The sequence below is a fragment of the Nonomuraea sp. KM90 genome (assembly GCF_052246675.1).
Taxonomy (GTDB): domain Bacteria; phylum Actinomycetota; class Actinomycetes; order Streptosporangiales; family Streptosporangiaceae; genus Nonomuraea.
This window is the reverse complement of record NZ_JBQQCB010000022.1, coordinates 1-56,763: the sequence shown is the minus strand read 5'-3', so window position 1 is coordinate 56,763 and position 56,763 is coordinate 1. Positions and strand designations below refer to the sequence as shown.

The 56,763-nt window shown below is 71.3% G+C and carries 48 protein-coding genes and 1 pseudogene (1 of these 49 only partly in view); 29 read left to right on the top strand and 20 right to left on the bottom strand.

Going from position 1 to position 56,763, the window contains the following annotated elements; all coding sequences use genetic code 11:
* The 11 genes from ACTWPW_RS23535 to ACTWPW_RS23485 all read left to right on the top strand — a co-directional run.
* On the top strand, nt 1–672 hold the 3' portion of the coding sequence (locus ACTWPW_RS23535; RefSeq protein WP_443169917.1) for an ABC transporter substrate-binding protein. It extends 588 nt beyond the left edge of the window; only the last 672 of its 1,260 coding nucleotides appear in the window; its start codon lies off the left edge, out of view; it ends in the stop codon at nt 670–672.
* A complete protein-coding gene (locus tag ACTWPW_RS23530; protein WP_443169916.1) occupies nt 669–1,556 on the top strand; it encodes a carbohydrate ABC transporter permease in 888 nt (295 codons plus the stop codon). Before ACTWPW_RS23535 ends, ACTWPW_RS23530 begins: the two co-directional genes overlap by 4 nt.
* Nucleotides 1,553–2,377, top strand: coding sequence for a carbohydrate ABC transporter permease (locus tag ACTWPW_RS23525; protein WP_375109596.1), 825 nt, complete (start codon nt 1,553–1,555; stop codon nt 2,375–2,377). Before ACTWPW_RS23530 ends, ACTWPW_RS23525 begins: the two co-directional genes overlap by 4 nt.
* Before the next feature lie 204 nt (nt 2,378–2,581).
* Nucleotides 2,582–2,872 carry a DUF485 domain-containing protein gene (locus ACTWPW_RS23520; protein ID WP_375109597.1) on the top strand — a complete coding sequence of 97 codons (291 nt, stop codon included), beginning with the start codon at nt 2,582–2,584 and terminating at the stop codon, nt 2,870–2,872.
* A gap of 17 nt (nt 2,873–2,889) precedes the next feature.
* A complete protein-coding gene (locus tag ACTWPW_RS23515) occupies nt 2,890–4,488 on the top strand; it encodes a solute symporter family protein (protein WP_375110211.1) in 1,599 nt (532 codons plus the stop codon).
* Between the two features lie 321 nt (nt 4,489–4,809).
* Nucleotides 4,810–6,204 carry an ABC transporter substrate-binding protein gene (locus ACTWPW_RS23510; RefSeq protein ID WP_375109598.1) on the top strand — a complete coding sequence of 465 codons (1,395 nt, stop codon included), beginning with the start codon at nt 4,810–4,812 and terminating at the stop codon, nt 6,202–6,204.
* 40 nt (nt 6,205–6,244) lie between these two features.
* Nucleotides 6,245–7,138, top strand: a complete 894-nt coding sequence (locus ACTWPW_RS23505) for a carbohydrate ABC transporter permease (RefSeq protein ID WP_375109599.1) — start codon at nt 6,245–6,247, stop codon at nt 7,136–7,138.
* A complete protein-coding gene (locus ACTWPW_RS23500) occupies nt 7,135–7,962 on the top strand; it encodes a carbohydrate ABC transporter permease (protein ID WP_375109600.1) in 828 nt (275 codons plus the stop codon). The genes ACTWPW_RS23505 and ACTWPW_RS23500 overlap by 4 nt, the downstream gene beginning before the upstream one ends.
* A complete protein-coding gene (locus ACTWPW_RS23495) occupies nt 7,959–9,308 on the top strand; it encodes a GH1 family beta-glucosidase (RefSeq protein ID WP_443169915.1) in 1,350 nt (449 codons plus the stop codon). The genes ACTWPW_RS23500 and ACTWPW_RS23495 overlap by 4 nt, the downstream gene beginning before the upstream one ends.
* Nucleotides 9,309–9,311: 3 nt before the next feature.
* Complete coding sequence (locus ACTWPW_RS23490) at nt 9,312–11,021, top strand: hypothetical protein (protein ID WP_443169914.1); 1,710 nt, start codon at nt 9,312–9,314, stop codon at nt 11,019–11,021.
* A complete protein-coding gene (locus ACTWPW_RS23485) occupies nt 11,018–12,532 on the top strand; it encodes an FAD-dependent oxidoreductase (protein ID WP_443169913.1) in 1,515 nt (504 codons plus the stop codon). Before ACTWPW_RS23490 ends, ACTWPW_RS23485 begins: the two co-directional genes overlap by 4 nt.
* Before the next feature lie 61 nt (nt 12,533–12,593).
* On the opposite strand, the gene ACTWPW_RS23480 is transcribed toward ACTWPW_RS23485, so the two are convergent.
* Nucleotides 12,594–14,246, bottom strand: coding sequence for a beta-N-acetylhexosaminidase family protein (locus ACTWPW_RS23480; RefSeq protein ID WP_443169912.1), 1,653 nt, complete (start codon nt 14,244–14,246; stop codon nt 12,594–12,596).
* 44 nt (nt 14,247–14,290) lie between these two features.
* Here ACTWPW_RS23480 and ACTWPW_RS23475 point away from each other — a divergent pair, with 44 nt between their 5' ends.
* The 6 genes from ACTWPW_RS23475 (at nt 14,291) to ACTWPW_RS23450 (ending at nt 23,368) form a co-directional block, all read left to right on the top strand.
* Complete coding sequence (locus ACTWPW_RS23475; protein ID WP_375109605.1) at nt 14,291–16,126, top strand: MBL fold metallo-hydrolase; 1,836 nt, start codon at nt 14,291–14,293, stop codon at nt 16,124–16,126.
* Complete coding sequence (locus tag ACTWPW_RS23470; RefSeq protein ID WP_375109606.1) at nt 16,123–17,166, top strand: LacI family DNA-binding transcriptional regulator; 1,044 nt, start codon at nt 16,123–16,125, stop codon at nt 17,164–17,166. The genes ACTWPW_RS23475 and ACTWPW_RS23470 overlap by 4 nt, the downstream gene beginning before the upstream one ends.
* A 107-nt stretch (nt 17,167–17,273) precedes the next feature.
* Nucleotides 17,274–18,233: an ROK family protein gene (locus ACTWPW_RS23465; protein ID WP_375109607.1), complete on the top strand. Its 960-nt coding sequence runs from the start codon at nt 17,274–17,276 to the stop codon at nt 18,231–18,233.
* A gap of 10 nt (nt 18,234–18,243) precedes the next feature.
* Nucleotides 18,244–18,819 carry a D-sedoheptulose-7-phosphate isomerase gene (locus tag ACTWPW_RS23460; protein WP_375109608.1) on the top strand — a complete coding sequence of 192 codons (576 nt, stop codon included), beginning with the start codon at nt 18,244–18,246 and terminating at the stop codon, nt 18,817–18,819.
* A complete protein-coding gene (locus ACTWPW_RS23455; RefSeq protein WP_443169911.1) occupies nt 18,804–21,398 on the top strand; it encodes an alpha-mannosidase in 2,595 nt (864 codons plus the stop codon). The genes ACTWPW_RS23460 and ACTWPW_RS23455 overlap by 16 nt, the downstream gene beginning before the upstream one ends.
* Nucleotides 21,395–23,368, top strand: a complete 1,974-nt coding sequence (locus ACTWPW_RS23450; RefSeq protein WP_443169910.1) for a hypothetical protein — start codon at nt 21,395–21,397, stop codon at nt 23,366–23,368. The genes ACTWPW_RS23455 and ACTWPW_RS23450 overlap by 4 nt, the downstream gene beginning before the upstream one ends.
* Before the next feature lie 12 nt (nt 23,369–23,380).
* Here the strand turns inward: ACTWPW_RS23450 and ACTWPW_RS23445 are convergent, their stop codons facing one another.
* A complete protein-coding gene (locus ACTWPW_RS23445) occupies nt 23,381–24,037 on the bottom strand; it encodes a TetR/AcrR family transcriptional regulator (protein WP_443169909.1) in 657 nt (218 codons plus the stop codon).
* 22 nt (nt 24,038–24,059) lie between these two features.
* Between ACTWPW_RS23445 and ACTWPW_RS23440 the strand changes: the two genes are divergently transcribed.
* Nucleotides 24,060–24,980, top strand: coding sequence for an NAD-dependent epimerase/dehydratase family protein (locus ACTWPW_RS23440; protein WP_443169908.1), 921 nt, complete (start codon nt 24,060–24,062; stop codon nt 24,978–24,980).
* Nucleotides 24,981–25,106: 126 nt separating this feature from the next.
* Here the strand turns inward: ACTWPW_RS23440 and ACTWPW_RS23435 are convergent, their stop codons facing one another.
* Nucleotides 25,107–26,357: an erythromycin esterase family protein gene (locus ACTWPW_RS23435; protein ID WP_443169907.1), complete on the bottom strand. Its 1,251-nt coding sequence runs from the start codon at nt 26,355–26,357 to the stop codon at nt 25,107–25,109.
* Nucleotides 26,358–26,486: 129 nt separating this feature from the next.
* On the opposite strand from ACTWPW_RS23435, the gene ACTWPW_RS23430 reads away from it, so the two are divergent.
* Nucleotides 26,487–27,209: a TioE family transcriptional regulator gene (locus ACTWPW_RS23430; RefSeq protein WP_443169906.1), complete on the top strand. Its 723-nt coding sequence runs from the start codon at nt 26,487–26,489 to the stop codon at nt 27,207–27,209.
* An 82-nt stretch (nt 27,210–27,291) separates the two neighbouring features.
* Here the strand turns inward: ACTWPW_RS23430 and ACTWPW_RS23425 are convergent, their stop codons facing one another.
* Nucleotides 27,292–27,783 carry a 2'-5' RNA ligase family protein gene (locus ACTWPW_RS23425; protein WP_375109615.1) on the bottom strand — a complete coding sequence of 164 codons (492 nt, stop codon included), beginning with the start codon at nt 27,781–27,783 and terminating at the stop codon, nt 27,292–27,294.
* A 111-nt stretch (nt 27,784–27,894) separates the two neighbouring features.
* On the opposite strand from ACTWPW_RS23425, the gene ACTWPW_RS23420 reads away from it, so the two are divergent.
* Entirely contained in the window at nt 27,895–28,614 is a 720-nt protein-coding gene (locus ACTWPW_RS23420; protein ID WP_443169905.1) for a DUF6882 domain-containing protein, read from the top strand.
* Nucleotides 28,615–28,733: 119 nt separating this feature from the next.
* Here the strand turns inward: ACTWPW_RS23420 and ACTWPW_RS23415 are convergent, their stop codons facing one another.
* The 7 genes from ACTWPW_RS23415 to ACTWPW_RS23385 form a co-directional block, all read right to left on the bottom strand.
* Nucleotides 28,734–29,321, bottom strand: a complete 588-nt coding sequence (locus ACTWPW_RS23415; RefSeq protein WP_375109617.1) for a GTP-binding protein — start codon at nt 29,319–29,321, stop codon at nt 28,734–28,736.
* Complete coding sequence (locus ACTWPW_RS23410; protein WP_364135420.1) at nt 29,302–29,679, bottom strand: DUF742 domain-containing protein; 378 nt, start codon at nt 29,677–29,679, stop codon at nt 29,302–29,304. The genes ACTWPW_RS23415 and ACTWPW_RS23410 overlap by 20 nt, the downstream gene beginning before the upstream one ends.
* A complete protein-coding gene (locus ACTWPW_RS23405; RefSeq protein WP_364135417.1) occupies nt 29,676–30,095 on the bottom strand; it encodes a roadblock/LC7 domain-containing protein in 420 nt (139 codons plus the stop codon). Before ACTWPW_RS23405 ends, ACTWPW_RS23410 begins: the two co-directional genes overlap by 4 nt.
* On the bottom strand, nt 30,092–32,530 hold the full coding sequence (locus ACTWPW_RS23400; RefSeq protein ID WP_443169904.1) for a nitrate- and nitrite sensing domain-containing protein: 2,439 nt from the start codon (nt 32,528–32,530) through the stop codon (nt 30,092–30,094). The genes ACTWPW_RS23405 and ACTWPW_RS23400 overlap by 4 nt, the downstream gene beginning before the upstream one ends.
* A gap of 147 nt (nt 32,531–32,677) precedes the next feature.
* Nucleotides 32,678–34,204, bottom strand: coding sequence for a prenyltransferase/squalene oxidase repeat-containing protein (locus ACTWPW_RS23395; RefSeq protein ID WP_375109619.1), 1,527 nt, complete (start codon nt 34,202–34,204; stop codon nt 32,678–32,680).
* The gene (locus ACTWPW_RS23390; RefSeq protein WP_375109620.1) at nt 34,201–35,040 is read right to left on the bottom strand and encodes a terpene synthase family protein; all 840 of its coding nucleotides are present in this window, start codon (nt 35,038–35,040) and stop codon (nt 34,201–34,203) included. The genes ACTWPW_RS23395 and ACTWPW_RS23390 overlap by 4 nt, the downstream gene beginning before the upstream one ends.
* On the bottom strand, nt 35,037–36,383 hold the full coding sequence (locus tag ACTWPW_RS23385) for a cytochrome P450 (protein ID WP_375109621.1): 1,347 nt from the start codon (nt 36,381–36,383) through the stop codon (nt 35,037–35,039). The genes ACTWPW_RS23390 and ACTWPW_RS23385 overlap by 4 nt, the downstream gene beginning before the upstream one ends.
* Before the next feature lie 119 nt (nt 36,384–36,502).
* Here ACTWPW_RS23385 and ACTWPW_RS23380 point away from each other — a divergent pair, with 119 nt between their 5' ends.
* Nucleotides 36,503–37,525, top strand: coding sequence for a polyprenyl synthetase family protein (locus ACTWPW_RS23380; protein WP_375109622.1), 1,023 nt, complete (start codon nt 36,503–36,505; stop codon nt 37,523–37,525).
* A 10-nt stretch (nt 37,526–37,535) separates the two neighbouring features.
* On the opposite strand, the gene ACTWPW_RS23375 is transcribed toward ACTWPW_RS23380, so the two are convergent.
* Nucleotides 37,536–38,492 (bottom strand): alpha/beta hydrolase, encoded by a 957-nt coding sequence (locus tag ACTWPW_RS23375; protein WP_443169903.1) that lies wholly within the window; start codon nt 38,490–38,492, stop codon nt 37,536–37,538.
* 36 nt (nt 38,493–38,528) lie between these two features.
* On the opposite strand from ACTWPW_RS23375, the gene ACTWPW_RS23370 reads away from it, so the two are divergent.
* Nucleotides 38,529–39,458 carry an aldo/keto reductase gene (locus tag ACTWPW_RS23370; protein WP_443169902.1) on the top strand — a complete coding sequence of 310 codons (930 nt, stop codon included), beginning with the start codon at nt 38,529–38,531 and terminating at the stop codon, nt 39,456–39,458.
* 311 nt (nt 39,459–39,769) lie between these two features.
* On the opposite strand, the pseudogene ACTWPW_RS23365 reads toward ACTWPW_RS23370, so the two are convergent.
* Nucleotides 39,770–40,102: pseudogene (locus ACTWPW_RS23365) on the bottom strand (STAS domain-containing protein); the annotation flags it as partial.
* A gap of 133 nt (nt 40,103–40,235) precedes the next feature.
* On the opposite strand from ACTWPW_RS23365, the gene ACTWPW_RS23360 reads away from it, so the two are divergent.
* Nucleotides 40,236–40,670 (top strand): helix-turn-helix domain-containing protein, encoded by a 435-nt coding sequence (locus ACTWPW_RS23360; RefSeq protein WP_364135393.1) that lies wholly within the window; start codon nt 40,236–40,238, stop codon nt 40,668–40,670.
* A 234-nt stretch (nt 40,671–40,904) separates the two neighbouring features.
* Here ACTWPW_RS23360 and ACTWPW_RS23355 read toward each other — a convergent pair whose 3' ends face one another.
* Together ACTWPW_RS23355 and ACTWPW_RS23350 are read right to left on the bottom strand one after the other, a co-directional pair.
* Complete coding sequence (locus ACTWPW_RS23355) at nt 40,905–42,422, bottom strand: MFS transporter (protein WP_443169901.1); 1,518 nt, start codon at nt 42,420–42,422, stop codon at nt 40,905–40,907.
* On the bottom strand, nt 42,419–42,991 hold the full coding sequence (locus ACTWPW_RS23350) for a TetR/AcrR family transcriptional regulator (RefSeq protein ID WP_375109626.1): 573 nt from the start codon (nt 42,989–42,991) through the stop codon (nt 42,419–42,421). Before ACTWPW_RS23350 ends, ACTWPW_RS23355 begins: the two co-directional genes overlap by 4 nt.
* Before the next feature lie 600 nt (nt 42,992–43,591).
* Between ACTWPW_RS23350 and ACTWPW_RS23345 the strand changes: the two genes are divergently transcribed.
* On the top strand, nt 43,592–44,143 hold the full coding sequence (locus tag ACTWPW_RS23345; RefSeq protein ID WP_364135386.1) for a TetR/AcrR family transcriptional regulator: 552 nt from the start codon (nt 43,592–43,594) through the stop codon (nt 44,141–44,143).
* Here ACTWPW_RS23345 and ACTWPW_RS23340 read toward each other — a convergent pair.
* The 3 genes from ACTWPW_RS23340 to ACTWPW_RS23330 all read right to left on the bottom strand — a co-directional run bounded on the left by ACTWPW_RS23340 (nt 44,081) and on the right by ACTWPW_RS23330 (nt 47,822).
* Nucleotides 44,081–45,640, bottom strand: a complete 1,560-nt coding sequence (locus ACTWPW_RS23340; RefSeq protein WP_375109627.1) for a WS/DGAT/MGAT family O-acyltransferase — start codon at nt 45,638–45,640, stop codon at nt 44,081–44,083. The genes ACTWPW_RS23345 and ACTWPW_RS23340 overlap by 63 nt on opposite strands.
* Before the next feature lie 143 nt (nt 45,641–45,783).
* A complete protein-coding gene (locus ACTWPW_RS23335; protein WP_443169900.1) occupies nt 45,784–46,830 on the bottom strand; it encodes a sulfite oxidase in 1,047 nt (348 codons plus the stop codon).
* Between the two features lie 260 nt (nt 46,831–47,090).
* Nucleotides 47,091–47,822, bottom strand: coding sequence for a hypothetical protein (locus ACTWPW_RS23330; protein WP_443169899.1), 732 nt, complete (start codon nt 47,820–47,822; stop codon nt 47,091–47,093).
* Nucleotides 47,823–48,293: 471 nt separating this feature from the next.
* On the opposite strand from ACTWPW_RS23330, the gene ACTWPW_RS23325 reads away from it, so the two are divergent.
* Together ACTWPW_RS23325 and ACTWPW_RS23320 are read left to right on the top strand one after the other, a co-directional pair.
* Nucleotides 48,294–48,896, top strand: a complete 603-nt coding sequence (locus ACTWPW_RS23325; protein ID WP_443169898.1) for a cadmium resistance transporter — start codon at nt 48,294–48,296, stop codon at nt 48,894–48,896.
* 314 nt (nt 48,897–49,210) lie between these two features.
* Nucleotides 49,211–49,564 carry a hypothetical protein gene (locus tag ACTWPW_RS23320; protein WP_443169897.1) on the top strand — a complete coding sequence of 118 codons (354 nt, stop codon included), beginning with the start codon at nt 49,211–49,213 and terminating at the stop codon, nt 49,562–49,564.
* A 294-nt stretch (nt 49,565–49,858) separates the two neighbouring features.
* Here ACTWPW_RS23320 and polX read toward each other — a convergent pair whose 3' ends face one another.
* Both polX and ACTWPW_RS23310 read right to left on the bottom strand, forming a co-directional pair.
* A complete protein-coding gene (polX, locus tag ACTWPW_RS23315) occupies nt 49,859–51,538 on the bottom strand; it encodes a DNA polymerase/3'-5' exonuclease PolX (protein WP_443169896.1) in 1,680 nt (559 codons plus the stop codon).
* A gap of 71 nt (nt 51,539–51,609) precedes the next feature.
* On the bottom strand, nt 51,610–52,575 hold the full coding sequence (locus ACTWPW_RS23310; protein WP_443169895.1) for an aldo/keto reductase: 966 nt from the start codon (nt 52,573–52,575) through the stop codon (nt 51,610–51,612).
* Between the two features lie 198 nt (nt 52,576–52,773).
* On the opposite strand from ACTWPW_RS23310, the gene ACTWPW_RS23305 reads away from it, so the two are divergent.
* From ACTWPW_RS23305 to ACTWPW_RS23295, 3 genes are all read left to right on the top strand, one after another.
* Complete coding sequence (locus ACTWPW_RS23305) at nt 52,774–53,904, top strand: sensor histidine kinase (RefSeq protein WP_443169894.1); 1,131 nt, start codon at nt 52,774–52,776, stop codon at nt 53,902–53,904.
* A 134-nt stretch (nt 53,905–54,038) separates the two neighbouring features.
* Complete coding sequence (gene lanKC, locus ACTWPW_RS23300; RefSeq protein WP_443169893.1) at nt 54,039–56,612, top strand: class III lanthionine synthetase LanKC; 2,574 nt, start codon at nt 54,039–54,041, stop codon at nt 56,610–56,612.
* Nucleotides 56,584–56,715: a SapB/AmfS family lanthipeptide gene (locus tag ACTWPW_RS23295; RefSeq protein ID WP_103955008.1), complete on the top strand. Its 132-nt coding sequence runs from the start codon at nt 56,584–56,586 to the stop codon at nt 56,713–56,715. The genes lanKC and ACTWPW_RS23295 overlap by 29 nt, the downstream gene beginning before the upstream one ends.
* Nucleotides 56,716–56,763 lie beyond the last annotated feature (48 nt).

Below are 56,763 nucleotides of genomic sequence, written 5' to 3'. Positions count from 1 at the left end.
AGCGCGTACAACGGCGAAGCCCTGAATCCCGAAAAATCCTTCTATCTGAAGGACAAGCGGACGATCTTCTCGACCCCGGAGGCCGCCACGGCCCTCGACCTCTTCGTCAAGATCTACAAGGAGGCGTCGCCCCCCGACTCCGTGTCCTGGGGATTCCCCGAGATGGTCCAGGGCTTCACCTCGGGCGTCACCGGCATGCTCATCCAGGACCCCGAGGTGATCAAGACGGTCGAGGAGAGCGGCGTCACGGCCTGGTCCACCGCCCCCATCCCGAAGGGCCCCACCGGGTACGCCTTCCAGCCCGTCGGCTACGCCGGCTGGGGCGCGACCTCCTTCACCAAGCACCCGAAGGAGGCGGTCAAGCTCGTGCAGTTCCTGTCGGAGGCCCAGCAGAGCATCGCCTTCGCCAAGGGCAACTCGCTCATCCCGATCTCCAAGCAGGCCCAGAGCGACCCGCAGTTCTCGCAGGGCGCGTGGAAGGCGTACCTGCAGGCCCAGCAGGACCCGAAGCAGGTGATCACGATCAGGCCGGTGGACTATCCGGGCTGGAGCCAGTTCCTGGTGGACTCCGACCGTGACGTCCAGGCCCTGATCACCGGCAAGAAGACGACCGCCGAGGTGCTCAAGTCCTGGGACGCCTTCTGGGTGGACCAGGCCAAGAAGGTGTCGTGAAGCGTACGTTCACCCTGCGCCGGGCCCGGTTCATCGCGCTGTGCCTGCTGCCCGGCGTGGTGTTCGTGGCGCTGTTCACCTACTACCCGATGATCCGGGGCGCGGTGATCGCGTTCCAGCGCTACAACCTGTTCGACCTGACCGCCACGCCGTTCGTGGCCCTGGAGAACTTCCGGGCGGTGCTGGCCGAGGACCGCTTCTGGACGGCGCTGCGGAACACCGGCACGTGGGTGGCCGTGTCGCTGTTCTTCCAGTTCTTCCTCGGCTTCGGGCTGGCGCTGCTGCTGCGCCGCCACTTCCGCGGCCGGGGCCTCTACCAGGCGTGGGTGTTCTTCCCCTGGGCCATGTCGGGGTTCCTGATCGGGCTGCTGTGGCGGTGGATGTTCAACGGGCAGTTCGGGGTGATCAACGACCTGCTGCTCAAGACGGGGATCATCGACCAGCGCATCGGCTTCCTGGCCACGCCGGGCTGGGCGATGACCTCGGTGATCGTGGCGAACATCTGGTACGGCGTCACGTTCTTCGCCATCATGATCATGGCCGCGCTGCAGTCGGTGCCCCGCGAGCTGTACGAGGCGGCCTCGGTGGACGGGGCCTCCCGGCTGCGCCAGTTCTGGCACGTCACGCTGCCGCACATCCGGCCCACCCTGGCCCTGATCGTGCTGCTGCGGATCATCTGGATCCTGAACTTCCCCGACCTGATCTACTCCATGACCGGCGGCGGCCCGGCGGGCAGCACCGACATCATCACGACCTTCCTCATCCAGCAGGTCATCGGCGGCGACTACGGCCGGGCGGGCGCGGTCGGCCTGCTCATCCTCGGCCTGCTGCTGTCCTTCAGCGTCTTCTACCTGAACGCCACGAGATTCGAGAGGTCCCGATGAGGCGCGTCGCGGTCGCGGCCAAGGTCGTCGTGCTGGGCGCCTGGCTGCTGATCACCCTGTTCCCCCTCTACTGGATCGTCATCACCTCCCTGAAGCCCAAGCCCGAGATCTTCTCGGTGCCGCTGCGGTACTGGCCGGGGAACGTGACGTTCGAGCACTACGCCGAGCTGTTCTCCTTCGCCGACTTCGGGGCGTACCTGCTGAACTCGCTCGTCGTCTCCCTCGTCGCGGCCGCGGCCGTGACGGCGATCGGGGTGCTGGGCGGCTACACGCTGGCCCGCTTCGCCTTCCCGGGCCGCGGGGCGCTGATGCTGGCGTTCCTGGTCACCCAGATGATCCCGCTGTTCATCGCGCTCGGGCCGCTCTACCTGCTGATGTCCGACCTCGACCTGCTCAACCGGCTGGCGGGGCTGATGCTGGTGTACGTGGCGATGCTGGTGCCGTTCTCCACGATCATCATGCGCGGCTTCTACGAGCGGGTGCCGGTGGCCCTGGAGGAGGCCGCCCAGGTGGACGGGGCCTCGCGGCTGGTGGCGATGGTCCGGGTGGTCATCCCGGTCATGCTGCCCGGGATCGCGGCGACGTTCATCTTCGCGTTCGTGCAGTGCTGGAACGAGCTGTTCCTGGCCATCACGTTCATCGACAGCGAGGACGCCAAGACGATCCCGGTGGCCATGAACTCCTTCATCACCCAGTACGACATCGACTGGGGCTCGATGGCCGCCGCCACGGTCGTCTCCGTGCTCCCCACGCTCGTCCTCTTCGCCGCCATCCGCCGCTACATCGTCGAGGGCCTCACGGCGGGGGCCGTAAAGGGGTGAAAGGGATAGCCGACCGCTCGTCGCGCTATACAGACCTTTCGCCGCAGGCCATCACCAACTAATCGCCGGACCGCAGCGGCTCACCGAACGACCCTCCTATGGATCTCCACGCCGGGTAGGTTGCGCTCTTACGTTGGGCGTGATCCGCATCACAGTGGAGGTCTCGTGACGACACAAGAACATGACGCATCGGTCTATGAACAAATGCAGGAGAGCAGTGAGTTCCAGGAACTGAAGCGGCGCTTCCGCCGCTGGACCTTCCCCATGACCGTGGCGTTCCTCGTGTGGTACCTGCTCTACGTGGTGCTGTCCGGATGGGCGCGCGGGTTCATGGGGATCAAGTTGCTCGGCGACATCAACGTCGGCCTCGTCTTCGGGTTGTTGCAGTTCGTCTCCACCTTCCTCATCGCGTGGGCGTACGCCAGGCACGCGGAGAAGAAGCTCGACCCGATCGCTGACAAGCTGCGCCACCAGGTGGAGGAGAAGACTCAGTGAGCTCGACGACCCTGGGGATGATCCTCTTCCTCACCTTCGTGGCCGCCACCCTGGGAATCACCTTCTGGGCGAGCCGGCAGACCAAGACGGCCGCCGACTACTACGCCGGCGGCCGGTCGTTCAGCGGCGTGCAGAACGGCCTGGCGATCGGCGGCGACTACATGTCGGCCGCGTCGTTCCTCGGCATCGCGGGCATCATCGCCCTGTCCGGCTACGACGGGTTCCTCTACTCCATCGGGTTCCTGGTCGCCTGGCTGGTGGCGCTGCTGCTGGTGGCCGAGCTGATGCGGAACTCCGGCAAGTTCACCATGGCCGACGTGCTGGCGTTCCGGATGAGCCCCCGCCCGGTCCGCACGGCGGCGGGCGTGTCCACGATCGTGGTGAGCATCTTCTACCTGCTGGCGCAGATGGTGGGCGCGGGCGCGCTGGTCGGCCTGCTGCTCGGCATCACCGGCTCGGCGGGCAAGGCGTGGACGATCGTCGGCGTGGGCGCGCTGATGATCGTGTACGTGGTGTTCGGCGGCATGAAGGGCACCACCTGGGTGCAGATCGTCAAGGCCGTGCTGCTGATGAGTGGTGCCGCGCTGGTGACGCTGCTGGTGCTGGGCAAGTTCGGCTTCAACCTGTCGGCGCTGCTCGGCCAGGCGGCCACGGTCAGCGGCCCGAAGGCGGACCCCGGGAGCTTCCTCATCCCCGGCCTGAAGTACGGCACCGAGGCGCAGGGCCTGGCGGGCAAGATCGACCTCATCAGCCTGGGCCTGGCCCTCGTGCTGGGCACGGCCGGTCTCCCGCACATCCTCATCCGCTTCTACACCGTCCCCACCGCCAAGGACGCCCGCAAGTCGGTCCTGTGGGGCATCGGCATCATCGGCATCTTCTACCTCCTGACCCTGGTCCTCGGCTTCGGCGCGGCGGCAGTGGTCGGCAAGACGGCGATCGCCGCGGGCGATCCGGCGGGCAACACCGCGGCACCCATGCTGGCACAGCGGATCGGTGAGGAGATCTTCGGCTCGTTCGGCGGCACGATCCTGCTGGCCCTCATCGGCGCCGTGGCCTTCGCGACGATCCTGGCCGTGGTCGCCGGGCTCACGCTGGCCTCCTCCTCCAGCTTCGCGCACGACCTGTACGCGCACGTCTTCAAGCGCGGGACGGCCAGCGAGCGCCAGGAGGTCGTGGTGGCCCGCGTCTCGGCGCTGGTCATCGGCGCGGTGGCGATCGGCCTGGGCATCCTGGCGCAGGGGCAGAACGTGGCGTTCCTGGTGGCGCTGGCGTTCGCGGTGGCGGCCTCGGGCAACCTGCCCGCGATCCTCTACAGCCTGTTCTGGAAGCGGTTCAACACCGCCGGCGCGGTCGCCGCCATCTACGGCGGCCTGGTGTCCGCCCTGGTGCTGGTGGTCTTCTCGCCGGTGGTGTCCGGCTCGGCGACGGCCCTGTTCAAGACGGCCGACTTCGCCTGGTTCCCGCTGAGCAACCCCGGCATCATCTCGATCCCGCTGGGCTTCATCTGCGGCTGGCTCGGCACGATCCTCAGCAAGGAGTACAACTCCGCCAAGTACGCCGAGATCGAGGTCCGCTCGCTCACCGGTGTCGGCGCGGAGAAGGCCACGGGGCACTGACGCCCGCTCCCCAGGGCAGGCGCCCCGTTCCCCTGCCCCCACGGGCGCCTGCCGATCGGAGGGCCCGGCCGGATCAACCGGCCGGGCCCTTCGCGTGTGCGGGATCCCCGTCTGGGAAGGGGTTGTGGGCGTCCGGTGGGGCATCCCACACCGCTGTCGTCCTTAACGGGATAGAAACGCAGTGAAATGAGTGGTTGACGGGATTTCAGCGGTATGGGTACGTTCTCAGATGTGTGAACGTTGCCACACTGGCTTGGCGCCACGTGGCCGTCATCAGCATGCCTGATGCCCCGCTTGATCAGTGTGGAGGCGAAACCCCCAATGAGAACCCCGCTCGTCCGTTGGTCCGTCCTGTCGGTGTCCCTGGCACTGGCGCTCACCTCGTGTGCCAAGGGCACCGGTGGTGGCGCGTCGGCGCCTTCCCCGTCGGCCGGCCAGTTCAACCCCGGTGCCTCGTACTCGGGCACCATTTCGGTCATGGGCTTCGGTGCGACCGACGAGATCGGGACGACCCGCGTCGACCTGGCCAAGAAGTCGCTCGGCGGCGCGGACGTGAAACTGATCGAGGGCGACCTCGACATCCAGCAGTTCCTGTCATCGGTGGCGGCCGGCGACCCGCCGGACATCATCTACGCCAACCGTGACCAGATCGGCACCTTCGCCTCGCGCGGCGCGATCATGCCGCTGACGGCGTGCGTCCAGGGTGAGCAGATCGACACCTCGATGTACAACAAGAACGCCCTCGGCCAGGTGACGTTCGGCGGCGAGGTCTGGGCCGTCCCCGAGTTCAACCAGGTCCAGATCACGATGGCCAACGCCGACCTGCTCAAGGAGGCCGGGCTGACGATCGCGGACGTCAACGGCTCCAACTGGGACAAGGCCACCGCCGCCGCCAAGAAGCTGGTCAAGACGCCGGGCGGCAAGCTCAAGGTGATCGGCTTCGACAGCAAGCTGCCGGAGTTCCTGCCGCTGTGGGCCAAGGCCAACGGCGTCGACCTGCTGTCCGCCGACGGCAAGACCGCCCAGCTCAACACCCCCGAGGTGGTCAAGGCGCTGGAGTTCGCGGTCGGCATCTACAACGCCCAGGGCGGCTTCGCGAAGGTCAAGGCCGCGCGCGACTCGGCCGACTTCTTCGGCAAGGGCAACCAGTTCGCCAAGGGCGAGCTCGGCGCGATGCCGATGGAGCAGTGGTACGTCAACGTGCTCAACGACGTCTCGCCCAAGGCGCCCCTGGCCTTCGACACCTTCCGCACGCCGCAGGGGCAGCCGCTGGCCTACTCCTCCGGCTCGTCGTGGGCCATCCCCAAGGGCTCCAAGAACGCCGGGGCCGCCTGCCGCTTCGCCAAGACCATGACCCTGGTCGACACCTGGAAGGCCGCCGCCCAGGCCCGGCTGGACAAGCGCAAGGCCGAGGGCAAGCCGTTCACCGGCATCCTCACCGGCAACGTCCAGGCCGACGCGGAGATCGAGAAGATGCTGACCTCGGGCGGCGAGCCCTGGGACTCCGGCGTCAAGGCGTTCTACGAGGCCAACAAGAACACCTTCAGCCTCCCGGCCAACCCGGCCGACTCGGAGTTCAAGACCGCCTGGCAGGACGCGGTGAACCGGGTGCTCAACGGCCAGGAGGAGCCGCAGGCCGCGCTCGACAAGGCCCAGCAGGACGCCCAGAAGGCGCTGGACGAGGCATGGGCCGGCTGGACGAAGCGTACGAACTGAGATGTCCCCCTCCCGCACCAGAGCACCACGCAGGCGGTCCATGCGGTGGATCGAGACCCGGGCGGCCCTGCTGTTCATCAGCCCCTGGATCCTCGGCTTCCTGATCTTCACCGCGTGGCCCGTCGTCAACAGCGCCTACCTGTCGCTGACCGACTACGACGTCATCAACGACCCGTCGTTCGTCGGCTTCGACAACTACGTGACCCTCTTCGAGGACCCGAAGGTCGGGCTGGCGCTGCGCAACACGTTCCTGTACACCGTGATGTCGGTGCCGACCCAGCTCGTCGTCTCCCTCGGGCTGGCGCTGCTGCTCAACAGCGCCACCAAGGCCACCGGCTTCTTCCGCACGGCCTTCTTCCTGCCCAAGATGACGCCGCCGGTCGCGGTCGGCATCCTGCTGCTGATGCTGTTCAACGGACAGAACGGGCTGATCAACGCCTTCCTCGGCGTGTTCGGCATCGACGGCCCGGCCTGGACCACCGACCCCGACTGGGTCAAGCCGGGCCTGGTGCTGATGAGCCTGTGGACCGTCGGGGCCTCGGTGGTCATCATCCTGGCCGCCCTGCGCGGCGTCCCCCAGGAGCTGTACGACTCCGCCCTCGTGGACGGCGCCGGCTGGTGGAAGCGCACCCTGCGGATCACCGTGCCGATGATCAGCCCCACGCTGTTCTTCCTGTTCATCGTGGACAGCATCAACGCCCTGCAGTCGTTCACCGAGGCGTACACCGCCTTCTTCGGCTCGGGCAACACCACCTACAGCAACGACGCCGCGCTGTTCTACGCGATCTACCTGTTCCAGCAGGCCTTCGAGTTCCTGCACATGGGCTACGCCTCGGCGCTGGCCTGGTTGCTGTTCATCGTGATCATGGCGATCACCGCCGTGCAGATCCTGGTGACCAGGCGGTTCGTCCACTACGAAGGGGGGAACCCGTGAGGCGCGCCAGGAGGATCCTGACGTGGACCGCGCTGACCGCGTTCGCCGTCGCGTTCATCTATCCGTTCGTCTGGCTGCTCAGCGCCTCCTTCAAGCCGCGCAGCGAGGTGTTCGACCACCGGATCATCCCCGAGACCTTCACCCTCGACAACTACATCAGGGTGTGGCAGGAAGCGCCGCTGGCGCTGTGGATGGCCAACACGCTGCTGGTGACGGTGCTGGCCGCGGTGGCCGTGACGATCACCAGCGCGATGGTCGCGTGGGGCTTCGCCTACTTCCGCTTCCCCGGCCGGGGGCCGTTGTTCGGCCTGCTGCTGGCCACCATGATGCTGCCGGGCGCGGTCACCATGATCCCGGTGTTCCTCATCTGGAACTCCCTCGGCATGGTCGGCACCCTGACGCCGCTGTGGGCGCAGAACCTGTTCGGCAGCGCGTTCTACATCTTCCTGCTGCGGCAGTTCTTCCTCGGCCTGCCGCGCGAGCCGTTCGAGGCGGCGAAGATCGACGGGGCGAACAACTGGAAGATCTTCACCCGGATCGCCCTGCCGCTGTGCAAGCCGGCGGTCGTGGTGACGCTGCTGTTCGAGTTCCAGGCGGCCTGGACCGACCTCATGCGGCCGCTGATCTACCTGCGCGACTCCACCGACTTCACCGTGCCGCGCGGGCTGAAGGCGCTGCTCGACCAGTTCGGGTTCGGCGGCGACTGGCACTGGGAGATCGTCATGACGGCCAGCGTGATCACCACGATCCCGATGATCATCCTGTTCTTCCTCGGCCAGAAGCACTTCGTCAAGGGCATCGCCACCACGGGGAGCAAGGGATGAGCTTTCCCGACGGGTTCCTGTGGGGCGCGGGCACGTCCGCGTACCAGATCGAGGGCCACCACGGCAGGGGCGAGTCGGTGTGGGACGAGTTCTGCCGCCGGCCGGGCGCGATCGAGGGCGGTGGCGACGGCTCCCGGGCCTGCGACTCCTACCTGCGCTGGCGCGAGGACATCGAGCTGATCAAGGAGCTGGGCCTGCGGGCCTACCGCTTCTCGACCGGCTGGTCCCGGGTCATGCCCGGCGGCGACCGCCCCGACCCGAAGGCGCTCGACCACTACGAGCGTTTCGTGGACGCGCTCCTGGAGGCCGGCGTGGAGCCGGTGCTCACGCTCAACCACTGGGACATGCCCGCGGGCCTGACCTGGGCCGAGCGGTCTTCCGTAAACGCTTTCCGTACGTATGCGGAGGCGGTCGCGGGTCGGCTGGCCGACCGCGTGACCTGGTGGATCACCCAGAACGAGCCGTGGATCATCGCGCTGCTCGGCTACCAGCTCGGCCTGCACGCCCCCGGTGTGGCCGACCTCGGCACGGCGGTGAAGGCCGGCCACCACGTGCTGCTCGGTCACGGCGCGGCGGCCGACGTGCTGCACGCCCACCCGGGCACGAAGGCGGGAGCGGCGCTCAGCCTCTTCCCCTGCGACCCGGCCACCGACAGCGAGGAGGACCGGGCGGCGGCGATCGGCTCCGACGGCTACGTCAACCGGTGGTATCTCGACCCGCTCCTGGGCGGCAGTGGCTACCCTGCGGACATGCGCGAGCACTGGGAGCGGGCACTCGGCCACGGCCTCGACTTCGTCCACGACGGCGACGAGGCCGCCATCGGGGGTCGCAGCGACTTCCTGGGCATCAACTACTACACCCGCCGGGTCATGGCCGCCGCGCCGCCGGCCCCGTTCCCCTGGAAGGTGGTCGGGCCCAGCGGCGACGTGGCCAGGACCGACGAGGGCTGGGAGATCAACCCGGGCGCGCTGCGCGACCTGCTGATCGGGCTGAGCCGCCGCTTCCCCGGCACGCCGCTGATGATCACCGAGAACGGCGGCGTCTTCGGCGACGGCCCCACCCACGACGGCCAGATCCACGACAACCGGCGCATCGCGTACCTGCGCGACCACGTCGAAGCCGTCGGCGCGGCCATCGACGCCGGGGCCGACGTGCGCGGATACCTGCACTGGTCGCTCATGGACAACTTCGAGTGGGCACTGGGCTATCGGCCCAGATTCGGGCTCGTCCACGTCGACTACGCCAGCGGCGCCCGGACCGTCAAGGACTCCGGGCGTTACTACGCCCGGCTCATCGCCGGGGGCGGCACCGCCCCCGCCCTGCCGAGGATCGAGGCGTTCGGCTAACCCATGCGGATCACCACCACTGACACGGCCTACCACCTGGACAGCGGTCACTACCACCTGACCGTCTCGCGCACCGACCCCAGCGCCGAGCTCGTGGGCTGGATGACGCTCAGCCTGCTCGCCTCGGTCAACACCCGGGGCGGGCGCGACGAGACGTACGAGACCCTGCCGCCCGTGCTCGCCGAGCGCGAGGGGGTGGCCGTCTTCGACTTCCCCCAGCGCACCACCGAGTGGGAGACCAAGACCGTCCGGCTGACCTGCACCCCCGAGACGATCGCGCTGGAGGTGCGGGTCGAGGGCGACGGGGTGCTGAGCGACGTGACGCTGCTCGGCGGCCGGGCCGTGCTCAACACCCGCGCGGCGGGCACGTTCCGGTCGGGGGTGCACGCGCGCGGCGTCTTCAGCCCCACGCCCGCCCATCCCGTGAGCGTGGTGCGGCCGGTGTCCGCGCCGGTCGCGCTCACCGTCATCGGCGACGCCTCGCCCGGCCGGCTGCACGCCGTCTTCTCCCCGCCGCCGCTGGTGCTGGCCTTCTGCAAGGACGAGCCGACCGGCGCGACCGCGGTGCCGGACGGGCAGTGGCTGGGCGCCTCGGTGCGCGCCGGGATCACCGACCTGACCTTCACCGAGCTCTCGTACGAGCCGCTGGACGGCGGGGCGCTGCTGCGCCTCGACTACGAGGGTCACACCGAGGTACGCGGCGCGTGGACCTCGCCGGCCGTCGTGTTCCGCGCCGCGTCATCGCCCTGGGAGGCGATCTCCCACCACCGCGCCGACCTCGTCGGGCACGGCCTGGCCCCCGAGGGCCCGACCGGCGAGCGGCACGCCTGGTGGAGCGAGCCGATCTTCTGCGGCTGGGGCGCTCAGTGCGCCAGGGCCGACGGCGTCTCGCCGGTGGAGCTGTCCCGGCAGGACCTGTACGACGGGTGGCTGGCCCGGCTGGAGGAGCACGGCATCGTGCCCGGCACCGTCGTGATCGACGACCGGTGGCAGCTCACGTACGGGAACCTGGAGACCGACGAGGCCAAGTGGCCGGCGCTGCGCGAGTGGATCGCCGCCCGGCACGAGCGCGGCCAGCGCGTGCTGCTGTGGTGGCGGGCGTGGTCGCCCGACGGGCTGCCGGCGGAGGAGTGCGTGACCGACGCGGGCGGGCGCGCGGTGGCCGCCGACCCGTCGAACCCGGCCTACCGGCTCCGGGTCCGGGCCATCATGGAACGGCTGCTGGGCGAGCTCGGGGCCGACGGCTTCAAGATCGACTTCACGCAGTGGTTCCCCAGCGGGTCGCACCTGAAGGCGTACGGCTCCACCTGGGGGCTCGCCCTCCTGCACGAGCTGCTCGCCACCATGTACGAGGCCGCCAAGCGCGTCAAACCCGACGCCCTCATGGTCACCCACACGCCGCACCCGGCCTTCGCCGACGTCAGCGACATGATCAGGCTCAACGACGTGCTGGAGTTCGACGCCCGCGGGGACGCCGTGCCCGCCGTCGACCAGCTCCGCTACCGGCACGCGGTGGCCGCCCACGCCATGCCGGGCCACCTGATCGACACCGACCAGTGGCCCATGCCCAGCCGGGCCGACTGGCTCGCGTACGCGCGGGAGCAGCCCTCCCTGGGCGTCCCCGCCCTGTACTACGTGGAGTCCATCGACAACTCCGGCGAGCCGATCAGCGGCGACGACCTGCGCCAGGTGGCCGAATGGTGGCGCCGGTGAGGCAGGCGGAGGTGGTCGTGTACGGCGCGACCTCGGCGGGCGTGTGCGCCGCCGTGGCCGCCGCCCGGCGCGGCCTGGACACCGTGCTGCTCGAACCCGGCCGGCACGTCGGCGGCATGACCTCGGGCGGGCTCGGCTACACCGACATCGGGGACGCCCGCGTGCTGGGCGGCATGGCCGCCGAGTTCCGCCGGGCCGTCGCCGACGCCTACGGGGTCGCGCCCGGCCACTACGCCGGGCCCGAGCCGCACGTCGCCGAGGCCATCTTCCTGTCCTGGCTGGACGCCGCCGGCGTGGAGGTGGTGTTCGACGCCCCGCTGCGCACGGTCGTCACCTCCGGCGACCGCGTCTTCTCCGCCGTCACGCACCGGGGGGACTTCGCGGCCGGGGCCTTCGTGGACGCGAGCTACGAGGGCGACCTGCTGGCCGCCGCCGGGGTGGGCTACCGCGTCGGCAGGGAGGACCGGTCCCTGCACGGGGAGAGGTTCGCCGGGCGGCGCGAGGTGGTGCCCGGGATGCACAACTTCCCGTCGTGGATCTCCCCGTTCCGGGCCGACGGCACGCTGCTGCCGCAGGTCGCCGACGGGCCGATGGCCGAGGTGGGCGAGGGGGACGGCGGCGTCATGTCGTACGGCTACCGCGTCTGCATGAGCACCGCCGCCGACCGGATCCCGTTCGAGCGGCGGCCCGGCTACGACGAGGAGCACTGGGAGCTCGGGCGGCGGCTGTTCCGCCACTGGCGCGAGCGGGGGATCGAGCCCCGGGCCGGGCGCCTGGTGGGCCTGGAGCCGAACCTGCCGGGCGGCAAGTGCGACGGCAACTCGCTCGGGCCGTTCTCCCTCAGCGTGCTCGACCGGTCGGCCTGGGCCTATCCCGACGCGGGCCCCGCCGAGCGCGAGCGGATCCGCCTGCACCACCTCCACCACGCCCAGGACCTGCTGTACTTCCTCGCCCACGACCCCGAGGTGCCCGCCGCCGTGCGGGCCGAGCTGGGGCGGTGGGGGCTGCCGGCCGACGAGTTCGCCGACACCGGCCACCTGCCGCACCAGCTCTACGTGCGGGAGGCGCGGCGGATGCTGGGGAGCAAGCACCTGACCGAGCACGACCTCGTCCAGGGGCGGCCGCAGGAGGACGTGATCGCGATGGGCTCGTACCATCTCGACGTCCGGGAGGTGCAGCGGACCTGGCGGTGGGTGTACGAGCACCCGGACCCGGTGCCCATGGTGGTGACCGAGGGGTACCTGTCGGTGGGGGTCGATCCCTACCAGATCCCGTACGGCGCGATCGTGCCCCGGCGGGAGGAGTGCGCGAACCTGGTCGTGCCGGTGTGCGTGTCGGCCTCGCACGTGGCCTTCTCCTCCATCCGGATGGAGGTGCAGTACCAGATGCTCGGGCACGCGGCCGGGCTCGCCGCCGCGCAGGCGGCCGGCAGCGGGAAGGCGGTGCAGGACGTGGACGTGGCCGCGCTGCAGGAGGAGCTGGCCGCGGCCGGGCAGGTCCTGTCGCTCTGACCTCGAAGGGCGGCCCCGCGGGACGGCCCGCCCCGGTGAGCCGGGACGGGCCCTCGGAATCTCAGGCGGCCTCGCCCGCCTGGTCGAGCACCTGCCGGACGAACGGCGGGACGACCTTGCGCAGGACGTTCGCCTCGTGCGCCTCGGCGCGGGCCAGCGCCTCCGCCGCCGCGGCGGGCGTCCCCGAGCCCGACAGCAGGTCGAGGGCCGCCAGCCCCGCCGCCCCCATGTCTTTGGCGGCCGACACCCAGCGGTCCAGCTCCCTGGCGATCGGCCCCTCCACGTCGGCGGGCAGCCCGGCCAGCCGGGTCAGCTCGGCCCGCAACTCCGCACGCGACCGGCCCTCCAGGGCCGCGGCGCACAGGGCAGTGACCCTCGGGCTCTGGTCGGCCCCGGGCGGCCAGGCCGAGCACGCCTCCACCAGCGGCAGCAGCTCAGCAGCCCCCGGCAGCAGCCGGACGGCCCGCGCGTGGGACCTGGCCGGGTCGTAGGCCGCCAGGTGCCAGGCGTAGTCGGCCACCGTCGTCAGCGCGATGCGCGAGGCCGCCGCCTCGACCATCGGGTTGGCCGTGATGCCCTCCAGCGGCACGTCACCCAGCTCCGTGGCCCGCCCGACCAGCGGCCCGAGGAAGACCCGGGAGAAGTCGAAGTCGTTGACCGGGAAGTTGTCCCACAGCGCCACCCGGTGCCCGTAGGAGGCCGCGGCGGCCGTCATGTCGTAGGCGGAGATCTCGCCCACCACCACGTCGGACCCGGTCCACCAGACCAGCACGTCCGCCGGCAGCTCCGCCGCCAGCCGGTCGCGGTACGCCGTGCGCCCGGTCCCCGCGTAGTCCGTGGGCACCATGGTCAGCGGCCGGTCCGCGCCCCGGGGGACGAGGAACCCGGCGGCGAAGTCGCGGCAGACCGCCGCGTGGGCACTCGCGCTCGCGCCCTCCGCCGTGCCGTACGCCTCCCGGTCGGGCGCGTGGCCCAGCTCGGGCGGGATGTCGTCGAAGAGCAGCGCGAACTCCCTGACGCCCACCTCCCACACCTGCTCGGCCTTGGCCCGCAGCGCCTTGCGCTCGGCCGGGTCGCTGTAGACCATGGACAACCCCGGGCTGAGCGCGAACACGAACCTGACGTGCTGCGCCGCCGCCTCCGCGACCAGCTCGGCCAGCCTCGCCAGCTCCTCCTCCGGGTACGGCTCCCGCCACCGCTCCCGGTGGTACGGGTCGTCCTTGGGTGCGTAGACGTAGGCGTTGAGCTTGTGCCTGCCGGAGAAGCGCAGGTGACCGAGACGGTCGGCGTGGGTCCACGGGGTGCCGTAGAAGCCCTCGATGGTGCCCCGGAGCGGCAGGTCGGGCCAGTCGCGCACCTCGGCCTCCGGCACGCACGACCGGTGCTCGGGACACGGCGCCGCGGCCAGCGCGAGGAGGGTCTGCGCGCCGTAGAAGGCGCCGGCGGGATCCGCGCCCACGATCAGCACGGAGCCGTCGCCGGCGGTCAGCGTGTACCCTTCGGCCGGCAGCTCCGCCCCGGCGTCGACGCGCACCTCCACGCGCACCTCCGAGAGGACCGGGGCGTCGTCCGTCCCCGCGAACGAGGCGCTCAGGGCGGTGACGGCGCGGTCGGCGGCGGCGTCGCCGTGGATCCGGCAGCCGCTCAGCTCAAGATGCGAAACACCGAAAGTGGCCTTTTTCGGACAGGGAACAATCCACTCCAAGGCATCCATTGTGGGAACGATACCGGATAGGATTGCGCCTCGTGGGAAGCGATGTGACCGAAGTTCTGCCCGGGGTGCTCCGGATCGAGGACACCTGCAACGTGTACGTCATCAAGGCTCCTGTCGCCCCCGGCGAGGAGCGCACCGGGATCGCCGTGGACTTCGGTTCGGGACGCGTGCTCGACCTCCTCGAGGAGCTCGGGCTCGACCGCCTCACCGACGTCCTGATGACCCATCACCACCGTGACCAGGCGCAGGGGCTGCACCGGGCGGCCGCTGCGGGGGTCGCGATCCACGTGCCGCCGGTCGAGCGCGACCTGTTCGAGAAGGTCGGCGAGATGTGGTCGGGGCGCCAGATCCTCAACGACTACGACCTGCGCGACGACCGGTTCTCGCTGCTGGAGCCCGTTCCGGTCACCGATGTGGTCCCCGAATATCGGACGGCCCGTTATGGCGGGGTCGATGTCCGGGTGCTGCCCACCCCCGGGCACACCACCGGCTCCGTCACGTACGTGGTGGGCCGGGCCGCGTTCACCGGTGACCTGATCTACGCCCCCGGCAAGGTGTGGTCCCTGGCCGCCACCCAGTGGTCCTACACCGAGAACGAGGGCCCCGCCATGGTGGTCATCAGCTCCGAGCTGCTCCAGAAGGAGGAGCTCGACGTGCTGCTGCCCTCCCACGGCGAGCCGATGACCGACCCGAAGGACGCGCTCGCCCGCCTGTCCACGGCCATGCAGCGCTACGTGGACTTCCGCCGCCCCCACGCCTGGGACGTGCGCGGCCTGCTGGCCAACCCGTTCGTCCAGGTGACCCCCCACCTGCTGATGAACCGCAGCAGCCAGTCCTACAGCTACGTCCTGCTGTCGGAGTCGGGCGCGGCCATGGTGTTCGACTTCGGCTACGACATGTCCACCGGTCTGGTGAAGAGCACCGCCCGCGAGGCCCGCCGTCCCTGGCTGGCCTCGATGCCCGCGCTGCGCGAGCACTACGGCGTCACGAGCGTCGAGGTCGCGATGCCCACCCACTACCACGACGACCACGTCGCGGGCATGCCGCTGCTGCGCGACGTCGAGGGCACGGCGATCTGGGCCCCGTCCCACATCGCGCCCATCCTGGCCGCGCCGCTCCACCACGACCTGCCGTGCCAGTGGTTCGACCCCATCCCCGCCGACCGGGTGCTCGGGCTGGGGGAGACGGTGCGCTGGCGCGAGTACGACATCACGGTGCACGACCTGCCGGGGCACACGCTGTTCGCGGCGGCGTACGAGTTCGAGGTGGACGGGCACCGGGTGCTCGTCACCGGCGACCAGCAGGACGGGATGGGCATCCCCGACGAGCGCCAGGAGATCCTGAATTTTCAGTACAAGAATAGGTTCCAGATCGAGGACTACCGGAAGAGCGCCGCGCTCTACCGCCGCCTGCGCCCCGACCTCATGGTCAGCGGCCACTGGCGGCCCCGCTGGGTGGACGACGACTACCTGCACATGATGACCGAGCGGGGTGAGGAGCTGGTGGCCCTGCACCACGACCTGCTCCCGCTGGACCGGCTCGACCTCGGTGCCGACGGGGTGCTGTGCCGGTTGACCCCGTACTATACGAGCGTCCCCGCGGGCGGCGAGGTCGTGCTGACGGCCACCGTGCGCAACCCGTGGCCGGACAAGGCCGTGGCGACCATCGAGCCGGTGGTTCCGCCCGGCTGGCGGCGCGAACAGGGATCCCTGACGCTTAGGCTGCCCGGAGGGGGTATGGAGCAGGTGCATCTCCGTCTCGGCGCCGACGTCGTGCCGCGACGCCGAGTTCGCCTCGCAGTCGACCTGACCATCGGCGACCTACGCCTCGGGCAGCACGCCGAGGCGCTGGTCGATGTGGTCGCGGAAGGGAATCCATGACCATAGAACGGCGCGGCACCCCCCTCGGCCGTTCCCGCCGTCCCACGATCAAGGACGTCGCGGAGGCCGCCGGCGTCTCGCGCTCCACGGTCTCGCGGGCGCTGACGGGGCGCGGATACGCGGCCAGCGACGTGCGCGAGCGCGTCCTGCGCGCCGCCGCCGAGCTGGGCTACGTGCCCGACGTCATGGCCCGCACCCTCAAGCAGCAGGTCAGCAGGTCGCTGGGGGTCCTGGTGAGCGACCTGCGCAACCCCTTCTACGCGGAGCTGGCCGCCGGGGCCAGCAGGGAGGCCCGCGAGCGCGGCTACACGATGGTGCTGGCCGACACGAGCCTGTCGGCCGAGGCGGAGAGCGAGGCCGCCGAGGCCCTGGTCGCGCTCCGGGTGGCCGGCGTGATCGTGACGCCCAACTCCTCGACCGTGTCCACCTACCTCTCCTCCCACGGCATCCCGGTGGTCGAGGTGGACCGCCAGTTCGCGGCCGGCTCGACCGACGGCGTCGTGGTCGGCAACCGCGTCGGCGCCCGCACCGCCACCGCACACCTCGTCGGTCTGGGTCACCGCCGGATCGCCCTGTTCATCGACGAGACCGACTGGACCACCGGCTACGAGCGTTACCAGGGCTACCTGGAGGCGCTGGCGGCCGGTGACATCAAGGTCGACCCCGCCCTGGTCGTCTCCTCCGGCTGGGACGTCACCGACTCCCGGCGCCGGGCCCTCGACATGCTGCGCGGCCCCGACCGTCCCACGGCGGTCTTCGCCGCCAACAACGTGCTCGCCGAGGGCGTCTGGCGGGCGATCAGCGGGCTGGGGCTGAGCGTGCCCGGCGACATCAGCCTCATCGCGTTCGACGACGCGCCCTGGATGAGCATGGTCTCGCCCACGGTCAGCGCGGTCTCCCAGGACACCTTCAACCTGGGCGCGACCGCCGTGCGCAGGCTCGACGAGCGGATCCAGATGCCGGAGGCCGACTCCGTCACGACCGTGCTCAACGTGCGCCTCATCCAGCGGGAATCCACCGCACCGCCCCCCGTTATCTGACATTTCCGTCATCTCCCGCGTTGACCCACGGGGAAAGGTCGCCCTAGGATCCCGTGTGGGAACGATGTCACAGCCACCTTGCGGCAGTCGTTCTCGTCGGAGGCCCAATGCAGCACGATCTTCCCCCCGTTCTGTCCCTGGACATCGGCGGCACCAAGCTCGCCGCGGGCGTGGTGACAGGCGATGGCCTGATCCACGGCTGGCAGGTCACCCCCACCCGCAGGGAGGAGGGACCGCGACCCGTCCTGGCCAGGCTGTTCGACCTGGGCAGGAAGGCGGTCGCGGAGGCCGGCCTGCCCGAGGTGGCGGCCGTCGGCATCTCCTGCGGCGGCCCGCTCGACGCCGCGGCCGGGGTGCTGGAGTGCCCGCCGCACCTGCCGGGGTGGATCGACGTCCCGATCGGGGCGATGGCCGCGGAGGCGTTCGGCGTCCCGTCCGCCCTTGAGAACGATGCCACGGCCGCCGCGCTGGGCGAGTTCCGCTACGGCGCGGGGCGCGGCACCAGCACGATGCTCTATCTCACGATCTCCACGGGTGTGGGCGGCGGCTCCGTCATCGGCGGGCGCCTGCACCGGGGCGCGGCCGGCAACGGCGGCGAGCTGGGGCACGTCATGGTGCGGCCGGGCGGCCGGAAGTGCTCGTGCGGCCGGCTGGGCTGCCTGGAGGCGTACGCCTCCGGCACCGCCATCGCCGAGCGCGCCCGGGAGGCCCTGGCCACCGGCCGGCCCTCGTCGCTGTCCGCCGTCGAGCGCCCGACGGCCGAGGACGTCTCCCGCGCCGCCGAGGCGGGCGACCCCCTGGCGAGCGCGATATGGGACGAGACCACATGGGCGCTCGGCAGCGCGATCACCGACCTGGTGAACGCGTTCGAGCCCGAGCTCGTCGTCCTCGGCGGCGGCGTCACCCGTTCCGGCGCCCGGCTCCTCGACCCCGTGGCCGCCGCCGTCGCCCGGGACGCCATGCCGCCTGCGGCCCGTGCCGCGCGCATCGAACTCGCGCGGCTCGGCGCGGGCGTCTGCGTGGTGGGCGCCGGCGCCGTCGCCCATGACCTCCTGTCCGGACTCTGAGGAAAGACGTATGCCTGAACTTCCCCCGGTGCTCGCCGAGCACGTAGCAGGGCACCTCGCCGCCGCACACGGCATGGCGGCCCTGCTGCCCGCCGTCGAGGCCGCCGCGGACCTGCTCATCGAGACCTTCACCCGCGGCGGGACCGTGTACACGATGGGCAACGGCGGCAGCGCCGCGGACGCCCAGCACCTCACCGGCGAGCTGATCGGCCACTACAAGCGCGACCGCCGGCCGCTGCCCACGGTGACGCTCACGACCGACGCCACCGTCATGACCTGCATCGCCAACGACTACGCCTACGAGGACGTCTTCGCCCGGCAGGTCCAGGCGCTGGCCCGGCCGGGCGACGTGGTGGCCGCTTTCACCACCAGCGGAAACTCGCCTAATGTGGTCAACGCCCTCGAAACCGCGCAGGTCAACGGCGCGGTGACGGTACTGTTCGGTGGCGGTGACGGCGGGAAGGCCGCCCAGCACGCCGACCACCTCCTCCTCGCCCCCAGCTCCGAGACCCCGCGCATCCAGGAGATCCACACACTGATGCTGCACATGATCAGCGACAAGGTCGACGCATGGGCGGCCGCGTGACCAGGCGCCCCGACCCCATGTCGCGGGCCCCCATGTCGAACGCCCCCTCCGGCAGCCAGCCGCGCGGCCTCCCGCGGGCCCCCCGTCCCGCGGCCACCCCCGACCGCACCCTGCACATGATCGGCAACGCGCACCTCGACCCGGTGTGGCTGTGGCCGTGGCAGGAGGGCTACCAGGAGGCGCGGGCCACGTTCTGGTCGGCGATCCACCGCATGGACGAATACCCGGACTTCGTCTTCACCTGCGACCAGGTCGTGCTGCTGTCGTGGGTGGAGGAGTCGGACCCCGAGCTGTTCGACCGGATCCGGGAGAAGGTCGCCGAGGGCCGGTGGGTGATGACCGGCGGCTGGTGGGTGGAGCCCGACTGCAACATGCCGTCGGGGGAGTCGTTCGTCCGCCAGGGGCTCTACGGCCAGCGCTACCTGAAGGAGAAGTTCGGGGTCACGGCGTCGGTCGGCATGAACGTCGACCCGTTCGGCCACAATGCCATGCTGCCCGCGATCCTGCGCGGCCAGGGCATGGACTCCTACTGCTTCCTGCGCCCGGGACCGCACGAGAGCGAGCTGCCCGGCACGATGTTCTGGTGGGAGGCGCCCGACGGGAGCCGGGTGCTGGCCTACCGGATCCCGTTCGAGTACTGCAGCCCGCCCGGCGAGGTCGCCGGCCAGACCGAGAAGGCGCTGGGCCAGCTCGACCGCTCGCTCGGCGACCTGATGATCTTCTACGGCGTGGGCAACCACGGCGGCGGCCCCACCAAGGCGAACATCGAGTCCATCCACCGCTACGACCGGATGGGCACGTTCGGCGAGCTGACGATGTCCTCGCCGCGCCGCTACTTCGACGAGATGGCCAAGCGCCTGGGCGAGCAGGGCCTGGCCGAGCTGCCGGTGTGGCGCGACGACCTGCAGCACCACGCGGCCGGCTGCTACTCCTCGCACTCCGGCATCAAGGCGTGGCAGCGCAGGGCGCAGGCGGCGGTGCTGTCGGCCGAGCGGTGGGCGGCGATCGCCGGCCACGACGCCCGCGCCGACCTGGAGCGGGCCTGGAAGCAGGTGCTGTTCAACCAGTTCCACGACGTGCTGCCCGGCTCGGCCATCGAGCCCGCCTACGACGACGCCCGCGACCAGCTCGGCGAGGCCGTCGCGATCTCCAAGCGGATCATCACCAGGGCGCACAACGTGATCGCCCGCGACGTCGCCGTGCCCGAGGAGGCCGGCACGCAGCCGGTCGTCGTCTTCAACCCGCACCCGTGGCCGGTCACGACCCGGGTCGAGATGCAGTACGGCCTGGCCCCCAACGGCGTGCACGTCGTGGACGCCGACGGCGCCGACGTGCCCTGCCAGCGCACCCAGTCGGTCGCCACCACCGACGACAATGGGCGCGGCGCCACCGTGTTCCGGGCCGAGCTGCCCGCGCTGGGTTACCGCCTCTACCGCCTGCGCCAGGGGCGGGGCGAGGTCCCGGCCGGCACGCTCCTGGCCTCCGAGCACCACCTCGAGAACGACGTGCTGCGCCTGGAGCTCGACCCCGTCACCGGCTGGCTGTCCAGCCTGGTCGACAAGCGCACCGGCGTCGACCTGGTGGCCGGGGCGACCGGCGAGCACACGCAGATCTGCGAGGACCCGACCGACACCTGGGGCCACCGCGTCATCTCCTACGACTGGCCGGGCGAGGCGATGGTCACCACCGACATCGTGCTGCGCGAGCACGGCCCGCTGCGCGCCCGCATCCGGGTCGAGCGCGAGTGGGGGCGCTCCACGATGGCCGAGGAGTTCATCCTGGGCGCCGGGGACGACGACGCCGTCGAGGTGCGGGTCACGCTCGACTGGCGGGAGCAGGCGCACCTGATGAAGCTGCGCTTCCCGGTCGCGCTGGAGAGCCCCGTGGCCACGTACGAGATCCCGTTCGCCCACCTGAACAGGCCCATCGACGGGGCCGAGGAGCCCGCCCAGTCGTGGGTGGACCTGTCGGGCGCCGTGGCCGGCAGGCGAGCCGGGCTGGCCGTGGTGAACAACGCCAAGCACGGCTACGACGTCTCCCCACCGGGGCCCGGGCGCAGCCACAGCATCGGCATCACCGCCGTGCGCAGCCCGGTCTACTCCTGGCACGACCCGCGGCTGCTCGACCCGGACGGCTACTACTCCTACCAGGACCAGGGGACGCAGCGGTTCTCGTACCTGCTGGTGCCGCACGACGGCGACTGGCGCGCGGCCGGGCTGACCCGGCGGGCCGCGCTGCTCGGCTCACCGGTGCGGGCGATGCTGGAGAGCTTCCACGACGGCCCCCTGCCCAGCGCCCGCGGCTACCTGGACGACGGGGGCGGGCAGGTCATGGTGACGGCGGTGAAGCTGCACGAGGACGCGCCGCGCGACCTGGTGGTGCGGGCCGTCGAGAGCACGGGCCGGGCCGCGGTCGCGACCCTGAGCATCCCGGTGGCCGGGATCCGGCTGACGGCCGACTTCGGGCCGAGCCAGATCCGTACGTTCCGGATCCCGCTCGACGATCCGCTCTCGGCCGTGGAGACGGACCTGGTGGAGCTGGGGGTGCGCAAGGGCGCGTTCACGGTGGAGCCCTGGTGATCGCGGACGCCGCCGAGCCGTCGCCGCTCGTTTCCTCCCCGATCGTCCTCTCGCCGCCCTCCGAGCCGCCCTCCGAGCCGCCCTCCGCCGCCGGGGCCGGCACGTCGCCCGTGGTGGCGGTCGCCGACCCCGACGGGGGCGAGGTGCTCGTCGAGGTGCCGGGCGGCGGGCCGTACACCGTCGGGTGGCAGTGGGGCGAGCGCCTCCCGACGGGCCGCCGCGAGCTGCGCCTGCACCTGCGGTACGACGGCACGGAGCCGGCCTCCGGGACCGTGCGCGTCAGCAGGTCGGTGGCCGCCGTCGCCGACCCGTGGTGGCTGATCCCCGGCCTGTTCTACGGCGAGAACCGGCCGGCGGCGTGCCAGCGCGTGTTCCCCCGCTTCGAGACGGGCGCCGACCGGCCCGAGGAGATGGTCTCGGCCCGGTGGGGCTTCCGCGCCGACCGGGCCGCCACCCCCGCCGTCATGGTGTGGGGCGACGCCTCCGGGACCGCCCTGATCGCGGACGAGGAGTCGGCGCTCGGCCCGACCGGCCTGGCCATCGGGCACGAGGCGGGGCGGGCGACGATCGAGCTGCTGTTCCCGTACCAGGAATATCCGGTCACCTACTACGGCTCGGCGCTGCCCCTGCCCGCCGAGGCGGCGGCGCACGTGTGGCGGCCCGGGGAGTCGCACGTCCTGACGCTGGCGACGTGCCCGCTGCCGGCCGACCGGCACGCGTACGCGCCGGTGCTGCGCGAGGACCGCGACCTGCGCCTGCCCGCCGCCCCCGTCGAGCCGTGGGAGGACGTGGCCTCGGCCGCCGACATCGCCGCCGAGGGCCTGTACCGGTGGCACTACGACCCCGACCCCGGCGTGCTGCTGGAGACGGTCGGGTTCGACCGGGAGGTGAGCGGCACCAACGGCGAGCGGGTGGACCGGCAGGCCATGCACGTCGGCTGGGTGAGCGGGATCCCGTGGGCGGCGGCGCTCCTGGAGCACGGGCTGCGGAGGGGACGTCCTGACCACGTCGCCGCCGCCGAACGGGTCATCGACTTCATCTGCGCCAACCTGTCGCCGTCCGGCACGTTCTGGGGCGTCTGGTACCGGCGATCGGGCTGGTCGCAGAGCTGGAGCCACGTCAAGGACGCCCTGCACGCGCGCACGCTGGGGGAGGCGACCCTGTTCCTGCTGCGCGCGCTGCGCCACCGGCCGAACCCGGCCTGGGCGGCGGCGGCCCGCTCCAACCTGGACGCGATGGCCGCCCGCCAGCGCCCCGACGGCAACCTCGGCACCCTCCACCACGCCGCCACCGGCGAGGTGCTGTCCTGGTCGGGCGCGTCCGGATTGACCTGGGTGGCCGCCCTGGCCGAGTCGGGGCACCCCGCCCACCTGCGGGCCGCCGAGCGCGCCGGCGACTACTACGCCTCGTTCGTCGAGGACGAGTTCGTCTACGGCGCGCCCGAGGACGTGGACCTGGCTCCGACCTCGGAGGACGGGTACGCGGCCGTGCTGGCGTACATGGCGCTCCACCGGCGGACGGGCGCCGCCCGCTGGCTGGACCTGGCCCGCCGCGCCGCCGACTGGATGCTCACCTTCCGCTACACCTACAACGTGCGCTTCGGCCCCCGCACCCCCCTGGGCGTGTACGGCTTCGCCACCCGGGGCGCGGACCAGGCGTCGCCGTCCAACCAGCACCTGCACGCGTACGGGCTGGTGTGCACCGCCGAGCTGGTGGAGCTGTCGGAGGCGCTCGGGGACCCGTACTACGCGGAACGGGCGCACGAGACGCTCGACTGCTTCCGCCAGCTCCTCCCGGCGGCCGACGGCGACCTCAACGCCTACCGCGGCATGATCACCGAGCGCTACTACCAGACGGACTGCTTCCAGCCGAAGGGCATGTACCTGACGCTGTCGCACGCCTGGAGCGCGGGCGTGCTGCTGCTGGCCTGCGAACAGGTCCTCGCGTCCCGGCCCGCGCAGGCGAGGTAGCACGGGCGGAGGTCAGGCAGGGGGCGGGACGCGCAGCGTGGCGGCCGCGTGCCGCACCCACGCCGCCAGGAACCGCTCGGGATCGAGGTCGCCCGGCGTGTGGCCGATCATGATGCGCAGCAGCGGGTAGTAGGTCAGCGACGAGAGCAGCACGGCCGCCGTCGCCTCCGGATCCTCGGCCTCGACGTTGCCCAGCTCCCGCTGCGCCCTGATCCAGGCCGCCCCCTGCGCGTAGACGCCCGCCAGCACGCCCTGCCACATGCGCTCGAACAGCTCCGGGAACCCGTCGAACTCCCGCAGCATGATCCGGATCAGCCCCCGATCCTTCTCGATCACCTCCCAGACCACCCGCGCCATCCGCTCCAGCGCCACCCGCGGCTCCTCGGCGGCCGCGTCGGCGGGGTCGCGCGCGGCCCCTCCGCCGGCGCGGGAGCCGGTGGTCGCCTCACTGCCCCGAGCGGCGATGCGCTCCAGGTCGAGCCGCACCGCCTCCTCCAGCAGCGCCTGCTTCGACGGGAAGTGCTTGTAGAGCGCACCCGAGCCGGTCGTCAGCCCGCAGGCCGCCTGGATGTCGGCCACCGAGGTGGCGGCGTAACCGCGGGTGGAGAACAGCCGGACGGCCTCGTCGATGAGGCGCTGCCGGGTGACGCCTGGTGTGGATCTCGCCATGGTAAGAGAGTACTCTCTCACTATGCGCGTATTCGTGACGGGCGGCACGGGCGCGATCGGCGGCCACGCGGTGCCGGCGCTGGTCGCGGCGGGACACGGGGTGACCGCCCTGGCCCGCACCCCCGCCAAGGCCGCCGCGCTGGAACGGCAGGGGGCGACGGCCCTGACGGGGGTGTCGCTGTTCGACCGGGCGGGGCTGGCCGCGGCGTTCGCCGGGCACGACGCGGTGGTCAACCTGGCGACAGCCATCCCGTCCATGAGCCGTTTCATGAGCGCGCGGGCGATGCGCGACAACCTGCGCGTCCGCGTGGAGGGCTCCGCCGCCGTCGCGGACGCCGCCCTCGACGCCGGGCTCGGCCGCGTGGTGCAGGAGTCGGTCAGCATGCTCTACCGCGACCAGGGCGACCGCTGGATCGACGAGGACTCCCCGGTCGACCACTACCCGCTGACCCGCGGCAACTTCGCCGCCGAGGCGAACGCCTGCCGCTTCGCCGCGACCGGCGGGGGAGCGGCCGTGATCCTGCGCCTCGGCTGGTTCCTCGGCCCCGGCGCCGAGCACAGCGAGCAGCTGTTCGCCCAGGCCCGCCACCACGTCGGCATGATCCTGGGCCACCCGGCCGGCTACGTCTCCTCGATCCACCTGTCCGACGCCGCCTCCGCCGTGGTGGCGGCGCTGGGGGCGCCCGGGGGCACGTACAACGTCGTGGACGACGAGCCCCTGACCAAACGCGCCTACGCGAACGCGGTGGCCCGCGCCGCCCGCACCCGCCCGTGGGTCCGGGGGCCGGGGCGGGCCGCGTACCTCTTGGGCGACCGCCTCACCTCGCTCACCCGCTCGCTCCGGGTCAGCAACGCCCGCTTCCGCAAGGAGACCGGCTGGGCGCCCCGCTACCCGAGCGCCCGCGAGGGCTGGCTCGCCACCGCCCGCTCCCTGACCCCCTGATCCTGGCGATGCCGAGAGCGCTGACCACCGGCCCGAGAGGCTCGCCTCGGTAGTGGGAAGGCACCGAACGTCCCGGAGGCCGGTATCGAGATCACCTGCCGCTCGGCGTGGTTCCCGAAACGGTCGTCAGCCGTCCTCCGGGCGCTGGGCGACGTCCTTGACGAAGACGATCCCGTCGATGTCGGTCAGGTGGCCGGGGCTCAGGGGGAAATAGCCGTAGTTCCAGGCTATGTCGGTGCGCGGGCTCGGCTGGTGATCGCCGAGGGACTCGGCCAGCGCGCGCGGGTCGACGAGGTAGCGGTCGCCCGGGAGCGTGGCCAGGATGCCCTCGACGGTGTCGGGGTGCGGGGTGGGCAGGCCCTGGTGGCGTACGGAGCCCAGGGCCGAGGCCAGGAAGGCGTAGCCGTCGCCGAGCCGGGCCCCGGCGATCGAGCCCGCGCTCCACCAGTCCAGCGCCATGTCGGCGAGCTGCCAGGTGCTCTTCTCCCGCTGGAGGTGGCGGTTGTGGGCGTTGACGAGCGTCGGGCCGTACGGGGCGAGGGCGAGGAGGTTGTCGGCCATCATCGCGTCGCGCAGGGCCATCAGCCGCCACACCCGGTCGGCGGACGTGTCGGCCATGCCGGCGTGGTAGCGGAGCAGGCCCGCGGCGGTGCGGCCGCAAAGGGACGCCCGCCACCACTCGTCCGGCGAGGTCGCGGGGATGAGGTGCGGCGCGTGGGCGGTGAGCAGCGCCACCAGGTCGTCCGTGAGCAGGCGCAGCTCGGCGACGTCGGGGGAGCGGCCCACGGACCGGGACGGGTCCATGGCCGCGGCGGGGTCGGTCCAGCGGGCGTCGTCGCCGATCAGGCGGTCGAGGGTGTCCGGGGAGCAGGGGAGCGGGACGCCGTGGCGGGCCAGGTAGCCGTGGAGCGTGGTGAGGGCCTGGCGGGGGGTGGCGGCGACGGTCATCTCCAGCGGGCCGTCGAAGCCGAAGAAGCGCAGCCGGTCCGCCGCGGGGCGGTCCTCGTTGTACGCGCGCATCCACCGTACGAGCTCGCGGTTCCCCTCGAACTCCCCGGCTCCGTGGCTGAAGCCGCGCTCCATGACGTCGTCCAGCGTCCCGGAGCCCTCCGTGACGTAGGCGTCCACGGCCAGGCCCGCCATGCAGTCGCTCTCGAGGGCGAACGACCGGAAGCCCGCGTGCTCGACGAGCTCGCGGAAGATCGCGTTACGCAGCTCGAGGTACGCCTCCTCGCCGTGCATGGCCTCGCCCAGGCCGAGCAGCCGGGGCGGGGCCGGCAGCGAGCGGACGAACGCGGTGACGGCGGAGACCCCCTCGCCGTCGAGGTCGCGGGCGGCCCCGACGACGGACTCGCGGACGGACGGATCAGCGGCCATGACCGTTCCTGTTCTCCTCGCCGGTACTGAATTCATGCCTTCAACGGTATCGTTGAACTCTCCGTTGAAACTTGTGCGGCCGTTCATGCCATAGCCGCAGCTTAACCCTCAACACAGGCGAGGTGCACCATGCCCGACGGGCGACTCCGGCCGGTGGACCTGGCGCGCGAGCACGGCCTGTCCACCCAGGCGGTGCGCAACTACGAGGAGGCCGGCATCCTGCCGCCGGCCGGGCGTACCGCGAGCGGTTACCGTGCCTACACCGACCTGCACGCCTGCGCGCTGCGGGCGTTCGTCGCGCTGGTGCCCGGGTTCGGGCACCAGACGGCCACGTCGATCATGCGGGCGCTGCACCGGGACGCGACCGACGAGGCGCTGCGGACGATCGACGAGAGCCACGCCCAGCTCCTCGACGACCGCCGCACCCTCCAGGCCGTCGAGCAGGCACTGCGCGACCTGGCCCCCTCCGTCCGCCCGGGGGCCTCCGATCCGCCGAGCCCCGGCGTCACGTTCATCGGCCCGCTGGCCAGGAGGCTGGGGATCCGGCCGGCGACGCTGCGCAAGTGGGAGCGGGCCGGGCTGGTCCGGCCGCGCCGCGACCCCCATACCGGTTACCGCGTCTACACGGCGGCCGACGTACGCGATGCCCAGCTCGCCCACCAGCTCAGACGCGGCGGCTACCTGCTGGAGCAGATCGCCCCGCTGCTGGCGCAGGTGCGCGCGGCGGGCGGGCTGGCACCCCTGGAGACCGCCCTGCGCGACTGGCAGGACCGCCTGTCGGCGCGCGGCCGCGCGATGTTGCGGGGGGCCGCCGAGCTGGACGCGTACGTGCGCCGGCGCGAGAGCGGGTGAGGAACGTGCCTCGCGGAGCCCGGGGCGAATGGCCAAGCCCAGCGACGCCATGCAGGTCACGATGGCCGGCCCGCGGCGGGTGTCAGGCGAACGGGAAGAACTCGGTCTCCTGCCAGAACTCGTCGTCCCCGCGCACCAGCATCGACACCCCCGTGACCCGCGCCGCGAGCGGCAGCGCGGCGGCCGCGGCGGCCTCGTCCACCGCCACGCCGTGCCCGAGGGTCAGATGCGGCACGATCGCGTCGTGCAACCCGCCATAGGGAGGAGCCTCCGGCCACCGGGCGACCACGTCCTCCGTCAGCCGCACGAACGGCCCCGCCGGGTCCGGCGCGAGATAGACGACGTCGGGGAACCGGCCGATCCGGTGAAAGCTCACGTCGACGGCCGGCTGCCGGGCGAACAGCGCCCCCAGCTCGCGGCGCACGCCTTCGTCGACCCGGCTCACGTGCAGGAACGGCACCAGCACGGTGACGTGCGCCATGATGCCGATCTCCCGCTTCCGCCACCGCCGCACCAGCGGTTCGGCCTCCGGCACCTTGACGATGAGCGCCGTGTCACCCGCCTTGAACTCCATCCTCCGGCTCCCCTCGCCCGCGTGACCACGGAACGATCACTCGACACCGTACATTCGGACAATCCCTAAAGAATCTCGCAAATCCCATCGGGGCGCTCTAGTGTGCGGGACGTGCAGAACTCGCTCACCTTCCCCAACCTCCTCGACGACGCGGCCCTGCTCTCCCTCGAGCACCAGCTCCATCTCGAAGAGGTCCTCGGTGACCACAGCTGGCACGTGGACCTGCAGCGGCAGCACTTCGAGTTCACCGGCGACCGTACGATCACGTGCACCGGCCTCCACCTGCTCGGCAGCGCCGCCCCCGGCCCGGGCACGTGGTTGTGGGCCTGGGCGAACCAGTCGGGCTTCCCGCCCGCGGTGGCGGCGATGTCCGCGCGGCTGCGCGACTTCGGCCGGCAGTACGGCATCCAGGAGCTCGCCTCCCCGGAGGTCCCGTTCAGCGCGCTCCCCGGCTCACCGGAGGAGCCCCACCTCGTCGCCGCCCTCCTCACCGAGGCGGCCAAGGCGGTGACCGGCCACTGGACCTCGTACAACGGCGACGCCGGCGGCGGGACGCGGGCGGCGTTCCTGGTGGAGCATCCCGGCTTCCGCCTCCCCCCGCCCGAGCCGGCCCGCGTCATGCGCGTCATCCAGCAGGCGATCATGGGCCTCACGCTGACCGATCATAGGCGCGCGCTGCACAGCTACGCCGTGAAGCGGGGGCTCGGCGCGGAGTTCGGCGCCGACCAGGCCCGCCTCACGGGGCCGGGCTTCGAGGCGGTCGCGGACTTCGACGTGTACGGCCGCGTGGCCGGCATCAGGGCCACCATGTCGTCCCCGCAGGGCAGCTAGAGCCCGCTCCGAAATGCGGTGCGCGTTGCTCCGCCCGGCAGCCCGTGGCGAAGCCCGCGCGCCCCGAACAAACGCGGCCCGGGCCGAAGGCGAGGACCACGCTTGTCGGGCCGGGGGTGTCAGCTGCCGACCGGTTCGGCGCGGAGGCGGGCCGAGTGCTGGACCAGGGTGATCAGGACCTCCCGGCTCGAATCGCGCTTCCGGGCGTCGCACATGATGATCGGGACCGACGGGCCGAGCTGCAGCGCCAGCCGTACCTCCTCCAGCTCGAACGTCGGCGCCCCCTCGAAACAGTTGACCGCCACCACGAACGGCGTCCCCCGCCGCTCGAAGTAGTCGACCGACGGGAAGCAGTCCGCCAGGCGGCGGGTGTCGGCCAGGATGACGGCGCCCAGGGAACCTTCCGCCAGCTCGTCCCACACGAACCAGAACCGCTCCTGCCCCGGCGTCCCGAACAGGTACAGGACGTAGTCGTTGCCGAGGGTGATCCGGCCGAAGTCCATCGCCACGGTGGTGGTGCGCTTGGCCTCCACCGAGGTGAGGTCGTCCACACCGATCCCGCGGTCGGTCAGCACCTCCTCCGTACGCAGCGGCCGGGTCTCGGAGACCGCGCCCACCATCGTCGTCTTGCCCGCGCCGAACCCGCCGGCGACCAGAATCTTGATCGCCGTCGGCAGGCGCGGACGCTCAGAGCGAGCGAAGACCATCGAGCACCGCCCTGTACATCTTCATGTCGTGCATGTCCACCTCGGATCGTGGTTCCTGGGCAGAGACGAGTTCGCGGTCGAACAGGTCGCCGAGCAGCACCCTGATCGTGCCGGCCGGCAGGTCCAGGTAAGCGGCTATCTCGGCTACGGACTTGGGTTCGCGGCAGAGCTGCAGGATGCGCAGGTGCTCGGGGTCCAGCCCGGCGTCGGGTCCCGGCGGCGGGCCGACGGCCAGGGCCATGGAGATCAGGTCGAACCTGCCGTGCGCAGGCTGGGTACGGCCACGGGTGACGACGTAGGGCCGGATGATCTCCGGATCCACCCAGTGCTCGTCCGTGGGCTCGTCCGGGCCTCTCACCGGTCGCTCCTGGCGATGGCCTCGGCGTTGCGGGCTCCCGAGGTGAGGTACTGGCCCACCCGGGCGACCATCATCGCCATCTCGTACGCCACCAGCCCGATGTCGGCGTTCTGCGCGCACAGCACGGCCAGGCAGGCCCGCTCGCCGGCCGTGGTGACGATGAGGAACTGGTTCTTCCACTCCACGACCGTCTGCCGCACCGGGCCGGCGGAGATCTGGTCCGAGACGCCCTTGGCCAGGCTCTGCAGCCCGGAGGCGACGGCGGACAGGTGCTCGCCGTCCGTCCGCTGCAACCCGGCGGAGGAGGCCATCAGCAGGCCGTCGGACGACAGCACGATGGCGTGTTCGGCCTCCTTGACGCGGCCGCAGAGGTCGTCGAGCAGCCAGTTGAGGTCGGTGCCGGACGTGGGAGTCATGCCTCACCTCCGGGCTGGGACTGCTCGTCCAGCATCTTGGCCGCTTGCGACCGTCCAAGACGGGTGCCTGACTGCAGGGATCCCATCATCGCGCGGATCTCCTCCGGCGAGCGCTCGTCATCGTCCTCCTCGAGGTCGGGCTGCGTGGGCGTGTCGTCACGCAGCGCTGGCGCCAGGTTGGCCTGGGGCACGCGCAACGGCAGCCCCGACGGTGTGAACTCGGCCACAGGCTGCTGCTCCGGTTCGGCCGGCGTTTCGGGTCGTGGTTCCGGGGTGGGCTCCGGTGCGGGTTCGGGCCGGGAGACGGCGGGCTGCCGCGGTTCGGCGGGCGGGCGGGAGACGGGCGGGCGGGAGTCAGGCCGCTGGGGGCCGGACTGTTGGGGGCCGGACTGTTGGGGGCCGGACTGCTGGGGGACCGAGGGGGCCGGGACGGCGGTGGGGCGAGTGGGGAACGTGCGCACGTTCTCGGCCGTGGCCGGGCGCGCCGCCGTCGCCACGGCCGGCTGCCGGCGCGGCAGCCGCTCCCGCCCGTCGCCGTCCTGCGGCTCGGGGGTCGGGTCGAGCTGTACGAGCTCCTGCGGCAGCAGCACCACGACCGTCGTGCCACCGTACGGCGACGCCTTGAACACCACCTGGATCTCGTGCCGCCGGGCGAGCTGGCTGACCACGTAGAGCCCCAGGCGGGCGGTGCCCGTGATGCGGAACTCGGGCGGGTCGGCGATGCGCTCGTTGGCCGCGTCGAGGTCCTCGGGCTTCATGCCCAGGCCGCGGTCCTCGATCTCGATCACGTACCCGTTGGCCACGAGCTGCCCGCTGACCTGCACGTTCGTGTAGGGCGGGGAGAACGACACGGCGTTCTCGATCAGCTCGGCGAGCAGGTGGATGACGTCACCGACGGCCCGGCCGACGAGCACGACGTCGCCCATCGGCAGCAGCGTGACCCGCGTGTAGTCCTCGACCTCGGCCAGCGCGCCGCGGACCACGTCCACCATGGGGACGGAGCGCCGCCACGTACGGGCGGGGGAGGAGCCGGACAGGACGATGAGGTTCTCCGCGTTGCGCCGCATGCGGATGGCGAGGTGGTCGAGCCGGAAGAGCTCCTTCAGCTCCTCGGGGTCGGTCTCGCGGCGCTCCATCACGTCCAGGACGGTCAGCTGGCGGTGCACCAGGCCCTGCGTCCTGCGCGCCAGGCTGAGCAGGATGTCGCGGATGCTGCGGCGCAGCTCCGCCTGCTCGGCGGCGACGGCGACCGCGGTGCGCTGCACGGTGTTGAACGCCTGGCCCACCTGGCCGATCTCGTCGTCGCCGAAGTCGAGCGACGGCGCCTCCTTGGCCACGTCGACCTCCTCGCCGCGGCCGATGCGCTCGACGATGCCGGGCAGGCGGTCGTCGGACAGCTCGTGCGCCGCGTCGCGCAGCTTCTTGAGCTGGGCGAGCAGCTGCCTGGTCGTGGTGATCGACAGCACGATCGAGGCGACGACGGCCACCAGCCCCAGGCCACCGGCCAGCACGAGGCGGACGATGACGCCCACGGCACCGGGCACGGCCCGCTCGACCAGCCGGTCGCCGCCGTCGGCGATGAGCTTCTCCAGCGACGCGCGGGCGGGCTCGGTGACGGCGCGCCACTCCGAGCCGGTCACGGCCGGCATGACGCCGGTGTCCGGCTGCTGGGCGAGCCGCTGCTCCAGCACGCGCAACTGTTGCACCGCGCGGCTGTTCGCCCAGACCTGGTACGCGGCCGCGTCCTCGGGCACGAGCTGCGCCGCGGCCTTCTCCAGCGAGATGCGGTAGAAGCCGGACAGCTGCACGAACTCGGTGTGCTCCGCCCGGGTGAACCCGCCCTTGGCCAGCGCTCCCGCGACGAGTGCGTCCTCGCGGGCCAGGTACTCGCTCGACTGGCTGATCGCCAGCATGGTCCGGGCGTCCTTGGCGATCTCCTTGTCGTCCAGCGAGGCCACGGAGTCGAACATGCGATAGAGCGAGTCGATGACGTTGTTGTAGGAGTCGGTCGCCTGGGCACGGTCGAGCCGGCCGCTGTCGATCGTCTTCCGTACCGCGGCGAGCCCCTTGACGGTCTCGAGCGCCTCGTCGATGCGACGCGTCAGCGCGGCGTCCGCCGCGAACCGGACGGTGGTGCTGGTCGCCGACTCCACCAGAGTGTCGTGCGCCGTGTCGGTCTTGGCACGCTGGTCACGCAGGTTCTTGTCGGGCAGCCGTCCCGAGCCGCCGAGAGCCTCCGCCGTGAGCCGGCGCTCCCGTTGGAGCTCGGCGAGGAGCACCTCGCTGGGCTGTACGGCGCCGCTGTCGACCGTGGTGGCTCCCACCAGGTTCACGCCTTCGCGCAGAGTGACCCAGGCGGCGAAACCCCATAGTGCGACCAGTGACACCAGCAGGGCTGTCACCTTGGCCCGCACGCTTGAGTTGCGCAAACGCATATAAACCGTCCAGGTCAGAGGGCCGCGTCAAGCCAGATGTCAAGACTTACACGTGTATATCTAGGATCCGGCACCCGGGATACCCTAGCAACGCCGCAAAGCCTGCTCAAGGCGGGTAAATCCTAATACGTGACATTAAGTCCGAATTTACCGGGTTTCTATAACGCGAGTTCCCAGGTGCAGGGCCGCCAGGATGGCCGCTCGTACGATGGCTATTGGAGTGTAAAGGTCCTTGTCATGCCACAGCGACGGATAGTCCGATATTTCGCCTGTACGCTGCAAGTACGCATGCCCTCGGGCCGTCGCCTCCTCGTACCGGCCGTCGACCGGGCGGCCCAGCACCCTCTCGGGCAGCAGCAGCGTCTGCATCGCGTAGGCGGTCTCCTCCAGGGTGCCTTCCCAGCGTCCCCACGATCCGTCGGCGCGCTGCGTACCCAGCACCCACTCCCGCGCCCTGGCCACGGTGGCGGCGTGCTCGGGGCCGCCGTACTCGCCGAGCGCGAGCACGCAGCTCAGCGTCGCGTAGTACGGCGAGGCGTGCCAGCGGTCCTCCCAGCTCCCGCCGGGCTGCTGCCGCTCGGCCAGCAACCCGGCCAGCCGGGTCCTGACCTGCGCGTAGGCGCCGGCTCTCGTGGGGCTGGTGGCCGCGTACGAGCCGAACGCGTCGAGCACGTGGGCGTTGACGCTGATGGAGAAGCCGTCCTCGCCCTGCCAGGTGCAGAAGTGGGTGCCCGTGTCGAACGCCAGCAGGCTCTCCGGATCGCGGGACATGCCGTGCAACGCCAGGGCGTGCAGCGCGACCGCCGTCGTGTCGGCGTCCGCGGGCAGCCCGGGGCCCGCCGGCGTGCCGGCCGGGCCGATCGCCGCCCGCAGGTCCGCCACCATCTCCGGCGGCACCTCGGCGGGGATGCCCGCCCGTGCCAGCCAGGTCAGGACCCAGCCGCGCTCGAACACCGTGATGGGGAGGCCCACGGGGACCGGGCCGCCGTACCGGGTGACGACGGCCTCCAGGTGGTTCCGCGCGAAGTCGGCCTCGAGCGCGGAGCCGTTGGCGAGCCACGCGGCGGTCGCGGCGGGAGAGGCGCCGATCGTGCCGATCACCGTAGGGCGCACGGATCGCGCGCCGCCCGCCGCCAGACCCGTCACCTCCAGGGCGTGCAGCAGCTTCTCCGGCAGGTCCGCGCCGGACTCCACCGCCCGCCGCACCCGTTCGACGCGGCTGTAGTCCAGGCCGGGAGGCAGGGGGAGGGGCGCGCCGGCACCGTGGGCGTTGATGAGGGTGACCAGCGCGGGGACGATCAGGTCGACGGCCGGCATGTCGGGCAGGTCGACCGCTTGGGGCAGCAGCTCGCGCAACGCGGCCAGCCCTCCGCGCGCCGCCTCCGCGGCGCGCTCCACGTCCTCGGCGGTGAGCCCGCCGCCGCCGTCCGACGCGACGGTGAGCAGGGCCTCCGTGGCGCTGAGCGCCGGAACCAGCCCGTAGCCGTCGGGGGCGCCCCACGAGCCGTCCGGTCGCTGGGTGCGGAGCAGGTAGTGGACCCGCTCGCGATGGCCGGTCAGCCACGGGGCCAGGGTGACGAGCCGTCCCGTCTCGTAGACCGACGCGGACACCTGGCCCCACGGCTTGAACATCAGCGTGGCCACCAGGGTTCCGGCCTCGCGGGTGACGTTCACAGTTCTCCCCAGTAGTCGCTGACGCCGTAGAAGCCGGAGTTGAAGCCCATCTGTCGTTCCAGGTACAGCGCCGTCCTGGGGTCGCTCCCGCGCAGCGGGACGATCAGCTCCGTCGCCGCGCGCGCGTGCCGTGCCATGCGGTCGGTCACCTCGGTACGGTCGGCCCCCAGCGTCAGGGCGTTGGCGTCGCCCCAGCGGGCTTCCCGGTCGTGCGTCGTCAGGTCGTTCAGCAACCGCAGGTAACGCTGCACCTCGTCGCTCGCCGCGCGGATACGAGGGAGCTCGGACAGCGTCGCCGGGTCGCCGAGGGACAGCCAGTGCGACAGGTTGACGAAGGAGGAGCCACAGCTGTCGGCGTTGGCGAGGTACTCGTCCAGGCCGGGCACCGCCCGGGATTCGCGCCACTCCCACTCCCGCTCCATCGCGGTGAGCATGCGTTCGAGCTGGCCGCGCCAGCGCGGGTCGGCCCCGAAGTCGTCGCGGAGCTCGGCGAGGAACCGGGCGAGCGGGCTGTCCGGGTCCTTCCCGGCGGCCACGGCCACGCACTCCCCGACGATCCCGGCCACCTCGCCCCGGGACGTGGCGACGTGGTCGACGAGCAGGTCCGCCGCGAACACCCACAGCGCCGCGCGGTTGACCGCCCGCAGCTCCGCCGCCGTGGCCCAGGGCGAGCCGAACGCGCCGACCAGGCCCAGCGAGTGGAAGAAGCCGGCGTCGAAGGGCCGGGCGGGGAAGAGCTCAGGGTGCCGAGCGGCGTGGCGGGCCAGGTCGCGGGCGCACTCGACGCCGAGCGCGCAGGTCCTTCCGAGGTCCGCCGCCGTGGTGAGGCCGCTCATCCGCGCCCCGCGGGAACGAGCGTCATGGACAGCCCCGTGGCCGGCCGCAGCGTCGAGGCCAGCCGGGGGAGCACCGGGCCGTCGGCGTGCAGCACCGGCCGGTACCTGCACAGGATCCCGGCGATCAGCAGCAGCGCCTCCATCGTGAACAGGCGCGGCCCCAGGCACGAATGCGGTCCCGCCGCGAACGGGAAGTACGCGTACCGGTGCCGCCCGCGCCCGTTCTCCGGCGCGAACCGCTCGGGGTCGAACTCCAGCGGCCGGTCCCAGAACTCGGGCAGCCGTTGCGTCAGGAACGGGCTCAGCACCACCGTGGACCCCGCCGGGATCTCCACCCCGCCGATCGTGTCCGTCCGGACCGCCGTCCGGGGCAGGATCCAGCCCGGCGGGTAGAGGCGTACGAGCTCGTCCAGGAACATCCGGAGGTAGGTGAGCGCGGGCAGGTGCGCCGTGGTGACGGGCCCGGTGCCGACCACCCGTTCGATCTCTTCGTAGACCTTCGAGGCGATCTCCGGATGCGCGTCCAGCACCGGCCAGACCCAGGTCAGCGCGGTGACGGAGGTCTCGGTGGCGGCGCCGTGGATGGCCACCATGTCGTCGCGGATCAGCCGGTCCGCGTCCGTCTCCCCCTTACGGGCCTGGCACAGAAGGGAGACGAGGTCGTTCTCGTGCTCGCCGCGCGCCTTCGCGTACCGGATGCGGGGGTACACGACCTCGTCGATGGTCCTGATCGCCTGCCGGAACGCGCTGTCGCCGGGCAACGGGAACCGCTGGGGCACGAACGGCAGCAGCAGCCGGATCGAGCGGGCGGTCACGCCCGTGTCGTAAGCCGGAGCCAGCCGCTCGATGTCCGTGTCGGAGATCGTCGAGCCCAGGAACAGCCGCACGATCACGGGGTGGACCAGGGCGGAGATGGTGTCGGCGATGTCGATGGGCCGCCCCGGCACCACGATCGTGTCGATGAGGCCGGTGACGATCTCGGCCATGCGCCGGGTGAGCGAGTCGACGTAGCGGGCGGTGAACATCGGCTGCAGGATGCTCCTGCTGGCGGTCCAGCCCGCGCCGTCCGACAGGATGCCCTGGCCGAGCAGGGGGCCCAGCGGGTCCCAGAACATGCCCGCGCGGAGGTAGTTGGGCTGGTTCGTCTTCAGCACGTGCTGGACGTGGTCGGGGTGGGTCACCAGATAGGGGCGAAAGGGGCCCATGTTCAGCCGGACCAGCTCACCGTTGGCCTGCTTGCTCGCCTCCTCGAAGGCGCGTAAGGGAACGCGTGCGTGCCTGGTCAGGGTGCGGAGAAAGGGCAGGGTTGGGGCTTGACAGGTCGGCAGGCCGCCGAACGACACCGGACCTCCATCACATCCGTCTCACATGACGGATATTTCCTGACAAAAGTTAAGCTCTCCGTGGAGTATCACACGACACTCTGTGTAGATTCAAGATCGTACTGACTAGGAGCGCACGCATGGCAGCCGACCCCCTCGACCCCGTCCGGCCTGGCGGGGAGGTCATCGCGCGCTGCCGGAGGCTGTTCGAGCCCGCGCTTCGCGAAGCAGTCTCCGTCCTGCACCCGTGGGGCGCGATGATGGCGGCGTTCACGCTCGGGTGGTCCGACGTCGACGGACGGTGGCAGGACGACGGCGGTGGCAAGGGCGTGCGGCCCGCGATCGCTCTGCTCAGCGCGGAGGCGGCCGGTGGTGACGCGGAGCCGGCGCTGCCGACGGCGGTGGCCGTCGAGCTGGTGCACGCGTTCTCGCTGGTGCACGACGACATCATCGACAACGACGAGCGGCGCAGGCACCGCGAGGCGCTCTGGAAGGCGTACGGCGTGGGGCCGGCGCTGCTCACCGGTGACGCGCTCCTGGCCCTGGCCATCAGACAGGTCGCCGGGCGGCCCGACGCGATGGGCTACCTGTCGGCGGCCCTCGTCGAGCTCGTACGGGGCCAGACCACCGACATGGCCTTCGAGCAGCGCTCATGGCATGGGCCCGACCAGGTCTCCACCGCCGAATACCTGGAGATGGTGGCGGGCAAGACGGGCAGCCTGCTGGGGGCGGCCGCGGCGGCGGGCGTCGCGATGGGCGGCGCTCCGCAGCTCGCCGACCGCATGTGGGACATGGGGCGGGATCTGGGCATCGCCTTCCAGATCGTGGACGACATGCTGGGCATCTGGGGTGACCCGGGCCTGACCGGCAAGCCCGTGCACAGCGATCTGCGACGCGAGAAGAAAACGCTTCCGATCCTCGCCGCCCTGTCCTCGGAGCGGACGGCCGCCCGCGAGCTGTCGACCATCCTCGTCTCGAGGACGATGGACGACGACGCCGTACGCCGCGCCGCCCACCTGGCCGAGGAGGCGGGGGGCCGGGCGGCGGCCCAGGCATTGGCGGAGCGCCACCTGGCATCGGCCATGGACGTCCTCGACGAATGCCTGCCGGACGCCACGGACCTGCGTGCCCTGTGCGAGTCCCTGGTGAACCGGGTCAACTAGGGCGTGATCTCTAGGAGGCGCCGGCGCCGATGGCCGACATGAGCATCGGATAGGCCCGGTGCAGCTCCCTCTGCCAGGACGTGTGATTGTGCCCGCCCCGGGAGAAGTGGGTGCGCGCCGGGATGTCCAGCTCCTCCAGCCGCCCGGCGAACGACCTGGCCGCCCGGTTCGCCAGGTCCTCCACCAGGTCGCCCTGCCCGGCCGCCACGTACAGCTCGACGCCCTTGAGCCGGTCGGCCAGGTCGTAGGGGTTGTGCGCGCGCCAGACGTCGCGCTGCTCCTCCGGGTCGCCCCAGATGCGCTTCCAGTCGGTGCCGAAGCAGCCGATCGCCGTCCCGGCCATCACGGCCTGCGGGACGCCGGGGCCGAGGATGTGCAGCGCGCCGCTGAACGAGGCCGCCGCCTCGAAGCCGCCCTTGGCCGCGTACAGCATGGCGCCCTGCCCGCCCATCGAGTAGCCCGCGACGGCGCGCCGCCCGCCCGCCCGGTAGCGGGCTTCGAGCAGCGGGAGCAGCTCCCCGAGGTGGTAGGTCTCCCAGCGCGGCGGGCCGCCCGCGCCGCCGTTCCACCAGTCGGAGTAGCTGCCGCACCTGCCGCCGTCCGGCATCACGACCAGCACGCCGGTGCCGCGGGTCAGGGCCTCGACGTCGGTCTTCGCGGTCCAGGAGGTGTGGTCGTCGAGCCCACCGTGCAGCAGCCACAGCACCGGCCAGTCGGTACGCGACTCCCAGCGGTCGGGGAGCAGCAGGCGCACCTTCGTAGTCGCGCCGAGCGCGTCCGACCTGATCGTCAGCTCCATCCTGCGCTCGTCGAGCCGCCGCTCCGCCACCACCTCCACGGGCGTCCGGGCGGGCTCCGGCGCCGGCGGCTCCTCCTTCTGACCGGGCAGCCACACCGCCACGCCCACCAGGCACAGAAGGGCGGCGATCAGCGCGCCGACCAGGCAACCAGGTAACCGGGGCCGCATCGAGCCTCCAACATCGGCTGCGCGGATAATAGCGGGATGAGATCAATAGGCACTACGGACCTGTCCGTTTTCCCGATATCGCTCGGCGCGAATGTCTTCGGCTGGACGGCCGACAAGGAGGCCTCGTTCGCGGTCCTGGACGCCTACGTCGAGGGCGGCGGCAACTTCATCGACACGGCCGACGTCTACCCGTACTGGGCCACCGGTGAGTCCACCTCCGAGATGATCATCGGTGAGTGGATGGCCGACCGCCGCAACCGCGACTCCCTCGTGCTGGCCACCAAGGTCGGCATGCTGGAGGGGCTGCAGGGGCTGGCTCCGGCGACGATCAGGACGGCGGTCGAGGACTCGCTGCGGCGGCTGCGTACCGACTACATCGACCTCTACTGGGCGCACGTGGACGACCACGACACGCCGCTGGTGGAGTCGCTGGCCGCGTTCGACGCGCTGGTCCGCGAGGGCAAGGTCCGCCACGTCGGCGCGTCCAACTACGGGGCCGCCCGGCTGGCCGAGGCGCTCAAGACCTCCGAGGAGGAGGGGCTGGCCAGGTACGTGGCGCTGCAGCAGCCGTACAACCTGGTCGAGCGCGGCTACGAGGGCGAGCTGCGGGACGTGGTAACCCAGGAGGGGTTGTCCAGCACGCCGTACTTCGGGCTGGCGCGCGGGTTCCTGACCGGCAAGTACGCGCCCGGGGTGAGCGTGGACAGCCCGCGGGCCGGCAAGGCGGCCGAATACCTGGAGACCGAGCACGGGCCCAGGACGGTGGAGGCGCTGGTGAAGGTGGCGGGGGAGCGGCAGTCCGCGCCGGCGACGGTGGCGCTGGCCTGGCTCGCCGCCCAGCCGACGGTCACGGCGCCGATCGCCAGCGCGCGGAGCGTGGAGCAGCTGCGGCCGCTGATGGAGGCGGCGGCGGTGACGCTGAGCGAGGAGGAGCTGACCATCCTGGACGAGGCGTCCCGCCCCTGAGACCCGCTTCGCGGGCGCTTCACGGCGCTGCATGGCGTCTTAGGGTGCTTCGCGGCGCTCTGGATGCTTCGGGGTTGTCTGGGGTGTTTCGCGGTCCTGGGGGTGCTCCGGGGTGCCGGGGGTGTGCTCCGGGGTGCTTCGCGGGGCGGGACCGTTGCCGCGCCCGGGCTCGCTTGTGTGCGGAGGCCGGGCGCGCGACGTCGGTGGGTCCGGAGCTGTCGCTAGGACGAGGCCAGCCCGTGCCGGCGGCACCATTCCTCGACGCTTCCGGCCTCGCCCTCGACCGCGTGCGACCAGTGCGCGTCGGCCGCGATGGCGTCCTGGACAGAGGAGTGGGAGGCGAAGACGGCGGTGAGCCCGGTGATCTTGAAGATGCGCGAGATGCGATCCGTCGTCATCACGAGCGAGAGCGACCCGTCCAGCGTACGCAGCCGCTTGAGCCCTCCGACGAGGACGCCGAGACCGGTGGAGTCGAGGAACTCCACGCCGCTCAGATCGGCGACGATGTGCACGACGCCCTTGCCCGCGAGGTCCACCACCTGCTCGCGCAGCTTGGGAGCGGTGAACACGTCCACCTCGCCGCCGACCTTGAGCACGGCGCAGTCGCCGACCGGTCCGACCACTTCGATGACGATGTCCTGCATTTGCGCCTCACCATCAGTCGTGTCATTGACTACATTGACGGGGAACTCTGTAGATTTACAGTACTTCCGCGATCGCCCTCCCGTCAATCACGGACTGTCGGTGTCATCGCCAGGAATGACAGGGGTTGAGGAGATGAGGGTAGAAGAGGCCATCGGCCGGCAGATCGCACGGCTGCGTGCCGAGCGCCGCATGTCGCTGACCGAGCTGGGCGAGGCCCTGGGCCGCTACCTGGACCGGCCCTGGAGCCGCCAGGCCGTCCACCAGGCCGAGCGCGGCCAGCGCTCCTTCACCGCGGCGGAGCTGACCGCCCTGGCCCTGGTCCTCGACACCTCGGTGCCGGTGCTGTTCCGGGCGGAGGACGTACGGATCGAGCTGCCTGGCGGGGCGGTCTCCCCCGAGGACTACCGGGGGATCCTGCTGAGCAGGGAGCCCGACATGCCGCTCGACGGGGTCGAGGAGCTCATCGTCGCCCTGCACGACATCGGGGAGGTGCTCTCCCGGCCCGCCCTGGCCCGCCTGGCCCGCATCGGCCGCGTGGCCGACCAGGTCGCCGGCCCGGAACGCTGACCCGCGACACCTCGGGGGCCCCGCCCCCGCGCACCTCCGACCCTGCACATCCCGCCATCTGCACCCCCGCACCAGGCGCACCTGCACCCCCGCACACCTCTTGCCCCATAAACCCCAAACATCCCGCCTGCCCCTCGCACCTCAAGCGCCCGGGCACCCGGCGCTCAACGGGCCTCATGGCACGAAGAGTCAGCGCGGTGGAGCGAGCACCGATCCTGGGCCGTCCGCCCGGGCTCAGTGCGAGTGGTCGGCCGAGGACAGGTCCAGGTCGCGCGGGGTGAGCAGCCACGCCACCAGCGTGCCCGCCAGCATCAGCACCGCCCCCGCCCCGCTGGTCAGCACCAGCGAGTCGGTGAACGCCGCCCGCGCCTCCTCCGTGAGCCGGACCCCCGCCGGCCCCAGCTCCCTCGCCACGTCGAGCGCCCCGCCCAGCGATTCCCGTACGACACCGGCGGCCGGACCCTCGTACGCCAGCTCCCCCCGGTACGCCGCGGCCGCGACGCTGCCCAGGACGGCCACGCCGAGCGCCCCGCCCACCTCGTAACTGGTCTCCTCGATGGCCGCCGCACTGCCCGCCTTCGCGGGTGGCGAGCCGGACATGATCGCGGCCGAGGCGATCGCCAGCGAGCCGTTCCCGAGGCCGATCAGCGTGAGCGCGACCGCGATCGGCCAGTAGTCCAGCGGGCCCGGGGCCACGTACAACAGCAGGAACGCCAGGCCGGTGACGGCCAGCCCGCCCGCCAGCACCGTACGGGCGCCGATGCGCGCCGCCACCGCCGGGGCCAGCGGGGAGGCGACGATGGCGGCCAGCGCCGCGGGCAGCAGGCGTACGCCCGTCTCCAGCGGCCCGTACCCCTGCACGAGCTGCATCCACTGCGCGAGCAGCAGCAGCACCGCCGCCATCGCGATCGACGTGGTCAGCGCCGTCACGACCCCGGCCGAGAAGGGCTTGCTGCGGAACAGCCTGATCTCCAGCAGCGGATCCGGCCTGCGCAGGCACCGCATCACGAACCAGCCCAGCGTCACCGCCGCCACCGCGGTCGCCACCAGGGCGCCGGGCGAGCTGAGGCCGTACTTGCCGAAGTTCTTGACCGCGTAGACCAGGGCCACCATGCCCGCCATCGACAGCAGCGTGCCCAGGGAGTCCCACCGGCCGGGCGCCGGGTTCCTGGACTCCGGCAGCAGGAACAGCCCGGCGGCGATCGCGATCACCATGACCGGCACGTTCACCAGGAACGCCGAATGCCAGCTGAAGTGCTCCAGCAGGACCCCGGCCACGATCGGCCCCAGCGCCGCCCCGACCGCGGCCATCGCCGCCCACACGCCGAGCGCCCTGGCGCGCTCGCCGGGGTCGGTGAACAGGTTCCGGATCATGGAGAGCGTGGACGGCATGATCATCGCACCGCCGACGCCGAGCAGCGCCCGTACGGCGATCACCTGCATCGGGCTGCCCGCCGCCAGCACCGCCAGCGAGGCCACCCCGAACACCGCGAACCCGAGCATCAGCATCCGCTTACGACCCCACCGGTCGCCCAGGGCGCTCACCGTGACCAGCAGCCCGGACAGCACGAGCGCGTACGCGTCCACCATCCACAGCAGCTGGATCGAGTCCGGGCGCAGGTCCGCGGAGATGGCGGGCAGGGCCACGTTGAGGATGGTCATGTCCATGACCACGACCAGCACACTGGCCGACAGCACGGCCAGCGCCGCCCACCGCCTCTTCGACGAGACGGGCGACGTGGTGATCGTCATACTTCCTCCCGGGGTGCGGCACCGTCCATGAACGTGCTGTGCAGCAGCCGGGGCACGTCCCGGCGGGCGACGTCGCCGCGTCGCAGGCTCTCGCGTACGGTGACGAGCAGGCCGTACACGGTGTTGCTGATCCAGCGGGCGGGCAGGTCGGCCCGCAGCAGGCCGGCGCGCTGGGCGGCGGCGTAGAACGCGATCTCGCGCTCCTCCAGCTCGTCGGAGCGGCGCGCCAGCTCGGGATGGACCGCCATGGCGTAGTCCGTCAGGCCGAACCCGTACTCGTCGGCCACGTCGATCAGGCCCGCCAGTAACGCGTTCATCGCCCGCCGGACCACTTCGGGATCGGTGGCCGCGGTCGCCTCGACGATGCCACTGCTCGCCTGCACCTGGGCCCACTGCTCGTGCGCGCGGTGCCCGAGGGCGAGCATCAGGTCGTCACGGTTGCTGAAGTGGCGGTGGAGGGTGGCCCTGCTGATCCCGACGGCCTCCGCGAGCTGCGCCATGGAGGCGTTCGGGTTCTCGTTGAGGTATTGGATCGCGCCCTTCATGACCTGCTCACGGGTCGCTGCCATGCACACACCTGCGTATCGTTTGAGACATCTTTGTCTCACATGCTACATCAAAGCCTCGCCAGTGCCGGAAACCCACGGATAGCAGCCAGCGCCAACCTGACCGACCCGGCCGTCCCGGCTGTCCCGGCCGGCGTCACGCCGTACGAGGCGACCCACCCAGCGGGCGGTGACCCGACCAACTGGGTCGGCCCATCAAAGGGACAGCGCCCCGACGACCGGCGTTGGCCCCCGGCCACCGGCGTTGGCACGCCCGGCCCCCGCCGGGACCGCGCCCGGACCCGCCGGGTTGGGGCCGAACCGCGCCCGGCCCCCGCCGCCCGGTCCCGGGCGGGCTGGGGCCCCGGGCCGCGCCCGGACCGCGCCCGGACCGCGCCCGGACCGCGCCCGGACCGCGCCCGGACCGCGCCCGGACCGCGCCCGGACCGCGCCCGGACCGCGCCCGGACCGCGCCCGGACCGCGCCCGGCCCCCGCCGCGCCGGGTCCCCGCCGCGCCGGGACCCCGGCTGTCGTCCGCTACGGCGTGACAGGGCACGACGCGGCAGCGGGCTCTCGCGCTCCCGGCATGGCGATGCACCCCCGGCCGCATTAAGGTGCGAGCTGTGGTGGTGGCGATCGGTGACGCGCGGACGCGCATCTTGGACGCGGCGGAGGAGCTGTTCGCGGGCGGTGGCTACGAGGCCACCCCAACCGCGGTCATCGCAAAGCTGGCAAAGGTCCCCAAAGACCTGATCTCCCAGTACTTCCCGCGCAAGGTCGACGTACTGGTGGCCCTCGTCTACGAGCGCACCACGGTCGAAGAGGGACGCGAGGTCGACGCGGTCCCCGGCGACCCGGCCGGAACGCTGTCCCGGCTGGCCCGAGGACTGCCGTTGCGCGCTTCACCGGCGATGCGGCGCATCCTGTTCCGCGAGGCCGACACGCACCGTTCCGTCAAAGAACGGCTCGGCCGCCTCAACGGTGAGCTCGTCAGGCGGGCCAGGTTCGCGCTGGAGTTGGCCCTGCCCGGTACGCGCGGGGACGCGGCGCGGCTGGAGGTGGCGGCGGCCACGTTCGCCGCCGTACTGCTCTATCAGGAGAACCTCTGCCAGCTAACCGGCCACCAGATCGACCCGGACGCCGTCGCGGAACTCATCGCCCACTCGCTCGTCTAGCAACTCGTCCAGCGCCGTGCGCAGGTGGTCCAGCAGCCCCCACACGTCATCCATCCGCTCGGGGCAGGCCACGATGCCGAAGTCGAGCATGCCGTCGTAGGAGAAGCAGGTGATGTTCAGGCCACCGCTCATGTCGGTCAGCACGGACATCGGATAGTAGGACAGGACCCTGCCGCCACACAGGTACAGCGGGAACTGCGGGCCCGGGACGTTGCTGATGATGAGGTTGATCGGCGGGAACGCCATCCCCGCCAGCCGGAAGAGCGCCGGCGTCGCCAGGCTCGTGACCGGCGCGGGCAGTACCGAGCACAGCTCGCTCAGCCAGGTCGCCGGGGCCAGCGCGAACCGCCGCTTCGCCCTCCCCATCACGGCACCGACCGCCTGCAACCGCTCCTTGGGGTCGGGGATGTTCGTCGGCATGGGGGCGACCATGGCCGAGATCTGGTTGCCGACCAGGTCCTTCGCCTTGGCCTTCCGGACCGCCACGGGCACGGCCACGATCAACGGCGCCTCCGGCAGCGCGTCACGCTCGCGCAACCACGAGCGCAGGGCCGACGTACAGAGGGCCATGACGACGTCGTTGACGCTCATGCCGTTGGCCTTGGCGACCTTCTTGATGTCCTTGAGCGGCAGGGACCCGAAGGACAGCTGACGGCGGGCGCTGATGGGGCCGTTCAGCGGGGTGCGCGGGACGGCGAGGCTGGGCAGGTCGGGACGGCGCTGCTCGTCGCGCGCCACCACGCGAGCGGCCTTGGCGATCAGCTTCGCCCCGGGCAGCCCGCCGACGACGGGAATCGCGTCCAGGTCCCCAGCCGCCCGCACCACCGACTGGACGGCCCGTACGGGGTGCGTCACCGTACGCACAGCGGCCCCGGCGAGCATCCCGACCAGGCCGGGAGCGTCGTCGTACGGCTGGTCCACGTGCTGAACCTCGTCATGGGAACTGTCACTGTCGCGAGGCGCGACGACATCACAGGAGGCCGTGTCATCGCCGGGGCGGGCACCGTCACGTGGCGCGACGCCGTCCGGGGTCAGGTCGAGCAGGGTGGCGAGGGTTTCCGCGCCCGAGATGCCGTCGATGGCGGCATGGTGCACCTTCGTATAGACGGCCACCTTGCCATCGATCAGCCCGTTGATCAGGTGCATCTCCCACAGCGGATGCGCCCGGTCGAGCCGACGGGCGTGGATCTCCGCGACGGCCTCGGCGAGCTGCCACTGGTCCCCCGGTTCGGGGAGCGTCATCTCGAACAGATGGTTGTCGATGTCGAAGTCGGGATCGGCGGCCCAGTAGGGGAGGTCCAGCCCGAGCGGCACCTCCGCCACGCGCAGGCTGAGTGCGGGTGAGAGGTGGAGGCGATCCAGCAGGAGCTCTGCCAGTGCGTCCCTGGTGACCGAGCCGTCCGCAGGGTCGAGCAGCGCCAGTCCTGCCACGTGCGCGGCGGTCGTCGCCGTCTCGATATTGAGGAACTGGGCGTCGAGTGCGGTCAGCCGGCGCATCGGCTCTCCTTTTCCCTTGAGTGTGGGAAGCATCACATGGCGGGATTTCCGGAAGGTTTCTGCGCGAGTCTTCCAGATGAATTCCGATGGGCCGTACGCGCGTTTAGAAAACCTCCAGCTCAGCGGGGAAAAGTGACAATTCCCTACCCATTGACCACGTGAATGGGGTGTTGCACGACAGCGTCGAAGTGGTAGCCGAACGGGTGCCGGGGCGTGGTGAGGGGTTGCGTGGCGCCGGTCTCGTCGGTGGCGCGCGCCATGAGCAACCGCGTCCCCGTACGCTGCGGAGCCCACTCGACGTGCCAGGGGAGCCACGCGCTGACCAGGTGTTGCCCGTGGTGTTCGGCCTCGCGCCAATGGAGACCGCCGTCGAAACTGACCTCCACCCGTACGATCCTGCCCCGGCCCGACCAGGACCGCCCGCGCAGTACGTGTGGCCCGGGGAGGGACAGGCGCGCATTCCAGGGAAGCTCGAATGCGCTCTTCACCGGCTGCGTCGTGACGTCGGGGTAAAACACCGTGTTCCATGGCGTGAAGAGCTTCGTCGTTGAAATTTCCAGGTCGCCGAGCCATTTGATGGAGGCTATTCCCACCCATCCCGGCACCACCAGCCGCACCGGAAATCCGTGGTCGGGCGGCAGCGGAACGCCGTTCATTTCGTAGGCGACGAGGACGTCGTCCATGGCCTTGTCGATGGGAAGCGGCCTGCGCACGTGCCCATGATCCTCGAACGGCGCGTCGAGCCCGGTGGGCAGCACGTCCACCGCCCCAGGCAGCACTCCGACCTCCTTGAGCAGGTGTTTCAGCGGCACTCCCCGCCACCGCGCCACCCCGATGGCTCCCAGGCCCCACTGCGTCCCGGGTGCGCCGTCGTGCTGCTGCGTCCGGTAGAACCGCCGTCCGTTGCCCGCGCACTCGATCGCCATGTCGAACGTACGCGACGGCATGGCCCGCAGATCCTCGTAGCCGAACTCGCGCGGACATCGCACTCCCGCCCCGTGCACGCGCAGTCGCCAGGTGGTGACGTCGATGAGCGGGGTGAAGGTGTGGTTCCGCACGAAGAACCGGTCGTTCGGGGTGTGGTAGCCCAGCCCCGCCATGGACTCCCAGCGCATCTCGGCGCTGTTGCCGTGCACCTTGAACAGGTGGTCGGGCAGCGGCTTCACGATCGTCGCCGTGGCTTGCTTCATGGAGCATCACCTCCTAGTACCTATTTCCTACCTGGAAACCATTTAATCTCCTCGCGCTGTCCGGCCGCATCCTCCATTGCCAAAATCTGGCGTATCGGTACGGGAACGTTCCAGCCCTGGACCTCTACCCGAGCCGGGGAGGCATACCCGAGCACGAGGTCGAACCAACCGGCGGGCTGATGGCTGGTGGCTGGTAGCAGGGGGTGCTTGTCAGGGGTGTGGTGTGGGCGGGCCCCGTGGGTGGGGCGGGTGTTGGTGGGTCAGGTGGGGGTGACGATTGCGGTGAACGGCTCGCCTGCGTTGAGGCGGTCGATCAAGGTCAGGAGGCCTGCGCTTTGCCCGTTGTCGTGGAGCCAGCGACTGACCTGGCAGGCCGACTTGGCGTAGGTGCCGGCGTCCTTGCTCGCGGCCGTCAACCACTCCTCGAGCGTGGTCGGGAGGGGGCCGGACGGCTCTGTGAGGCAGCGGTCCGGGTGCGTCTGCGGGGCGAGGTAGCGGGCGTCGTCGGAGACCACCACCGCTAAACCCTCGTCGAACCACTGGGGAACCGCCTCGGCCCCGGACGTGAGCCGGGTGTGCAGCTCGACGTGGGACATCTCGTGCGAGGCGATCACCGCGTCGAGGCCTCTCGGCGACAGCATCACCGCTCTGTTGAGCACCGCTATGCCGCGCTCCTTTCCGCCGCCGATGCGCTCATAACAGGCTTCCGTCACGCAGATGAGCAGGCTGGGAGAGCTCGTCTGGCGGCCGTAGAAGCCGATGATCCGCTGGCGGGCCTCCCGCACCACCTGCTTCACCTGTGTCTTCTGCGCATTCGTCAGGCTGTCTTCCGTGTAGACGGATTCCTCCAGCTCGGTCAGGCCGTAGCAGCCGGGGCAGGTGGTCGCGGCCACGGAGGGGTAGGCCAGGGTCGCCCCGGCGATGGCCACGGCGAGCAGGGCTGTGAGCACCGCGAGAATGCGCGTCCAGAGCTTGCGCGATTTCTTGGGCACGGAGTGCATCCTCCAGGTCTTCCTTCGGTGGGGTGCGAGGTGGCGAGGACACTCTCTCGTATTCTCGGGCGGGCCACATCCGACCAGGGTTTGTCATTCTGAGGGTGGAGCTCAGGGGTCCTGGCATGAGCCGGTGGTGGTGGCAGTTACGGTCAATGCACGCGCCGCCCCGCCGCTTGGCGTGCTGGTCGATCCGTGTGGGTTGGCGTGACGGTCGCTCGCCCTTGGTGGGTGGGGTGACCGTCAGCGTGCGGGTGGGCGTGACCGTCAGTGTGTGCTGGCGTGGTCTGAGGTGGTGGCAGTTCTGAAGGTGGTGGAGGGCGCGTAACGGAGGCGGGGTGAGCCGGTGGTCTGCGGAACCGGCTTCCGTATGAAGGGTGTCTTCTGCGTCGTCGATGGTGGCGGCGTCCGATGCGTACGTGGCCGGTAGGGTCGCCCCGGGCGTATCGGAGTGAGAGGGAAGAACCTGGCGTGAATGTGGGCGTTGTCGGGCAGGCGGCTGGGTTGTTCGCCGTCACCAACATCGACGACATCTTGGTCTTGGCGTTGTTCTTCTCCCAGGGGGCCGGACGTCGGGGTGCGGCGGCGCGGGTGGTGGCCGGACAATACCTCGGCTTCCTCGGCATTCTGGCGGTGGCTGCGGCCGCCGCCTTCGGTGCGACCTTCCTGCCCGAACCCGTCCTGCCCTACCTGGGCCTGCTCCCGCTTGCCCTCGGGCTCAAGGCGGCCTGGCAGGCGTGGAAGGAGCGGCGCGACGCCCGCGAGGAAGCGCTCGGTGAAGAGCACGCCGGTGGGCCGAAGGTGCTGGAGGTCGCTGCGGTCACCTTCGCCAACGGCGGTGACAACATCGGTGTGTACGTCCCGGTGTTCGCCACGGCGGGGGCCGGCTCGATGAGTGTCTACATTGTCGTCTTCCTGGCCCTGGTCGCCGTGTGGTGCGCCGCTGGACGGTTCCTCGCCAACCGGCCGGTCGTCGCGCGGGCGCTGAGTCGATGGGGTCATGTCCTGCTGCCGATCGTGCTGATCGGCCTCGGTGTGCTCATCCTGGTCGAGGGCGGAGCCTTCGGCCTGTAAGGGACTTGCTGGGCGGAGGGGTGTGTCCGGGTCGTACTGCGGCGGGAGGGGTTGGGGGGTTGTGGCCTGTATGCGGCGGTGGGATCTGGTGATCGGGCTCGCGGTTGCGGTGGTGGCGTCCTGGGTGGCGCCGGTGATCGCGCCGGCTGTCGTACGGCCTCATGGGGGTTGTCGCGGGAGTTCCTGCGGCTGACCGCCTCTCCTCGCTGACTTTCCGCCTCCCAGGTTTCGGCAAAATGTCCGGATTTATGGCATTAAGTCGGGATCTGCGAGAAGGGAGCTGCTGAGGTCTGTCCGGCGGAAGGAGACCATGCATGGGAGCCGTGAACCGCGTCCTCACCAGCGCCGCCCTCGCCCTCACCCCCCTCGCCGCCGCCCCGCCCGCTCCGGCGGGCGCCACGCCCCTGGCGGTCGGCACACCCCTGGCAGCCGGCACGCAGCAGTCGCCGACCTGCCACTACGTGAACGAGACGGACGAAGCGGCCCCCGTCAGGATGGGGCCCGGTAAGCAGTTCGGGAAGAAGGGCGAGCTCGCTCCCTCCAAGGAGCCCGTGCGCGCCACCTGCGCCGCCATAGGCCGGGGCCGCGAGCACTGGGTGCGGCTCAAGAGCGGTGAGCACAAGGGGCTCTGGGTCTGGCGTGACCGTCTTCAGCCCTGGAGCGGGTGATCGGTGAACACGTTCCAGCCCCTCCGGCGAGGCCCCTTATTACGGCGGTTGCACGGCCGCACGCGTCCCGCCGCACATGGCCCCACCCCATGCGGCCCCATCCCATGCGGCCCCGTCGCACGCGGCCCTCGCCAATCGGCGAGGGCCCGTAGGCGGGGCTGGGCTGGCGTGCAGGTTCGGGTCGAGGGGTTGAGGGGCCGAAGGGGGTGAGTGCCGGCCAGGGCCGGGGAAGGTCAGCGCTCGCAGGTGGCCCCTCGGCGGGCGGGGCCGGAGGTTAGTCGGGTCGGTGGGCGGTCAGCGGCCCAGGAAGGTGCGGAGCCGGTCGAGGGGCCAGGTGTTGATGACGTCGTCCGTGGTGAGCCAGGACCGTTGCGCGATCCCCACCCCGAACCGCTGGTTCGCCAGGTGCGGGATCGCGTGCGAGTCGCTGTCGATCGAGAACTTCACCCCATGGTGCTTGGCCAGCCGCACCAGGTCGGACGGCAGGTCGGAGCGGTCGGGGAAGGAGTCGATCTCCATGGCGGTGCCGGTCCTGGCCGCCGCGCGGAAGACGGCCTCCCAGTCGGCGTCCACCTGCTCCCGCTTGCCGATCTTGCGGGTCGTGGGGTGGCCGATGATGTCGACGTACGGGTTCTCGCAGGCGGCGATGAAGCGGCGGGTCATGTCGTCGCGGGACAGGCCGAAGTGCGAGTGCACCGATGCCACACACACGTCGAACTCCCGCAGGATCTCCCCGGGCCAGTCCACCGAGCCGTCGGGGCCGATGTTGAGCTCGGTGCCGTGCAGGAGCCGCATGTCGGGATATTTCGCTTGCAGCTCGGCGACCCGGCCCCGCTGCTCCAGCGCCTTGTCCAGGGTCATGCGTTGCATCGCCAGGTCGGGCGCGTGGTCGGTGACCGCGTAGTAGGCGTAGCCACGGGCATGGCCGGCCGCCACCATGTCCTCCAGCGAGGCGATGCCGTCGGTCAGGTTGGTGTGGGTGTGCAGGTCGCCCTTGAGGTCGGCCAGCTCCACGAGGACCGGCAGCTCGCCCTTCAGCGCCGCTTTGACCTCCCCGCCGTCCTCGCGCATCGGCGGTGGTACGTACTGCATGCCGAGCGCGGCGTAGATGTCCTCCTCGGACTCGGCGGCGATCACTCGATCGCCCTCGAACAGCCCGTATTCGGACAGCTTCCAGCCCTTCTTCACCGCCATCTCCCTGATGGCGACGTTGTGCTCCTTGGAGCCGGTGAAGTATTGCATGGCCGCGCCCCACGACCCGGCCGGCACCACGCGCAGGTCCACCTGGAGGCCGGACGTGGTGCGGATCGAGGTCTTCTTGTCGCCGGCGGCGATCACGTCGGCGACATAGGGCTGGGCGCGGAAGTCTTCCATGATGGACTCGGGCGCCACCGCGAGGATGTCGATGTCGCCGATCGTGTCCTTCATCCGCCGCAGCGACCCCGCGTACGCGATGCGCTCGGCCTTCAGCGAGGCCATCACCTGCTCGGCCAGGGACATCGCGATGCCGATGTGCACCCTGCGGCCGGACTGCTCCAGCTGCTCGATGCCCTTGAGCAGGTTGGCCAGGGTCTTCGGGCCCAGGCCCTTGACGCCGTCGAGGCGACCGGAGGTGATCGCCTCGCTCAGCGCCGTGGTGGAGTCGATGCCGTAGTCCTCGAACAGCATGATCGCCGTCTTGGGGCCCAGCGTCGGCACCCGGGTCAGCCGCCGCACGCCCTCGGGCACGCGGCCCCGCAGGTCGTCGAGCTGCCGGAAGCTCCCCCGCTGCAGGAACTCCTCCATCTTCTTGGCGATCGCCTCGCCCACCCCGGGGACGCCGCGCACGTCGGCCACCGAGATGTCCTCGGGGAACCCGGCGATCGCCTTGGCCGCCTTCTGGTAGCTCCGCACCCGGAAGGCGTCGCCGCCGCAGAGCGCGAACAGCTCCGCGTATTCCTGCAGCGCCGCCGCCGCCTCCTCATTTGCCCGCATGCCCATACCTTAGGATCCCCGGCCGACAATCCCCGCCTGGCCGCCGCCTGGCCGCCGTCTCGCAGCCCCGTCTAGAAGCGCACCTCGCGCGGACGGTACGGCGCCTCCAGGAACGCCATCTCCTCCTCCGACAGCGACACCGACACGGCCGCCACGGCGTCGTCCACGTGCCGCTCCTTCGTGGCGCCCACGATCGGCGCGGTGACGCCGCGGTGCAGCAGCCAGGCCAGCGCGATCTGCGCGGCGGGCAGGCCGCGGTCCGTGGACACCTGCGCCACCCGGTCGATGATCAGCTTGTCGTTCTCCGGGTCGTACAGGTGGTCGATCCGCTCGTCCGACCCCGCCCTGGCCGTGGTGGCGGCCGCGCCGGCCCTGGCCAGCACGCCGCGGGCCAGCGGGCTCCACGGGATCACGCCCACGCCCTGGTCGGCGCAGAGCGGCAGCATCTCGCGCTCCTCCTCCCGGTAGAGGAGGTTGTAGTGGTTCTGCATGGAGACGAACTTCGTCCAGCCGTTGGCCGCGGCCGCGTGCTGCGCCTTGGCGAACTGCCAGGCCCACATGCTCGACGCCCCCAGGTAACGGGCCTTGCCTGCCCTGACCACGTCGTTCAGCGCCTCCATGGTCTCCTCGACAGGAGTCTCGTCGTCCCAGCGGTGGATCTGGTAGAGGTCCACGTAGTCGGTGCCGAGCCGCTTGAGCGAGGCGTCGATGGAGTCGAGGATGTGCTTGCGCGACAGCCCGCGGTCGTTGCGGCTCCGGCTCATCGGGAAATACACCTTGGTGGCCAGCACGTAATCCTCGCGCCGGCCGAAGATGGCGCGCAGCACCTCGCCGGTCACGACCTCGCTCGCGCCCGCGCTGTAGACGTCGGCGGTGTCGAAGAACGTCACTCCCGCGTCAGCGGCCCGGCGGACGAGGGGCTCGGCCTCCTCCCGCGCCAGCGCCCATTCCTGTCTCCTGGGATCGCCGTAGCTCATCATGCCCAGGCAAACTCTCGACACCTGCAAGCCCGTGTTACCAAGTCGCGTGTAATCCATACCGTTCACCCTATGACCCGAATGCCATGGCCACTGAACGGGTCAACAGGCAGTCAGGGCTGTCCAAAAGCGGAAATGACCTTTACACGGGCGACGCTGATCGGGTCGATTAGAGGAACGTTGCAAAACGGTGGGCGCTCTGGCGATGCGGCGAGCCGTGTCGAGACCGTGGTGGACCCGATACGCACCGGGGGTGAGGTGAAGGACACACACCGGGGACTCCTGTCCCGGGCGCGTGCCGAGCTCGACGACCTGTCGTCTCCGTACTGGGTGGGCGGACTCGGACTGGTGGCGGGGATCGTCGGGCTGGCGGCTCCGGTGGTGATCGGGCTGGCCGGTGCGGGGATGCTGGCCGAGGGGGTCATGACGCTGCTCGTGCTGCTGGTGCTGCACGTCAAGTTCGTCACCGAGATCCCGGCGCGTCGCGCGAGCGGGTGGTGGATCGTGGCGGTGCAGGCGTGGCTGACCTACCTGCCGCTGACGGTGTTCGGGGCGGTGTGGACCCCGGTGTGCGGGCTGCTGACGGGCGCCCTGCTGGTGATGGCCGGCCGGATCCGCTCGATCGTGCTGGTCGCGCTGGCGCTTGCGTGCGGGCCGGTGGTGCTGGCCGCGCCGGAGCCGGCGACGATCCATCCGCTCTGGGCGGTCGCCGCCCCGCTGGTCGGCATCGCCGAGTACGCCGTGGTGACGCTCGCCGGGCGGGCCCGGCGGCTGGGCGAGGCGCGTACCGAGGTCATGCGCAGGGCTGTCGCGCTGGAGCGCCGCCGCTTCACCCGGGACCTGCACGACCTGGTGGGCCACCGGCTCACGGTGCTGGTGCTGAAGGTGCAGCTCCTGGACCGGCTGGTGGCCGAGCGGGACGCGAAGGCGCAGGACGAGGTGGGCGAGGTGCTGGAGCTGCTGCGCAACCTGTCCGCCGACGTCCGGGCCGTGGCCCACGGCCTGCGCAGCTCCTCGCTGGCGGCGGAGCTGGGCTCGGCGCGGTCGCTGCTGGAGTCCGTACGGGTGCGCTGCCAGATCAGGGTGTCCTGCCGCGACCTGCCGGCCGAGGTGGAGGAGGCGCTCACGCACGCCCTGCGCGAGGGGGTGACGAACGTGCTCCGGCATGCCGAGGCCCGCCAGTGCTCCGTCCACCTGCTGGAACGCGACCAGATGGTCCGCCTGACGATCAGGAACGACGGCGTGCGCCCGCCGCGCCGCCCCGGCGAGGCCGGCCAGGGCCTGCTGAACCTGGCCGAGCGCGTCTCCGGCCTCGGCGGCTGGCTGGAGGCGACCTCCTCCAGGTCGGGGCAGTTCACGTTCAGCGTATACGTGCCACGAAAGAAATAACCGGCGCCCGGTCATTGGTGAGGAATTCACAAAGCGAAATTCAATAGCCATGCATCGGCAATGCATTATATGACTAGCCGAATGGCGTCCCCGGCGGGAAGCTCTAGACACATCGCCCTGGAGGTCCCCGCCAGATGGACAAGTACGAGCTGTATTGCCTTGTGGACCCGTGTTTCTACGACACCCTTGAGCACAGCACGGCCGCGGACGCCGACTTTCCCATTCTGCGCAGGTCACTGCCCGCCGGCTGGTCCACCGCCCTGACGGACACCTGGTGCTATTACGCCCCCGACAACGAGCCGCCCCTTCCCGCCCAGGGGTGGAAGATTCACGTCTCGGCCCGCGTGCCGGACGCCGAGAAAGCCATTGCCGCAGTATGGGATTATTGCCTGCCGCGCGGTATCGCGTTCAAGTTCCTGCGCGGTCTGCCCGTGCTCGTCATGGTCAACTCCAAGGCCGCCTCCAGGGCCTCCAGCGGCAAGCTGATCACCATCTATCCGAGGGACGAGGCCCAGCTCGAACTCGTGCTCAAGGAGCTCGACGAGCTCCTGCGCGACGTGCGCGGGCCGTACATCCTGAGCGACCTGCGCTACGGCACCGGCCCGCTGTTCGTCAGGTACGGGGGTTTCGCCGAGCGCCACTGCCTTTCCCCTTCCGGCGAGCGGGTGCTGGCCGTCGAGGACGGCGAGGGCAGGCTCGTGCCCGACGTGCGGGGTGCCACGTTCTCGGTGCCGCCGTGGACGACGCTGCCCGCCTTCCTGGAGCCGCAGCTCGCCGCGCGCAACGCCGTGACGACGACCGGGCTGCCGTACGACATCGAGCGCGTCCTGCACTTCTCCAACGGCGGCGGCGTCTACCTCGCCCGCGACAAGCGCTCGGGGGAGCAGGTGGTGCTCAAGGAGGCCAGGCCGCACGCCGGGCTGGACGCGGCCGGGCGCGACGCCGTCAGCCGGATCGAGCACGAGCGCGACATCCTCGAACGGCTGTCCGGGCTGCCGGCCGCCCCCGCGCTGCGCGGCTACTTCACGCTGGGCGAGCACCACTTCCTCGTCATGGAGTTCGTGGACGGCACGCCGCTCCAGCGGCGGCTGGTGCACCGCTACCCGCTGACCCGCGCCACCTGCACCGAGCGGGACCTCGCCGAGTACACCTCCTGGGCCGTCGAGACCCTCGACGAGGTGACGCGGGCGGTCGGTTCGCTGCACGAGCGCGACGTGGTCTTCGGCGACCTGCACCCCGACAACATCCTGCTGGCCGACGACGGCCGGGTGGCGCTGATCGACTTCGAGGTCGCCACGCTCGCCGGCGACCAGGGCCGCGCCGCGCTCGCCCACCCCGCCTTCGCCCCGCCCGCCGACCGGCAGGGCGTGGACGTGGACCGGTACGCGCTGGCCTGCCTGCGCCTGGGCCTGTTCGCCCCGCAGTGCACGATCATGCTGCCGCTGCACCGGCCGAAGGTGGCGCACCTGGGGGAGATCGTCAAGGAGACCTTCCCCGCGCCCGGCTCCATGATCGACGAGGCCGTCTCGACCATCGCGGGCAGCGCCCCGGACACCGCTCCGGACGCCACCCCCTTGCCCATGCCCGGGACGGCGGGCTGGCCGGAGCTGCGCGACGCCATGGCCAGGGCCATCCGGGCCGGCGCAACGCCGGAGCGGGACGACCGCCTGTTCCCCGGCGACGTGGCCCAGTTCCGCCCCGGTGGCGGGCTCGACCTGGCCCACGGCGCGGCCGGCGTGCTCTTCGCCCTCGCCGCCGCCGGGCTCGGCCCCTACCCCGAGTACGAGCGCTGGTTGCGCGAGCGCGCCCGCCGCCCGGTCCAGGGCTCCGGCCTCGGCCTGTACGACGGCCTGCACGGCATCGCGTACGTCCTCGGCCTGCTCGGACACGACCAGGACGCGAACGACCTGATCGACGTCTGCCTGCGCGAGAAGTGGGAGCGCCTGGAATCGGCCCTCATCTCCGGCCTGTCCGGCATCGGGCTGAACCTGCTCCGCTTCGGCCGCACCGACCTGGCCCTGCGCGCGGTGGACATCTGCGCCGGGCGGCTCGACACCCCCGTACCCGACATCAGCGGCGGCGCCGGCCCGCGCGCCGGGCTCATGCACGGCTCCTCGGGCCCCGCGCTGCTGTTCCTGCACGCCTACGAGCGCACCGGCGACGCGGCGCTGCTCGACCTGGCGGCCACCGCGCTGCGGCAGGACCTGCGGCGCTGCCGGCACTCCGAGGACGGCTCGCTCCAGGTGAACCAGGGGTGGCGGCTGCTGCCGTACCTGGACGAGGGGTCCGCCGGCATCGCCCTGGTGATCGAGCGCTACCTGCGGCACCGGCACGACGAGGCGTTCGCGACGGCGCTGGCCGAGCTGCGGCTCGCCGGCCGCGCGGGCTTCTTCGTGCAGGCGGGGCTGTTCACCGGCCGCGCGGGGATGCTCGCCGCGGGCGCCGGCGACCTTCCCGAGCTGGTGAAGGGGCTGCGGTGGCACGCGCTCCCGTACGGCGGCGGGCTGGCCTTCCCCGGTGACCAGCTCCTGCGCCTGTCCATGGATTTCGCGACCGGAACGGCCGGCGTGCTCTTCGCCCTCGGTGCAGTGCTGGGCGAGCGGCCCTGCCATCTGCCGTTCCTCGAGGCCGCACCCGAGCGGCCTGTCCCCGACCACACCACGGAAGGAGGTGTACGACATGGTACTTCTCGACCTGCAGGGTCTTGAGGCTCCCGCGGCCAGCGACGTGGCCAGCGGCGGCAGCACGTTGACCGTTCTCTCCTGCCACTCCGGCAAGCCCAGCAATCTCAGTGTCGCTCTCTGCCACTGATCTCGTGATATAGGTCCCGTGTCGTCCCGGAAGGCGGGGGAACACCCC

Excerpts from the sequence above, each read along its gene's own strand:
- ACTWPW_RS23435 (WP_443169907.1), bottom strand. The coding sequence starts at position 26,357 with ATGGCCGCTGATCCGTCCGTCCGCGAGTCCGTCGTCGGGGCCGCCCGC.
- ACTWPW_RS23400 (WP_443169904.1), bottom strand. The coding sequence starts at position 32,530 with ATGCGTTTGCGCAACTCAAGCGTGCGGGCCAAGGTGACAGCCCTGCTG.
- ACTWPW_RS23445 (WP_443169909.1), bottom strand. The coding sequence starts at position 24,037 with ATGGCGAGATCCACACCAGGCGTCACCCGGCAGCGCCTCATCGACGAG.
- ACTWPW_RS23465 (WP_375109607.1), top strand. The coding sequence starts at position 17,274 with ATGCAGCACGATCTTCCCCCCGTTCTGTCCCTGGACATCGGCGGCACC.
- ACTWPW_RS23510 (WP_375109598.1), top strand. The coding sequence starts at position 4,810 with ATGAGAACCCCGCTCGTCCGTTGGTCCGTCCTGTCGGTGTCCCTGGCA.
- ACTWPW_RS23440 (WP_443169908.1), top strand. The coding sequence starts at position 24,060 with ATGCGCGTATTCGTGACGGGCGGCACGGGCGCGATCGGCGGCCACGCG.
- lanKC (WP_443169893.1), top strand. The coding sequence starts at position 54,039 with ATGGACAAGTACGAGCTGTATTGCCTTGTGGACCCGTGTTTCTACGAC.
- ACTWPW_RS23480 (WP_443169912.1), bottom strand. The coding sequence starts at position 14,246 with ATGGATGCCTTGGAGTGGATTGTTCCCTGTCCGAAAAAGGCCACTTTC.
- ACTWPW_RS23490 (WP_443169914.1), top strand. The coding sequence starts at position 9,312 with ATGCGGATCACCACCACTGACACGGCCTACCACCTGGACAGCGGTCAC.
- polX (WP_443169896.1), bottom strand. The coding sequence starts at position 51,538 with ATGCGGGCAAATGAGGAGGCGGCGGCGGCGCTGCAGGAATACGCGGAG.
- ACTWPW_RS23425 (WP_375109615.1), bottom strand. The coding sequence starts at position 27,783 with ATGGAGTTCAAGGCGGGTGACACGGCGCTCATCGTCAAGGTGCCGGAG.
- ACTWPW_RS23525 (WP_375109596.1), top strand. The coding sequence starts at position 1,553 with ATGAGGCGCGTCGCGGTCGCGGCCAAGGTCGTCGTGCTGGGCGCCTGG.
- ACTWPW_RS23460 (WP_375109608.1), top strand. The coding sequence starts at position 18,244 with ATGCCTGAACTTCCCCCGGTGCTCGCCGAGCACGTAGCAGGGCACCTC.
- ACTWPW_RS23370 (WP_443169902.1), top strand. The coding sequence starts at position 38,529 with ATGAGATCAATAGGCACTACGGACCTGTCCGTTTTCCCGATATCGCTC.
- ACTWPW_RS23495 (WP_443169915.1), top strand. The coding sequence starts at position 7,959 with ATGAGCTTTCCCGACGGGTTCCTGTGGGGCGCGGGCACGTCCGCGTAC.
- ACTWPW_RS23415 (WP_375109617.1), bottom strand. The coding sequence starts at position 29,321 with ATGGTCTTCGCTCGCTCTGAGCGTCCGCGCCTGCCGACGGCGATCAAG.
- ACTWPW_RS23430 (WP_443169906.1), top strand. The coding sequence starts at position 26,487 with ATGCCCGACGGGCGACTCCGGCCGGTGGACCTGGCGCGCGAGCACGGC.
- ACTWPW_RS23515 (WP_375110211.1), top strand. The coding sequence starts at position 2,890 with ATGATCCTCTTCCTCACCTTCGTGGCCGCCACCCTGGGAATCACCTTC.
- ACTWPW_RS23360 (WP_364135393.1), top strand. The coding sequence starts at position 40,236 with ATGAGGGTAGAAGAGGCCATCGGCCGGCAGATCGCACGGCTGCGTGCC.
- ACTWPW_RS23390 (WP_375109620.1), bottom strand. The coding sequence starts at position 35,040 with ATGAGCGGCCTCACCACGGCGGCGGACCTCGGAAGGACCTGCGCGCTC.
- ACTWPW_RS23340 (WP_375109627.1), bottom strand. The coding sequence starts at position 45,640 with ATGCGCCGGCTGACCGCACTCGACGCCCAGTTCCTCAATATCGAGACG.
- ACTWPW_RS23505 (WP_375109599.1), top strand. The coding sequence starts at position 6,245 with ATGCGGTGGATCGAGACCCGGGCGGCCCTGCTGTTCATCAGCCCCTGG.
- ACTWPW_RS23375 (WP_443169903.1), bottom strand. The coding sequence starts at position 38,492 with ATGCGGCCCCGGTTACCTGGTTGCCTGGTCGGCGCGCTGATCGCCGCC.
- ACTWPW_RS23310 (WP_443169895.1), bottom strand. The coding sequence starts at position 52,575 with ATGGATTACACGCGACTTGGTAACACGGGCTTGCAGGTGTCGAGAGTT.
- ACTWPW_RS23335 (WP_443169900.1), bottom strand. The coding sequence starts at position 46,830 with ATGAAGCAAGCCACGGCGACGATCGTGAAGCCGCTGCCCGACCACCTG.
- ACTWPW_RS23380 (WP_375109622.1), top strand. The coding sequence starts at position 36,503 with ATGGCAGCCGACCCCCTCGACCCCGTCCGGCCTGGCGGGGAGGTCATC.
- ACTWPW_RS23405 (WP_364135417.1), bottom strand. The coding sequence starts at position 30,095 with ATGACTCCCACGTCCGGCACCGACCTCAACTGGCTGCTCGACGACCTC.
- ACTWPW_RS23295 (WP_103955008.1), top strand. The coding sequence starts at position 56,584 with ATGGTACTTCTCGACCTGCAGGGTCTTGAGGCTCCCGCGGCCAGCGAC.
- ACTWPW_RS23520 (WP_375109597.1), top strand. The coding sequence starts at position 2,582 with ATGCAGGAGAGCAGTGAGTTCCAGGAACTGAAGCGGCGCTTCCGCCGC.
- ACTWPW_RS23455 (WP_443169911.1), top strand. The coding sequence starts at position 18,804 with ATGGGCGGCCGCGTGACCAGGCGCCCCGACCCCATGTCGCGGGCCCCC.
- ACTWPW_RS23320 (WP_443169897.1), top strand. The coding sequence starts at position 49,211 with ATGGGAGCCGTGAACCGCGTCCTCACCAGCGCCGCCCTCGCCCTCACC.
- ACTWPW_RS23470 (WP_375109606.1), top strand. The coding sequence starts at position 16,123 with ATGACCATAGAACGGCGCGGCACCCCCCTCGGCCGTTCCCGCCGTCCC.
- ACTWPW_RS23355 (WP_443169901.1), bottom strand. The coding sequence starts at position 42,422 with ATGACGATCACCACGTCGCCCGTCTCGTCGAAGAGGCGGTGGGCGGCG.
- ACTWPW_RS23350 (WP_375109626.1), bottom strand. The coding sequence starts at position 42,991 with ATGGCAGCGACCCGTGAGCAGGTCATGAAGGGCGCGATCCAATACCTC.